Annotated in this window: 52 protein-coding genes and 1 pseudogene (1 of these 53 only partly in view); 22 read left to right on the top strand and 31 right to left on the bottom strand. The window is 46.2% G+C overall.

The window, feature by feature from the left end:
- The 3 genes from FTU69_RS01075 to FTU69_RS01065 form a co-directional block, all read right to left on the bottom strand.
- Positions 1–734, bottom strand: partial view of a YafY family protein gene (locus FTU69_RS01075; protein WP_104487334.1) — the 5' portion only. Its footprint begins 163 nt before the window's first position; the window shows 734 of its 897 coding nt (coding positions 1–734); the start codon lies at positions 732–734; the stop codon falls past the left edge of the window.
- A gap of 168 nt (positions 735–902) precedes the next feature.
- The gene (locus tag FTU69_RS01070; protein ID WP_005179332.1) at positions 903–1,073 is read right to left on the bottom strand and encodes a hypothetical protein; all 171 of its coding nucleotides are present in this window, start codon (positions 1,071–1,073) and stop codon (positions 903–905) included.
- 225 nt (positions 1,074–1,298) lie between these two features.
- Positions 1,299–2,291, bottom strand: coding sequence for an NAD(P)H-quinone oxidoreductase (locus tag FTU69_RS01065; RefSeq protein WP_104487333.1), 993 nt, complete (start codon positions 2,289–2,291; stop codon positions 1,299–1,301).
- 130 nt (positions 2,292–2,421) lie between these two features.
- On the opposite strand from FTU69_RS01065, the gene FTU69_RS01060 reads away from it, so the two are divergent.
- Positions 2,422–2,784 carry a co-chaperone YbbN gene (locus FTU69_RS01060; RefSeq protein ID WP_104487331.1) on the top strand — a complete coding sequence of 121 codons (363 nt, stop codon included), beginning with the start codon at positions 2,422–2,424 and terminating at the stop codon, positions 2,782–2,784.
- 469 nt (positions 2,785–3,253) lie between these two features.
- On the opposite strand, the gene cysN is transcribed toward FTU69_RS01060, so the two are convergent.
- Positions 3,254–4,867 (bottom strand): sulfate adenylyltransferase subunit CysN, encoded by a 1,614-nt coding sequence (gene cysN, locus FTU69_RS01055; RefSeq protein WP_180103360.1) that lies wholly within the window; start codon positions 4,865–4,867, stop codon positions 3,254–3,256.
- Between the two features lie 103 nt (positions 4,868–4,970).
- The gene (gene cysD, locus FTU69_RS01050; RefSeq protein ID WP_005179347.1) at positions 4,971–5,885 is read right to left on the bottom strand and encodes a sulfate adenylyltransferase subunit CysD; all 915 of its coding nucleotides are present in this window, start codon (positions 5,883–5,885) and stop codon (positions 4,971–4,973) included.
- A 324-nt stretch (positions 5,886–6,209) separates the two neighbouring features.
- Here cysD and FTU69_RS01045 point away from each other — a divergent pair, with 324 nt between their 5' ends.
- The gene (locus tag FTU69_RS01045) at positions 6,210–6,752 is read left to right on the top strand and encodes a hypothetical protein (RefSeq protein WP_016659284.1); all 543 of its coding nucleotides are present in this window, start codon (positions 6,210–6,212) and stop codon (positions 6,750–6,752) included.
- Positions 6,753–6,846: 94 nt separating this feature from the next.
- Here FTU69_RS01045 and lysS read toward each other — a convergent pair whose 3' ends face one another.
- Positions 6,847–8,373 (bottom strand): lysine--tRNA ligase, encoded by a 1,527-nt coding sequence (lysS, locus tag FTU69_RS01040; protein ID WP_005179355.1) that lies wholly within the window; start codon positions 8,371–8,373, stop codon positions 6,847–6,849.
- A 256-nt stretch (positions 8,374–8,629) separates the two neighbouring features.
- Between lysS and FTU69_RS01035 the strand changes: the two genes are divergently transcribed.
- The gene (locus tag FTU69_RS01035; protein WP_034598188.1) at positions 8,630–9,136 is read left to right on the top strand and encodes a YqiA/YcfP family alpha/beta fold hydrolase; all 507 of its coding nucleotides are present in this window, start codon (positions 8,630–8,632) and stop codon (positions 9,134–9,136) included.
- Between the two features lie 53 nt (positions 9,137–9,189).
- On the opposite strand, the gene FTU69_RS01030 is transcribed toward FTU69_RS01035, so the two are convergent.
- The gene (locus FTU69_RS01030) at positions 9,190–9,732 is read right to left on the bottom strand and encodes an adenine phosphoribosyltransferase (protein ID WP_005179368.1); all 543 of its coding nucleotides are present in this window, start codon (positions 9,730–9,732) and stop codon (positions 9,190–9,192) included.
- Between the two features lie 504 nt (positions 9,733–10,236).
- On the opposite strand from FTU69_RS01030, the gene rubA reads away from it, so the two are divergent.
- From rubA to oxyR, 4 genes are all read left to right on the top strand, one after another.
- Positions 10,237–10,401: a rubredoxin RubA gene (rubA, locus tag FTU69_RS01025; RefSeq protein WP_005179369.1), complete on the top strand. Its 165-nt coding sequence runs from the start codon at positions 10,237–10,239 to the stop codon at positions 10,399–10,401.
- Between the two features lie 77 nt (positions 10,402–10,478).
- The gene (locus FTU69_RS01020) at positions 10,479–11,657 is read left to right on the top strand and encodes an NAD(P)/FAD-dependent oxidoreductase (protein WP_180103359.1); all 1,179 of its coding nucleotides are present in this window, start codon (positions 10,479–10,481) and stop codon (positions 11,655–11,657) included.
- A 52-nt stretch (positions 11,658–11,709) separates the two neighbouring features.
- Positions 11,710–12,645, top strand: coding sequence for an alpha/beta fold hydrolase (locus FTU69_RS01015; RefSeq protein WP_168382706.1), 936 nt, complete (start codon positions 11,710–11,712; stop codon positions 12,643–12,645).
- A 13-nt stretch (positions 12,646–12,658) separates the two neighbouring features.
- On the top strand, positions 12,659–13,558 hold the full coding sequence (oxyR, locus tag FTU69_RS01010) for a LysR family transcriptional regulator OxyR (protein ID WP_005179377.1): 900 nt from the start codon (positions 12,659–12,661) through the stop codon (positions 13,556–13,558).
- A 94-nt stretch (positions 13,559–13,652) separates the two neighbouring features.
- On the opposite strand, the gene ppk1 is transcribed toward oxyR, so the two are convergent.
- Positions 13,653–15,734, bottom strand: coding sequence for a polyphosphate kinase 1 (gene ppk1 / locus FTU69_RS01005; protein ID WP_005179379.1), 2,082 nt, complete (start codon positions 15,732–15,734; stop codon positions 13,653–13,655).
- A gap of 111 nt (positions 15,735–15,845) precedes the next feature.
- The gene (gene mtgA / locus FTU69_RS01000) at positions 15,846–16,520 is read right to left on the bottom strand and encodes a monofunctional biosynthetic peptidoglycan transglycosylase (protein ID WP_045796058.1); all 675 of its coding nucleotides are present in this window, start codon (positions 16,518–16,520) and stop codon (positions 15,846–15,848) included.
- 78 nt (positions 16,521–16,598) lie between these two features.
- On the opposite strand from mtgA, the gene FTU69_RS00995 reads away from it, so the two are divergent.
- Positions 16,599–17,417 carry a rhomboid family intramembrane serine protease gene (locus tag FTU69_RS00995; RefSeq protein WP_180103358.1) on the top strand — a complete coding sequence of 273 codons (819 nt, stop codon included), beginning with the start codon at positions 16,599–16,601 and terminating at the stop codon, positions 17,415–17,417.
- 34 nt (positions 17,418–17,451) lie between these two features.
- Here FTU69_RS00995 and FTU69_RS00990 read toward each other — a convergent pair whose 3' ends face one another.
- Positions 17,452–19,935: an ABC transporter permease gene (locus tag FTU69_RS00990; RefSeq protein ID WP_180103357.1), complete on the bottom strand. Its 2,484-nt coding sequence runs from the start codon at positions 19,933–19,935 to the stop codon at positions 17,452–17,454.
- A 1-nt stretch (position 19,936) separates the two neighbouring features.
- Entirely contained in the window at positions 19,937–20,662 is a 726-nt protein-coding gene (locus FTU69_RS00985) for an ABC transporter ATP-binding protein (protein ID WP_180103356.1), read from the bottom strand.
- A gap of 32 nt (positions 20,663–20,694) precedes the next feature.
- Between FTU69_RS00985 and FTU69_RS00980 the strand changes: the two genes are divergently transcribed.
- Complete coding sequence (locus FTU69_RS00980; protein WP_180103355.1) at positions 20,695–21,306, top strand: arylesterase; 612 nt, start codon at positions 20,695–20,697, stop codon at positions 21,304–21,306.
- Between the two features lie 96 nt (positions 21,307–21,402).
- Here the strand turns inward: FTU69_RS00980 and FTU69_RS00975 are convergent, their stop codons facing one another.
- The gene (locus FTU69_RS00975) at positions 21,403–22,017 is read right to left on the bottom strand and encodes a carbonic anhydrase (RefSeq protein ID WP_034598190.1); all 615 of its coding nucleotides are present in this window, start codon (positions 22,015–22,017) and stop codon (positions 21,403–21,405) included.
- A gap of 309 nt (positions 22,018–22,326) precedes the next feature.
- On the opposite strand from FTU69_RS00975, the gene FTU69_RS00970 reads away from it, so the two are divergent.
- Positions 22,327–23,349 (top strand): alpha/beta fold hydrolase, encoded by a 1,023-nt coding sequence (locus FTU69_RS00970; protein WP_180103354.1) that lies wholly within the window; start codon positions 22,327–22,329, stop codon positions 23,347–23,349.
- Positions 23,350–23,363: 14 nt separating this feature from the next.
- Positions 23,364–24,371: a hypothetical protein gene (locus FTU69_RS00965; protein ID WP_180054986.1), complete on the top strand. Its 1,008-nt coding sequence runs from the start codon at positions 23,364–23,366 to the stop codon at positions 24,369–24,371.
- Positions 24,372–24,408: 37 nt separating this feature from the next.
- Here FTU69_RS00965 and FTU69_RS00960 read toward each other — a convergent pair whose 3' ends face one another.
- Positions 24,409–26,595 carry a TonB-dependent receptor domain-containing protein gene (locus tag FTU69_RS00960; protein WP_163170301.1) on the bottom strand — a complete coding sequence of 729 codons (2,187 nt, stop codon included), beginning with the start codon at positions 26,593–26,595 and terminating at the stop codon, positions 24,409–24,411.
- Positions 26,596–26,773: 178 nt separating this feature from the next.
- Positions 26,774–27,412, bottom strand: a complete 639-nt coding sequence (gene nfuA, locus FTU69_RS00955; RefSeq protein WP_005179419.1) for a Fe-S biogenesis protein NfuA — start codon at positions 27,410–27,412, stop codon at positions 26,774–26,776.
- Between the two features lie 159 nt (positions 27,413–27,571).
- Here nfuA and FTU69_RS00950 point away from each other — a divergent pair, with 159 nt between their 5' ends.
- The 3 genes from FTU69_RS00950 (at position 27,572) to FTU69_RS00940 (ending at position 30,183) form a co-directional block, all read left to right on the top strand.
- Positions 27,572–28,189 (top strand): rhomboid family intramembrane serine protease, encoded by a 618-nt coding sequence (locus FTU69_RS00950; protein ID WP_005179422.1) that lies wholly within the window; start codon positions 27,572–27,574, stop codon positions 28,187–28,189.
- 122 nt (positions 28,190–28,311) lie between these two features.
- Positions 28,312–28,470: a hypothetical protein gene (locus tag FTU69_RS00945; protein WP_005179424.1), complete on the top strand. Its 159-nt coding sequence runs from the start codon at positions 28,312–28,314 to the stop codon at positions 28,468–28,470.
- A gap of 174 nt (positions 28,471–28,644) precedes the next feature.
- Positions 28,645–30,183 carry a hypothetical protein gene (locus FTU69_RS00940; protein WP_180103353.1) on the top strand — a complete coding sequence of 513 codons (1,539 nt, stop codon included), beginning with the start codon at positions 28,645–28,647 and terminating at the stop codon, positions 30,181–30,183.
- Positions 30,184–30,505: 322 nt separating this feature from the next.
- On the opposite strand, the gene FTU69_RS00935 is transcribed toward FTU69_RS00940, so the two are convergent.
- Positions 30,506–32,125, bottom strand: coding sequence for an inorganic phosphate transporter (locus tag FTU69_RS00935; RefSeq protein ID WP_005179429.1), 1,620 nt, complete (start codon positions 32,123–32,125; stop codon positions 30,506–30,508).
- A 481-nt stretch (positions 32,126–32,606) separates the two neighbouring features.
- Here FTU69_RS00935 and metH point away from each other — a divergent pair, with 481 nt between their 5' ends.
- Positions 32,607–36,293, top strand: coding sequence for a methionine synthase (gene metH / locus FTU69_RS00930; RefSeq protein WP_180103352.1), 3,687 nt, complete (start codon positions 32,607–32,609; stop codon positions 36,291–36,293).
- 70 nt (positions 36,294–36,363) lie between these two features.
- Here metH and FTU69_RS00925 read toward each other — a convergent pair.
- A pseudogene (locus tag FTU69_RS00925) lies at positions 36,364–36,651 on the bottom strand (endonuclease domain-containing protein); the annotation flags it as partial.
- 11 nt (positions 36,652–36,662) lie between these two features.
- Positions 36,663–37,037, bottom strand: a complete 375-nt coding sequence (locus FTU69_RS00920; protein ID WP_104513539.1) for a hypothetical protein — start codon at positions 37,035–37,037, stop codon at positions 36,663–36,665.
- Positions 37,038–37,200: 163 nt separating this feature from the next.
- Here FTU69_RS00920 and dhaK point away from each other — a divergent pair, with 163 nt between their 5' ends.
- Positions 37,201–38,931 carry a dihydroxyacetone kinase subunit DhaK gene (gene dhaK, locus FTU69_RS00915; protein ID WP_180103350.1) on the top strand — a complete coding sequence of 577 codons (1,731 nt, stop codon included), beginning with the start codon at positions 37,201–37,203 and terminating at the stop codon, positions 38,929–38,931.
- 94 nt (positions 38,932–39,025) lie between these two features.
- On the opposite strand, the gene FTU69_RS00910 is transcribed toward dhaK, so the two are convergent.
- Complete coding sequence (locus FTU69_RS00910) at positions 39,026–40,300, bottom strand: glutaminase (protein WP_168383166.1); 1,275 nt, start codon at positions 40,298–40,300, stop codon at positions 39,026–39,028.
- A gap of 223 nt (positions 40,301–40,523) precedes the next feature.
- Here FTU69_RS00910 and FTU69_RS00905 point away from each other — a divergent pair, with 223 nt between their 5' ends.
- Entirely contained in the window at positions 40,524–41,657 is a 1,134-nt protein-coding gene (locus FTU69_RS00905) for a GGDEF domain-containing protein (protein ID WP_180103349.1), read from the top strand.
- 139 nt (positions 41,658–41,796) lie between these two features.
- Positions 41,797–43,083 carry an MFS transporter gene (locus FTU69_RS00900; protein ID WP_104471176.1) on the top strand — a complete coding sequence of 429 codons (1,287 nt, stop codon included), beginning with the start codon at positions 41,797–41,799 and terminating at the stop codon, positions 43,081–43,083.
- Between the two features lie 60 nt (positions 43,084–43,143).
- Here FTU69_RS00900 and FTU69_RS00895 read toward each other — a convergent pair whose 3' ends face one another.
- Positions 43,144–43,641, bottom strand: coding sequence for a DUF2505 family protein (locus FTU69_RS00895; RefSeq protein WP_016659309.1), 498 nt, complete (start codon positions 43,639–43,641; stop codon positions 43,144–43,146).
- 106 nt (positions 43,642–43,747) lie between these two features.
- Positions 43,748–44,044 carry a hypothetical protein gene (locus tag FTU69_RS00890; protein ID WP_180103348.1) on the bottom strand — a complete coding sequence of 99 codons (297 nt, stop codon included), beginning with the start codon at positions 44,042–44,044 and terminating at the stop codon, positions 43,748–43,750.
- Between the two features lie 141 nt (positions 44,045–44,185).
- Between FTU69_RS00890 and FTU69_RS00885 the strand changes: the two genes are divergently transcribed.
- Positions 44,186–45,106 (top strand): alpha/beta fold hydrolase, encoded by a 921-nt coding sequence (locus FTU69_RS00885; protein ID WP_180103347.1) that lies wholly within the window; start codon positions 44,186–44,188, stop codon positions 45,104–45,106.
- On the opposite strand, the gene FTU69_RS00880 is transcribed toward FTU69_RS00885, so the two are convergent.
- Entirely contained in the window at positions 45,107–45,574 is a 468-nt protein-coding gene (locus tag FTU69_RS00880) for a hypothetical protein (protein WP_168381868.1), read from the bottom strand.
- A gap of 309 nt (positions 45,575–45,883) precedes the next feature.
- Between FTU69_RS00880 and FTU69_RS00875 the strand changes: the two genes are divergently transcribed.
- The gene (locus tag FTU69_RS00875; RefSeq protein WP_045796254.1) at positions 45,884–46,330 is read left to right on the top strand and encodes a GNAT family N-acetyltransferase; all 447 of its coding nucleotides are present in this window, start codon (positions 45,884–45,886) and stop codon (positions 46,328–46,330) included.
- Positions 46,331–46,345: 15 nt separating this feature from the next.
- Here FTU69_RS00875 and FTU69_RS00870 read toward each other — a convergent pair whose 3' ends face one another.
- From FTU69_RS00870 to FTU69_RS00855, 4 genes are all read right to left on the bottom strand, one after another.
- Entirely contained in the window at positions 46,346–48,226 is a 1,881-nt protein-coding gene (locus FTU69_RS00870; RefSeq protein ID WP_180103346.1) for a diguanylate cyclase, read from the bottom strand.
- A gap of 117 nt (positions 48,227–48,343) precedes the next feature.
- Entirely contained in the window at positions 48,344–48,685 is a 342-nt protein-coding gene (locus FTU69_RS00865) for an FKBP-type peptidyl-prolyl cis-trans isomerase (protein WP_005179461.1), read from the bottom strand.
- Between the two features lie 125 nt (positions 48,686–48,810).
- Positions 48,811–49,341: a YaeQ family protein gene (locus tag FTU69_RS00860; protein ID WP_104484245.1), complete on the bottom strand. Its 531-nt coding sequence runs from the start codon at positions 49,339–49,341 to the stop codon at positions 48,811–48,813.
- A 63-nt stretch (positions 49,342–49,404) separates the two neighbouring features.
- On the bottom strand, positions 49,405–50,412 hold the full coding sequence (locus FTU69_RS00855) for a GTP-binding protein (RefSeq protein ID WP_104471181.1): 1,008 nt from the start codon (positions 50,410–50,412) through the stop codon (positions 49,405–49,407).
- A gap of 456 nt (positions 50,413–50,868) precedes the next feature.
- On the opposite strand from FTU69_RS00855, the gene FTU69_RS00850 reads away from it, so the two are divergent.
- Positions 50,869–51,081: a hypothetical protein gene (locus tag FTU69_RS00850; RefSeq protein WP_104488708.1), complete on the top strand. Its 213-nt coding sequence runs from the start codon at positions 50,869–50,871 to the stop codon at positions 51,079–51,081.
- A 313-nt stretch (positions 51,082–51,394) separates the two neighbouring features.
- Positions 51,395–52,999, top strand: coding sequence for a bifunctional 3-(3-hydroxy-phenyl)propionate/3-hydroxycinnamic acid hydroxylase (locus FTU69_RS00845; protein ID WP_180103345.1), 1,605 nt, complete (start codon positions 51,395–51,397; stop codon positions 52,997–52,999).
- Positions 53,000–53,069: 70 nt separating this feature from the next.
- Here the strand turns inward: FTU69_RS00845 and FTU69_RS00840 are convergent, their stop codons facing one another.
- From FTU69_RS00840 to FTU69_RS00815, 6 genes are all read right to left on the bottom strand, one after another.
- Entirely contained in the window at positions 53,070–53,687 is a 618-nt protein-coding gene (locus FTU69_RS00840) for a glutathione S-transferase family protein (protein ID WP_005179481.1), read from the bottom strand.
- 147 nt (positions 53,688–53,834) lie between these two features.
- A complete protein-coding gene (locus FTU69_RS00835; protein ID WP_075174579.1) occupies positions 53,835–54,728 on the bottom strand; it encodes a LysR substrate-binding domain-containing protein in 894 nt (297 codons plus the stop codon).
- 11 nt (positions 54,729–54,739) lie between these two features.
- Positions 54,740–55,939: an MFS transporter gene (locus FTU69_RS00830; protein ID WP_168370091.1), complete on the bottom strand. Its 1,200-nt coding sequence runs from the start codon at positions 55,937–55,939 to the stop codon at positions 54,740–54,742.
- Between the two features lie 4 nt (positions 55,940–55,943).
- Positions 55,944–56,525, bottom strand: coding sequence for a TetR/AcrR family transcriptional regulator (locus tag FTU69_RS00825; protein ID WP_104488704.1), 582 nt, complete (start codon positions 56,523–56,525; stop codon positions 55,944–55,946).
- A 153-nt stretch (positions 56,526–56,678) separates the two neighbouring features.
- Positions 56,679–57,194 (bottom strand): acyl-CoA thioesterase, encoded by a 516-nt coding sequence (locus tag FTU69_RS00820; RefSeq protein ID WP_005179490.1) that lies wholly within the window; start codon positions 57,192–57,194, stop codon positions 56,679–56,681.
- 285 nt (positions 57,195–57,479) lie between these two features.
- Positions 57,480–57,659, bottom strand: coding sequence for a hypothetical protein (locus tag FTU69_RS00815; protein WP_227543056.1), 180 nt, complete (start codon positions 57,657–57,659; stop codon positions 57,480–57,482).
- Positions 57,660–57,671 lie beyond the last annotated feature (12 nt).

Raw genomic sequence — 57,671 nt, 5'->3', positions numbered from 1 at the left:
ATCTGCTGCTTTGGAAACAGCCGGCGCTGTTTAAAATACAGCGCGGCATCTGCCGCAACCGATAAATGTACTTCCTGCTGTTCATGACCAAACCAGATACCTTCTTCATCTTCCAGCTGTTGCAGAATAGCCGGATCATGCTCAAACGGGTCCAGTTCATAGCTGAGTTCAATCTGCTCAATCAGGCTCAGGCGATACACTTTTAAGGTATCCGAATGCACCGCAGCCAGATACCAGTTACCATGATGATGAATCAGGCGATAAGGCTGCACCCGACGGGACTTGTTTTTATAGACAAAGCCAATGTACTGACGCTGCTGAATGGCTTGGGTCAGGGGTTTAAAATGTTCGGCATATTGGCTACTGTCTTCATAATCATAACCTTTGGCGGAAAACACCAGATTGGCACGATGATCCATCAGCTCACGTAGGAACGAAATATCCAGCGAGGGATAAAGATCGCTAATGCCCGACAACTGGGCAAAGTTCTGGATATCCTGAAGTTTAAACCGTCCCAAATAGGAAGCATCAAGATAGTATTTTTTGCTGCTTTTGTCCTGCAATAAAGGTAGATAGGCATTCAGCCGATCAAAGTCACGTTCAATGGTGCGGGTGCTGACTTTAAATTCCTGGGCCAGTTCCGGAATACTCAGCTGATGCCCTACATTGAGTTTGGTTAAAATACTGACCAGCCGTTCAGCCAGTCGTTCATGTGTTGAAGTAACACACTTCATGATACCCTCATGGTGCTGTTTTAAGGCACTGTTTTTTCTATCAATTAAACAACCGTAAATTAAAATTTATTAAATAAAAATCATATAAATAATTAGACCAAAACTTTAAATACATTTACGTTAAAAGTAAATCAAAATACGTATCACAAGGCTGCATTCAGCTTAGACTTAAGGCTTATTCTGATCTAGGCGATCAACATAACGCTCTAAATGCAGCATGGCACTATACACCCGGTGGATATCTGCCAGACCTATTTTTTGACGGATAATGGCCCGATGAATGCGCCTTAAAGCACGTATATTCTGGGTGGTGGTATATGCTGTAGATGAAATTCTCATGATTCTGCCCTCTGTCTCTTCATTGAAATATCCAGTTTATTTTTATGATGTATGTTTTGGATGTGGGCTAATGTACAACACAGTTTCGACAGGTTGTGTCAAATACATCACATATATTTTAATTTTTAGTAAAACTTGTATAGTTTAAGTAATAAACATCAATGTACTAACTTGAGATGAGCATAAAAAAGACCGGCTATAGCCGGTCTTTTTTTAGATGCCGAATTAAATAATTTCTACCACAACCTTGCCAATATGATCACCGGTATCCATGGCCGCATGCGCTTCCTGGATCTGATCAAATTTAAAGATTTTAAAAATCATCGGCAGACATTCACCTTTGCTCAATAATGGCCACACTGTGTCTTGCAAGCCTTGGGCAATTTCAGCTTTTTCTGCAGTATTACGCGCACGCATGGTCGAACCGGTAATGGTCAGGCGCTTCATCATAATCGGGCCAAGTTTCACATCTTTGGCTTTGGCACCGCCCAAGAACGCGATATAAACCAGACGACCATCACGGCGTAACAGGTTCAGGTTACGTTCCAGATAAGGTGCACCAACGATATCTAAAATAACATCGACGCCGCCGTTGTCGGTCTGTTCATTAATCACCTGCTCAAAATCTTGCGTCTTGTAGTTAATGGCGGTGGTCAGGTGTGAAATAGCTGCAACTTTTTCATCTGAACCCACAGTGGCAAAGGTTTTCATGCCCAGCGCATTACATAACATCAGCGCTGTGGTACCAATACCGCTGCTGCCTCCATGTACCAGTACTGTTTCGCCAGCCTTGGCTTGTCCCATCTGGAACACATTGGCCCATACGGTAAAGAAGGTTTCTGGAATAGCCGCAGCTTGTACAAAACTCAAGCCTTCAGGAATGGTCAGGGTCTGGCTTTCCGGAACCACGCAGTATTCTGCATAGCCACCGCCATTGGTCAGGCCACAAACTTTATCGCCGACTTTAAATTTGCTGACCTCTTCGCCTACCGCTACCACTTCACCTGCCACTTCCAGCCCCGGCACAGGCGTCACCCCTTTCGGCATTGGATAAAGGCCTTGGCGCTGCAAGATATCCGGGCGGTTTAAACCAAAGGCATGAACCTTAACCAGCACATCATTGGCTGCCGGTGTCGGAATAGCCACACTTTCATAGGCCAGTTTTTCCGGGCCGCCTGGTTCTGTAATAATGACCTGCTGCATCGTCGCTTGTGACATGGATTTTCCTTAATTATTCAGTGCAAGTTTTCTGTGCTCTATTTGAACATAGATAAATGACGGAATGAAGCCAAGCCGGACTTATGTATAATGAGATGTATATTTCGCAGATTGATAACTCAGGTGAGCCATGACCCAAGTCATCGACTATAACGAAAATAATTACAGTGAATTTGAATGGTTTGATGGCTTTGCCGTGATCCGCTTTTATGCAGACTGGTGTGCACCCTGCGTACAGAATTTTCCGGTGTTTGCCGAACTGGCCGGCTATTATGCCCACCATCAGCCAGAGATTAAATTTGGCAAGATCAATGTCGATCAATCTCCTATTCTCACCCTGCGTTATCATGTCTATGGATTACCTTCGACCCTGATTTTCAAGCAGGGACAGATCATCCACAGAATTGCAGGGGTCAAAAGTCTGACAGAGATGAAATCTATTCTAGCGCAGCTTTTGGATGATTCTTCTCAGCCTGTAGATTTAAGAGAATAAATGCTATTTTCTATTTCACTGAAGTTTAGATTGCCCACCTTAAAATTTAGTGGGTTAAAACCACGTCTGATCGCCCTTGAGCATACGCTCACCCCTCTCCTCCGGATAGTAAAGTGGTGAATAGTCATCCGCCCGATGATCAGCACTATGCTTAGCGCAGCGACTGCTATTTTTTGCACTATGATAAGCAGATTGAAAATTCTCCTGATCACTCTCGATGGATTTTTCAATTATTCGTCATTTAATCGTAACCACACTTTGATTGCTCTGCCTGAACTCTACTGGCACAGCCAAACATAAGCGCAATATAAATAAAATCTTGTGTATCTTCCCGCTCTACACCAGATTGTATAGAGTAAGAATATTCGCGTAGATCATTAAGTTTGAAATAGACACAGCAGTCCCACCAAGAATCTAAAAGCCATAAAAAAACCCACCTTGCGGTAGGTTTTCTTTAACCAGCCCAGTCTTATAGACGAACCAGCTCCACAATTTTCTCAGCCAGTTCTTCAACGGCTTCGGTGCCATAGCTTACGTCAGTGCCTTCAGCAACATCGGTGACCACCACAACACCAGTTTCACGAAGTAATGCCACTTGAGCAGCATTCAGACCCGCTTTTACAATTGCAACTACACCTTGCTGAATCAACAGACTTTCCAGCGCTTGTGCATTTTCCAGTGCTTGTGCTGTTACAGTCACCGCAGCAGGTTTTTGACCTAAACGGGCAGCACGGTCTTCCGCAGTCACAGGTTCATCATGCGCAGTCCATTCTACCGCTGCTTCCACCATGCCCGCACCAACGGTCACGTTGCTTAAACGGTCAATGAAAATAAACGAGCCGGTATAACGGCTGTCCTGATAACGGTCAAATACCACTGGCGCATCAAACTCGATCTGAACATCAGCAATCGCGTTCAGTTCCAGCTGCTCTACCTGAGTTTTTTCCAGCGTATTCACGTTTACACGATAGTTAATTTCAGCAATTTTGGCTGGAACAGTTTGCGTACCGAGCTTAATGTTGTACAGCTTGCCTTTGACCAGTGGCTGATCATTCATCCACACCACAGTTGCGCGTGCAGAACGTGAAATTTCCAGTTGATCGCCCGCTTTGACCAGCAGGTTACCGCGTGAAATATCAATTTCATCATTCAGGGTAAGGGTAACCGCCTGACCGGCAAAAGCACGTTCCAAATTGCCATCAAAAGTTACAATGTCTTTGACGGTAGAACGTTTGCCTGATGGCAACGCGACAATTTCATCACCCACACGGATGTCGCCCGAAGCAATGGTGCCAGCAAAACCACGGAAGTCGAGGTTTGGACGGTTGACATATTGCACCGGGAAGCGGAATTCGTTTTTACCTGAAGTCCGGCTAATTTCCACGTTTTCCAGCGTTTCCATCAAAGTTTCGCCGCTGTACCACGGAGTATTGGCCGACTTGTTCACCACGTTATCGCCATTCAGGGCAGAAATTGGCGTGAAAATGATATTGGCCGGTTTACGGTCAGCAAGCTGGTTCACGAACTCGTTATATTGCGCCTGAATTTCATTAAAGCGCGCTTCAGAGAATTCCACCAGGTCCATTTTGTTGATGGCAACAATAATGTTCTTAATACCCAGCAGGCTGGCAATAAAGGTATGACGACGGGTTTGGGTCTGCACGCCATAACGTGCATCAATTAAAATAATCGCCAGATCCGCAGTTGATGCACCAGTGGCCATGTTACGGGTATATTGCTCATGTCCCGGGGTATCGGCAATGATGAACTTACGCTTTTCAGTCGAGAAATAGCGATACGCCACATCAATGGTAATACCCTGCTCACGTTCTGCCTGCAGGCCATCGACCAGTAAAGCCAGGTCAGGTGCATCCCCTGTCGTCCCGACTTTTTTCGAGTCACGGGTTACCGCTTGCAACTGATCTTCATAAATCAGTTTTGAATCATAAAGCAGACGACCAATTAAGGTCGATTTACCATCATCGACGTTACCGCAAGTCAGGAAACGCAATAAGTCTTTATTTTCGTGCTGTTTTAAATAGGCCAAAATATCTTGGCTAATGAGTTCTGATTGATGAGACATTTCTCAAACTCCACAAATTCTTTAGAAACCGGTTTAATCTCCCTGTATCTCCCTTTTACCAAGAGGGAATTTCCTCTCTTGTCTAAAGAGAGGCTGGGAGAAATTAGAAGTAGCCCTCTTGCTTCTTCTTCTCCATCGAGCCGGCTTCATCATGGTCAATCATACGACCCTGACGTTCCGAGCTGGTGGCCAGCAACATTTCCTGAATAATTTCAGGCAAGGTATCTGCGCCTGACTCAACTGCACCGGTCAGCGGGTAACAGCCAAGCGTACGGAAACGTACCGATTTCATTTGTGGTACTTCGCCTTCATGTAAACGCATACGCTCATCATCAACCATAATGAGTGTACCACTACGTTCTACCACTGGACGTTCAGCAGCAAAGTACAATGGAACAATTGGAATCTGCTCGAGATAAATGTATTGCCAGATGTCCAGCTCGGTCCAGTTCGACAATGGGAACACACGAATGCTTTCGCCCTTGTTGACCTTACCGTTATAAAGGTTCCACAGTTCTGGACGCTGGTTTTTCGGGTCCCAACGGTGTTTGGAATCACGGAAAGAATAGACACGTTCTTTGGCACGTGATTTTTCTTCGTCACGGCGCGCACCACCAAATGCAGCATCAAAACCGTATTTGTCCAGCGCCTGTTTCAGCCCCTGGGTTTTCATGATGTCGGTGTATTTTGAGCTACCATGATCAAATGGATTGATTCCGGCGTCACGGCCTTCCTGGTTCTGATGCACAATCAGATCAAAACCATGTTTCTTGGCCATGTTGTCGCGGAATTCAATCATATCTTTGAATTTCCAGCCTGTATCGACATGTAACAGAGGGAATGGAAGTTTTGCAGGATAGAAGGCTTTCAAGGCAAGATGCAGCATTACCGCAGAATCTTTACCAATCGAGTACAGCATAACCGGGTTTTCAAACTCGGCAGCAACTTCACGGATGATATGAATACTCTCAGCTTCAAGCTGTTTCAGATGAGTAAGTCTTTCCTCATTTAATGACATGGACAACACCAGCTTAAATCAACGTGTACTTATTACACTTTATAAAATTTATATTCATTATAGAGATTTAGTTATCTGTACTATTGCTTGTTTTATTATATTAATATGCAAAAACGTCATATACAGGATTACTGATATTGCTATCAAAGTTTACTCATACCCTGCACAGCATCGCTTATTTTTAGCCTGATCACTATTTTCCAGTCGCCGTTTTTATGCTCACTTCTATCTATTGAGTTATTGTTAAAAGCTCTAATAGATCGCTTCATTTTCCAAGTAAAACACCTAAAATAAAACAAATTTTAATTTTTTCTGATTGCTCCCATGCCTTATAGTCATTACGATTTAGCCACCTTAAAAGCCCAGCTGGAACAGGCGCAGCTTGCCGGCTTTCTGTATCAGCATCAGCAGCACATGCTGGTGTTGCAAGAAGCGTTTGATGAAGATGGTTCTGCACTAAATACCTTTGTCCAGCACGAGTTCAGTGCCGATCAGATCGGGCTGCAATTTGGTCTACGACTTTCGGACCATAATATCGAGTTTTTGATTGGTCTGACCCACAGTAATCAGGATCGCGGTTATGAAATTGGTGCCGGCAATTTAAAAGGTGACCAGAAAGCCTTTAACCTGATGTATGCCTTTTATAATTATCCAAAGGCCTTTTATCTGGTCAGCATGCCACTGGCCTCCACCTCAAGCCAGCTGGAACAGGCCATTGAACAGCAACTGTTCCAGCGCCCGGAACTGGCCTTCCTCGACACCGCAGTCAAAACCAATCCAATGGGTGAACAGGTGCAGTGGATGAAATCCTTTATTGTGCAGCAAAGCCTGAACATGAAAGTGCGTATTCAGACCAGTTTAATCTAAGCGATTCGTCCGATCTATGCTTTACGTATAGCTTGATGATACTCAAACAAAAAAATAACCCGCGAGATTCGCGGGTTATTTGATGTAGCAGATTTTAGTTCTTGTGACGCATATGCGGGAACAAAATCACATCACGGATACTTGGTGCATTGGCAAATAACATCACCAGACGGTCAATCCCGATCCCTTCACCTGCTGTAGGTGGCAAGCCATATTCCAGTGCTTCAACGAAGTCTGCATCATAGTGCATCGCTTCATCATCACCAGCATCTTTCTCAGCTACCTGTGCCTGGAAACGCTCTGCCTGATCAATTGGATCATTTAACTCTGAGAAGCCGTTTGCCAGCTCACGACCACCAATGAAGAATTCAAAACGGTCAGTGATGTGCGGGTTCTCATCATTACGGCGAGCCAGCGGTGAGGTTTCTGCTGGGTATTCAGTAATGAAGGTTGGCTGACGCAGTTGAGTTTCAACCGTTTCTTCAAACACGATGGTTTGCAGCTTGCCTAAACCAAATCCTGGTTTTACCTGCTCTTTCAATTCGTTTTGTACGAAGTTGGCCAGAAATTCACGGTCATTAACGTTTTCAGGGGTGAATTGCGGGTTGTGCTCAAGAATCGCATCAAACATCGAGATTTTCTTGAACGGACCTTTGAAGCTATACACTTCATCGCCATACGGCACATCGGTCGAACCCAAGATGTCGATGGCCAGTTTCTCCAGCATCTGCTCGGTCAGTTCCATCAAATCTTTGTAGTCTGCATAGGCCTGATAGAATTCAATCATGGTGAATTCCGGGTTATGACGGGTCGATACACCTTCGTTACGGAAGTTACGGTTAATTTCGAACACGCGTTCAAATCCGCCCACCACCAGACGTTTTAAATAAAGTTCTGGCGCAATACGCAGGAACAATGGCATATCCAGTGCATTATGATGGGTTTCAAATGGACGCGCCGATGCACCACCTGGAATCACGTGCATCATTGGGGTTTCAACTTCCATGAAACGTTTTTCAGTTAAAAACGCACGGATGCCCGATACCACTTTGGCACGAATTTCAAAAGTCTTACGGGTTTCTTCGTTTACAATCAGGTCCAGATAACGCTTACGATACTTCACTTCAGTATCGGTCAGGCCATGGAACTTGTCTGGTAATGGACGTAGCGATTTAGTCAGCAATTCAAAGTGCTCGATATGCACATATAAATCGCCTTTGCCTGAACGGCCGATATAACCTTTAACAGCAATAATATCGCCCAGGTCCAAACCTTTAATGGTTTCCAAGGTTTCAGGGCTAAGTTCTTTACGGGCCACATACAGCTGGATACGACCGGTCATGTCCTGAATTACGATAAATGAACCACGGTTGAGCATGACACGACCAGCCACCGACACATACACCTTGTCGCCGCCTTCAATTTCTTCTTTAGATTTGTCGGCAAACTGTTCTTGTAAATCTTGCGCGTAATGTTCACGCTTGAAGGTGTTTGGCCATGGACTGCTGTTGCTTTCCTGAGCCTTTTCTTGGATTTGCTTTAACTTGGCATGACGCTGTGCAATTAAATCGTTTTCGGAAATAGTGGGTTCAGAAGTCGACTGAGCGTTTGGTTGCGTCATCTCTGCCTCGAAAATTACTAAAAAATGAAGTGCAATAGCATAGCAGATTTATTTGGCTTTTCGTATGCTCTGCTGAATCCTAAGCCATTTTTTTCATTTTCTAAACCTCTGCTAAACAGCACCTCGCCTTTTGCTGAACTGTTAGACCAATAGCTAACTTCTTTCTTGCGTCACCACTCTTACAATAAGCAGGAGAAATTAATTGAAAAGGAAACTTTTCAACTATTCAATAGACGCTTGAGTGTGAATGAAAACAATGAATAGATGCACCTCGAAAATCCTATTTCTGCATGGGCTGGATTCCTCACGTGAATCGAGTAAGTTTCATGCCATCTGCGCAGATAAAAAATACTGTATTACCGTGGATTATCGCAATCTGAACTACCAGACGGTGGCCAGTTTCTATAACGATATTATTGTTAAAATCCAGCCTGAAATTATTGTCGGACATAGCCTGGGTGGTTATTGGGCCTTAAAGATGTCGGCGCTGCATGGTATTCCCTGCGTCATTGCCAATCCGAGTTTACAGCCCGACTTCCGACCGGACTATCCGCAGATTTCCGAACAGGAACTGGACCATGATATTCCACAGCTGGCCTATCTGGAACTCGGTGATGAACAGCTGGACATGCACTGGGTACAAACCCAGCTGGAAAATTACATGCCAATTCATGCTTTTAAAGGCGGTCATCATCGACTGGTGTGTCCGGAAAATATCAATCCTTTAATCTGGCAACTGGAACAGCAATCACTGCACAAATAAAAAAGCCTTGCACTCGGCAAGGCTTTCTAGGTTTCACAGAGTAGTGCTCAAACTTAAGCCACTGCTTCCACCGGCTTAGAGCGTTCATCCAGTACCGACCAGATGTTCAGACCCAAATCCGCGTGTAAATCTGGTAAATCCAAGAAAATGCTGGCACCGAGAATTTCGTGCTGACATTTTTCCGCCAGTTGTTTCACTGCCTTTAAGGTACCGCCAGTCGCTAAAACATCATCCACAATAATAACTTTCTGACCGGTGACATCTGCCGCCATTTCCAGACGGTCCAGACCGTATTCCAGGCTATAACCCACACCCACTACCGGTGGTGGTAATTTACCGGCTTTACGCACCAGCAATAAGCCCTTGCCAGTACGCTGTGCCAACAGGCTGGCCAGCACAAAACCACGTGCTTCTACCGCAATAAAGCTATCTACTTCAGCCAGTTTTTCTGCAGGAATACTTTCAATTAAAGCATCTGTCAACGGACCAATATTTTTCATGAATAAAGGGGTCAAGTCATAAAAACAAATACCGGCTTTAGGAAAGTTTTGGACAGTACGAATGTGAGACCACAACGTTGTAGACAGCTTGCTCATAAGGAGATCGGAGAGAGATTAAAAAGAATAGGTGAATTTTACAGCGTCTTGACCGCGAAGACCAGCCAAAGTCCGCCCTTCAGGTTTAAATAAAACCTGATTAAAATTAGTAAATCATTGTTTTTATTATTGGTATTTTTATACTAAATAACCAATATAGATTATCCTAATTATAGAATAGCCTATTTAAGCAAAAATAGCTGTCCGACTTTAGTCGAAATTTAGGTGATCTCTCATATATTTTGAAAAGATTTGCGCTGGTTTTTAGTGTGCATATTGTCCGACACTATGCAATATTTGAGATTTTAAAGATAAATTTTGTCCTTCTTAGCCATTCAGCTTTAGAAATGAAGCATTAGACTCCGATATTTACTTTACTTTAACCTCATAACTGCGTAAAAATTTAAGCGAATATGAAGTGTTAAAATCATATCAACTGAGTCATGCTGGTTAGGGAATTTTTTGCCGGTCAGGTTTATTGAAGATCGGCTTTTGGAGAGTCAAATGAAAAAGTATCAATGCATCGTTTGTGGATGGATTTATGACGAGGCAGAAGGCTGGCCGCAAGATGGCATCGTCGCGGGCACCAAATGGGAAGATATTCCAGATGACTGGACCTGCCCGGACTGTGGCGTATCTAAAGTCGATTTTGAAATGGTCGAAATCTAAGTACGCCTCGAAGACCATAACTGCATGGTCTTTTTTTATGTCTTGAAACTTATGCTCAACCTTTTATGGAGAAAATAATGCATCCGATTGTCATCATTGGTTCTGGTATGGCTGGCTATACAGTCGCCCGTGAATTTCGCAAACTGAACCCTGAACAGGAACTGGTCATGATTTGCGCAGATGATGCAATCAACTATGCAAAACCCACCCTCTCCAATGCTCTGGCCGGCAAAAAAGCACCCGAACAGATTGCGCTGGGTGATGCCGCGAAAATGGGCTCGCAGCTGAATATGCGTATTGAAGCGCATACCTGGGTCAAAGCCATTGATGCCGAGCAGCATCTGCTGACTTTAGAGAAAGATAGCGTCGAAAGCCAGCAAGCCTATGCCAAACTGGTCCTGGCAGTCGGTGCCAACCCGATTCGTCTGGCCATTTCTGGCGATGGCAGTGATGATATTCACATGGTCAATAATTTAAATGACTATAAAGCCTTCCGCGAACAGCTGGCAGCGCGTCAGGATAAACGTGTGGTGATTTTAGGCGCGGGCCTGATTGGCTGTGAATTTGCCAATGACCTGCAAAACACCGAGCATCAAGTCACGGTGATTGATCTGGCACCTCAACCGCTGGGCCGTTTATTGCCTGAATTTATTGCCACTGCATTTAAACAGAACCTGGAAGAAACCGGGATTCATTTTGTCTTGGGCACCACGGTCGATAAAGTATCGAAACTGGATCATGGCGATTATCTGGTGACACTGGCCGATGGCCGCAGCCTGAGTGCCGATGTGGTGCTATCCGCCGTCGGTTTACAGCCGAATATTACTTTAGCCAAAGAAGCTGGCATTCATACCAGTCGCGGCGTGCTCACCAATGGCTTGCTGGAAACCAACCTGGCTGATATTTATGCAATGGGCGACTGCGCTGAAGTCAACGGGACTTTATTGCCGTATGTCATGCCAATCATGCAGCAGGCACGTGCCCTGGCCAAAACCTTAAATGGTGAAACCACACAAGTGCACTACCCGGCTATGCCGGTTGCAGTGAAAACCCCGGCGGCACCATTAACCGTGTTACCTGCTCCGGTAGATGTAGAAGTGACCTGGCAAAATGAAGAACTGGACGATGGCATGATTGCCAAAGCCTTTGACAGCAATGCCACCTTACGCGGCTTTGTACTGCTCGGGCCAACAGCCGGCAAACAGCGCCTGGCTTTAAGTAAACTTGTTCCTGACTTGATTCCAGCGGCAGTTTAGCGCTTTAATCCATCAGGGGGTGCGCGCTCACCTTGAAGAAAGGAATAGAAGAATGAATAGCTTGCGGTTAAATGTTTCACCTTACAGCAGTTTTATGCACGAAACCAAAGTCGACTTGGGCAATGGCATTGAATTGCATGTCGAAATGGGCGGCGAAATTGGCAATCCGACCATTTTACTGGTCATGGGATTGGGCGCACAGCTGCTGTATTGGCCAGACTTTTTCTGCAAGTCACTCATTGACCAAGGCTTTCGGGTCATCCGTTTTGATAACCGCGATATTGGCCTGTCCTCTAAAGTACGCCATCAGGGCGAGCGCCTGAATACCCTAAAACTGATGGGCCGTTTTGCCTTGGGTTTAGAAAATCAGGGGGCGCCTTATAACCTGTATGATATGGCCGATGATGTGGCCCTGCTGATTGATAAACTGGAGCTGGAACAGGTTGATGTGATTGGCGCTTCAATGGGCGGTATGATTGCACAGATTCTGGCGGCCCGCTATCCGGACAAGGTCAGAAAACTGGCACTATTGTTTACCAGCAACAACCAGCCTTTCCTACCGCCTCCTTTCCCGAAACAGCTGTTCAGCCTAGTGGGCAAGCCGACATCCAATGATGAAGAAGGCATTATTAACCACAGCCTGAAACTGTTTAAAGTGATTGGTTCGCCAGGTTATCTGAATGAAATGGAAGCGGTACAGACCGCCCGTAAATTATATCAGCGAAGTTACCATCCAGCGGGTGTACTTCAGCAGTTTTTAGCAATATTATGTACAGGCTCATTGCGCAGTCTGGACAAGCAGATCCAACAGCCCACGCTGGTTGTTCATGGTTCTCGTGACCGCTTACTTCCACCTGCACATGGTAAGGCTGTTGCGAAAGCAATACCTGACGCTAAATTTGAATTAATTGAAGGAATGGGGCATGATATCCCTCCGCATTTCATTCCATATCTTAGCGAATTATTTGCTCATCACTTTAAATTATAAGCATTAGGACACTATGGCTGCATTACCATCCTTAAGACAGCTGTCATACCTCGTTACACTGTCTGAAACGTTGCATTTTACAGAAGCGGCGCGCCGTTCATTCGTGACTCAATCGACATTGTCGGGCGGGATCATGGAGTTAGAGCGCTTATTGGGTGGCGTATTGGTTGAACGCGATCGCCAGAATGTACGTTTGACTCCTCTCGGTGAACAAGTTGTAGCCCGAGCGCGTGTTCTATTGGCTGATGCGCAGGACTTGATGCGCCTAAGCCGTGAAATGAGCGAGCCCTTAACCGGCGACCTGCATTTAGGTGTGATTCCAACCATTGCACCGTTCATTTTGTCGCAGCTGTTAGATGAAGTGCATAAGCAACTGCCAAAAATCCAGTTACACCTGCATGAAGCACAAAGTGAAAAAATTGTAGAAAAACTGGAACACGGTAACCTGGATATGGTGTTACTGGCGCTGCCGTTTGATACCCGCAGTCTGAAAGTTGCCGAAATTGCCAAAGAAAATCTGGTGCTGGTCCACCATAAATCCGATGCACATTCAGCTCAGGCCAAGTCTTTAGAAGATCTGGACCTGTCTCGCCTGATGCTGCTGGAAGAAGGCCACTGTTTGCGTGATCATGCTTTAAGTGCCTGCCCGATTGGCGAGCGTAAAAATGATCATCGTTTAAAAGCCAGCTCGCTACCAACCCTGGTGGAAATGGTATCAGCCAACCTCGGCTTTACCCTGCTACCTGAAATTGCCATTCATACCAATATGATTCAGGCCAATTCAGAGCTGGTGGTAAAACAGATTGACGCGGCGCCTACCCGTACCTTGGCCTTAGTAACGCGTAAGAGTACTCCGCTGCAAAGCGAATTTGATGTGTTATTGCAGATTCTGCAAAAAATCTCGCACAGCTAATATTTAAAATCCCCATAAAAATAAGGAGCATCAGCTCCTTATTTTTTTAGCGGATAAAACGCCTGATATCCTTTAAATATCAGGCTGGTTTCGCTTACTGAATCATCTCGATCAGGGTGCGCTGTGCATTAGAAGCCGGCTCGCCTTCTGCTGCCTGTGCACGAATCCAGGTGCCATCCCCCTGGAGTAGCCACGCCTGCTGGTTATCTTGCAGATAAATTTGCAGACCTTGCTGATAAATGCGTTTTTTCAGTGCCGGATCTTCAATCGGGAAGCAGGCTTCAACCCGGTTAAACAGGTTACGGTCCATCCAGTCAGCACTTGAACAGTAAATACGTGCATCACCATTATTGCTGAAGTAATACACGCGGGTATGTTCCAGGAATCGGCCGACAATGGAACGTACCCGGATATTTTCCGATAGCCCCGGCAAGCCCGGACGCAGGCAGCAAATCGAACGGATAATCAGGTCAATCTGCACGCCAGCCTGGGAAGCTTCATACAGTTTATTGATCAGCTGCATTTCGGTTAAGGCATTCACCTTCACAATAATTTGCGCTGGTTTGCCAGCTTTGGCATTGGCAATTTCATCATCAATAAAGTTGATCAGCTGGGTATGCAGGGTAAACGGCGCATGCAGCAGCTTTTTCAGCTTGGCCATTTTGCCCATGCCGGTCAGTTCCTGGAAAATGCGGTGTACATCTTCACAGAGTTCCTTGTCTGTGGTCAGCAAGCCGTAGTCGGTATAAATCCGCGCATTACCGGCATGATAGTTACCGGTACCCAAATGCACATAACGCACCAGCTTGTTATTTTCACGGCGTACCACCAGAATCATTTTGGCATGGGTTTTATAACCGACAATGCCATAAACCACCACCGCGCCGGCTTCTTGCAGCACGTTGGCCACGGCAATATTGGATTCTTCATCAAAACGCGCACGCAGCTCAATGACCGCGGTCACTTCTTTACCATTACGCGCCGCTTCCGCTAAGACTTGTACGATTTCAGAATCGGCACCACTACGGTACAAAGTCTGTTTAATTGCCAATACCTGCGGGTCACGCGCCGCTTCACGCAGCAGGTTAATCACCGGGGCAAAGGATTCAAACGGATGATGCAGCAAGATATCCTGCTTTTGCATGGCCGAAAAAATATTCTCGGATTTTTTCAACACTTTCGGAATCACTGGCGTATGTGAGTCATAACGTAAATGTGGACGTTTAAAGTTAGACAATAAACGCGCCAGATTCACCGGGCCATCCACTTTATAGAGCTGATCTTCATGCAGATCGAACTCATTCAGCAGATATTCATAAATCGGTTGCGGACAGTTCTGGGTCACTTCCAGACGCACCGCGCGGCCAAAACGACGGGAGTTCAGCTCACCTTTCAGCGCTTTGGCCAGATCTTCCACATCTTCGTTTAAGGCCAAATCGGCATTACGGGTGACACGGAACTGATAACAGCCAGTCGCAGTCATGCCCGGGAACAGGTCCGACACATGCTCATGAATAATCGCAGACAGCATCACGTGATGTTCTTTACCACCGGTCAGTTCGTCTGGTAAACGCACCACACGTGGTAAAGAACGCGGTGCTGGCACCACGGCCAGGTCAATCTGACGGCCGAAGGCATCTTTCCCTTCCAGCGTTACAATAAAGTTCAGGCTTTTATTGACCAGACGCGGGAATGGATGAGCCGGGTCCAGGCTAATTGGGGTTAAGACCGGTGCAACCTGTTCCTGGAAATATTTTTTCACCCAGGCCGATTGGGCTGGCGTCAGCTCACCACGGCGCAAGAAACAGATATCTTCTTCACGCAGCTTAGGCAGAATTTCCTGGTTTAAAATACGGTATTGGCGCTCAATGGCAGCATGCGCAGTTTGGGAAATCTGCTCCAGCACCTGTTTTGGGGTCAAGCCATCCGGGCTACGGCTTTCATTACCCAGATCCAGCTGCTCCATGACACCTGCAACACGAATTTCAAAAAACTCATCTAAGTTACGTGAAAAGATGAGTAAAAAGTTCATACGTTCCAGCAACGGATGCAAAGGATCGACTGCCTGCTCCAGCACGCGCAAATGGAAATCGAGGATAGAAAGCTCACGATTGATGTATCGATCATTATAGGTATAGTCTATTTGCGCAGGGGTCGCGCTCGCTGCCGTATTCATATGCACCCTATGACTTTTTCTCAAGTATTCACTATTCATAAGTATGCTTCAATTTTGTGACAATTTCATAAAAAAAGCCCACTGCTGTGGGCTTTTTTTCAATTTTACAACTCAAGGAATCTCGCTGTAACGCATGTATTTACGGATCATGCGTTTACGTGGTTCCAGACCACGGCCGGAACGGTTGTCCTGATAATATTTTGGATTCGGTAAAATCGCAGCCAGAAAAATCGCTTCTTCACGGCTGAGGCTGCGTGAAGACTTGCCAAAATAATGCTGGGTCGCCGCCTCAATACCGTAAATATTGTCGCCAAACTCTACCGAGTTTAAATACACTTCCAGAATCCGCTGCTTGCTCCACATGCGTTCCATCATCCAGGTCGCAATGGCTTCTTGACCTTTACGCAAAAACGAACGCTGGTTAAATAAAAACAGGTTTTTCGCCAGCTGCTGGGAAATGGTCGAACCGCCAGCCACCACCTGACCCTGATCTTTATTACGTTCTAGTGCATGCTGAATACCTTCCCAGTCAAAGCCATGATGCTGCATAAACTTGCCATCTTCGGCAGCGACCACGGCTTTTTTCAGATATTCACTGATCTGGTCATAGTCACGCCATTCATGCCGGATAGGCTGGGAAGTATCTGACCAGTAGTCCAGGCGCATCATCATGGTACTTTGTACCGGCTGGGTTCGCCACCAGGCCAGACTCGAGAAAATCCACAACTGGATCAATAAAAACAGACTGACAAGAATTAATAAGGTACGGACAATAAAAGCTTTCATGTCAGCTTGGGGCTCCTGAGGCGTGAATTTTTCGTGTTAAGCTTATAACGAAATAAATCATCATTGTATAAAAATAGCATGTCTGAATATTCACCGCCGCTGATTCACCGTAAACCCGAAACGCATTTATGGTGGCTGACGGCCCTGTTGATTGCCCTCAATATTGGTGTATTTGCCTGGCAAATCCTGACTGGTGTCGATGCCAGCCAGCCCAGCACCCGGGATGCAATTCTCTGGGGCGCCGACTATGCTCCCCTGACCTTTCTCGAACAGCCGCAGCGTCTGTTCAGCAGCATGTTTTTCCATTTTGGCATGATTCACCTGATGCTGAATATGTGGGCCCTGTATATTTTTGGCAGCGTGGCCGAACAGCTTTTTGGCCGGCTGTATTTTTTAGGTTTATACATATTGGCCGGACTGATGGGCAGCCTGCTCAGTGGCTATTTACAGATTCAGGATTCCTTACAGATTCTCGCGCATGGCCTGACCAGCCCGGATTTACTGCCGAGTGTGAGCGCTGGTGCATCCGGTGCGGTGATGGGTTTGGGTGCTTCCCTGACGGTTTTATCATTATTGCCACGCCTGCCGAAACAGCGTTTTCTGCTGGATAAGAAAACCCTGTTACTGGTGATGGGCCTGAACCTGTTTATGGGCTTTATGATTAGCGGAATTAACAATGCCGCACATATTGGCGGCATGGTGATGGGTGCAGCCTTGGCAGCACTTTGGTACATCGGCCAGAAGCTGCACAAGTCAGCGCTGTTTTCACTGCTGGCGCTGACCGGCGGCGCCATCATCAGCTGGCTGTTTTATCAGTACTGTCTGCAACAGGTACAGATGCTTGCCCCGCTGTGGCAGGAAATTCTCGCGATGATGCGCCAGCAATTGCAGCTGTAACGCATACCCCACCATTTTAATGCAGAGATGACGCTTATTGATTCATCTCTCGCAGGCTTTGCAAAGGCGGAATGTCAGATAAATAACTAAGCCGATAACGACCAATCAAAGCACACAATAAAGTCATTACAACCGGCAAGATCAGCCAGATTTCCCAATGTGGCTGAATTGCCAGTTCCATCCGGTAACTGGCAATCGCACTAATCACCTCGGCAAACAGACAGGCCACCACCCCGGCAATTCCGCCAATCAGGCCAATTTCCAGACTCATCATCCGTTTTAGTTTCTGCTTGGAACTACCAAAAGAACGCAACAAGGCCACTTCACGTTTCCGCTCATCCATCAGCAGGTTTAAACAGGCAATCAGTACCAGAATCCCGGACACGGCCACCAACACTGCCAGAATGGTAATAATCTGTACCAACACATTCACAATCCGTTTAATCTCTTCCAGAATCAGGCTGACATCAATAAATACGGTATTGGAAAACTGCTGGATCAGCTGCACCAGTGCCGGCCGGTCCTGCTCTGGCACATAGAAACTGCCCAGATAGCTGCCGGCATTTTCATCCATGGTCTGCGGTGAAAAAATAAAGAAGAAATTCGGACTAAAGCTTTCCCATTCCACGCTGCGCAGATTGATGACTTTGGCCTGCAACAAGCCTTCCGGCAGACTAAAAGTTAATGTATCGCCAATCTCAATGCCCAGCTCTTGCGCGGTATTGACCTCAACCGAAACCTGCCCGACCTGGCTAAACTGTTCCTGCCCGGCCACAATCAGGTTATCGGCCGGAAAACGCTCGGCCTGGGTCAGGTTCAGTTCACGTCGGAGCGAATTATTGTGCTGGATTAACGCTTCTGCAAAGGGCTGATCATTTTTCGCCACCAGCCGCCCGCGCACATTCGGATACAGCGGCGTACTGTGCCAGCCCTGCTGTTCAAGCTGCGCCTGAAACTCCGGCATATCAAATGGCGGCAAACCATAAACAAATTGGTTCGGTGTGCCTTCCGGCAATTGCTGCTGCCAGCGATCCAGCAGATCGGTACGTAATACTGCCAGCACGGTAATCAGGCTAAGGCCCAGCGCCAGTGCGGTAATCTGAAATGCAGTCTGATACGGCGTGCGTACATAGGCCGAGATGCCGCTTTTTAAATTACGGATCAATTTCAGGAAGCTCCACACCACGGCATAGAGTACGCTACACAGCAGGATGATGGCACCCATGACCCATAGCGTCAGCACAATATTTTCGGTCAGCACCACACTAAACAGCATCAGGCTGAGTGTGCCGGTCAGCAGCATCCATAGCATCGACTGGACTGATTTTTCCTGCTGGCGAATCACCCGGATTGGTGGGGTATTTAGCAGCTGCCACAGACTTGGCAAAATAAAGCCCAGCAGTACCACGGCACTGGTCAGCATGGCAATCGGGAGTGGCCCCAGCAGCATCTCGACAGCGGAAAACTGCAATTGCAAATGCGGAATCAGCTGTAACATCAATTGCAACAGCCCATAGCCTAGCGTAATGCCGACCGCACTACCGAGCAGCATCGCCAGTAACAGCACCACCGCCAACAAGGTCAGATAAGCGCCCAGAATCTGCTTCTTGGTCGCGCCAATGCAACGCATTAAAGCAATATGATCCTGACTCTGCTGTACATAGCGCTGGCTGGTTAGGGCAATGGCAATGCCGCACAGTAAAATGGTGAGAATATTGGCCAGCTGTAAAAAGGTATCCAGATTGGCAATTGGACGCATCAAGCGGGTATTGCCTTCACTGGCATTGCGTAGGCGCAGCCCATCTGGTTCGCTAATATTCTGCCCATCGACTTCCTGAGTCTTAGGCAAGCTCTCCTGATACTGTTTAAAATCCTGCTCGAACTGGCGGGTATGCTGGGGTGTGCCGGCCATCAGCAAACGATAGTTAATCCGGCTGCCGACCTGAATGGCATTGGTACGCGCCACATCTTGCTGGGCAATGATCACCGTCGGTGAAAAACCGCTAAAACCCAGTTCCTGATTGGAATCATGCTCGATGCTGGCTGTGACCTGAAAGGCGCCATCGGCAATATTTAAGGTATCGCCCACCTGAATTTTCAGCAGCTCCATCGCGCGCTGGCTGACCCAGACCTCGCCCGGTTGAATGGCAGCAGCAGGCTGCGGTGCAACCCGTAGTTCGCCGCGTAACGGAAAGGCCTGATCAATGGCTTTGACATTCACCATCACAAATTCATCGCCGGTGTGCGCCATCGAGCTAAACACCGTAACATGCGACTGCTTTAGCGCTAACTCATCGGCCGCCGCTTCCCAGCGCGGTGCAATCGGTTTATTGTCAGACAGCACCAGATCACCGGCCAGCATTTCTGCCGCCTGCAAAGCCACCGCATTTTGAATCTGCTCATTGCTGAATTTCAGCGCGGTTGTGGCACTAATTGCCAGAATTAGCGCAATCAGTAACAGATAAACACCGGTACTTTTAAAACTCTGGGTCAGTAAAGGACGAAATAACGGGTTCATCTCATCCTCCTGCCGGGTGTTCCAGCAATTGTCCCTGACTGAGTTCAAAATGGCGCTGACATTGCTGCGCCAGTTTCGGATCATGCGTCACCAGCACCAAGGTGGTCCCCAGTTCACGGTTCAGTTGAAATAACAGCTGTTCAATTTCTTTGGCGGTTTCGCCGTCTAAATTCCCGGTCGGTTCATCGGCAAAAATGATTTTAGGCTCACTGATTAAAGCCCGGGCAATCGCCACCCGTTGCTGCTCACCACCCGACAGGACTTTCGGGGTCTGCTCTGCCTGCCGTTCCAGTCCGACTTTTTTCAGTAGATTACGCGCCTTGTGTTCGGCCTCGGCAAATTTAAAATTCGGTTGCAAGCGTAGCGGCAGCATGACATTTTCCAGTGCGGTTAAATGCGGCAATAACTGGAACGACTGGAATACGAAACCAATATATTTCAGCCGCACCAGCGCACGCTGTTCTTCATTCAGCTCCTGAATTGATTCACCACAGACCGTTAACTGCCCGGCACTGGCCTGATCCAAGGTCGCCAGAATCCCCAATAAGGTCGATTTGCCTGAACCGGAACGACCAGTAATCGCCACCTGTTCCCCCGTCCGGATCTCCAGATTTAAATTTTCAAAAATCGTCAGTGTTTTTTGTGCAAGTTGTATCTTTTGTGTCAATTGTTGGGCAGAAATAATGCTTTGTGGCATGATGGCGGTATCTGTAGTGAATTGAGTCATAGTATCCTTAAATGCACATTCGCAATTTCAAAATGAGTTGTTTTGCTTATTTCGCTGTGGCGGGGCTTGCCTTCATGCCCATGCTGGTGTCTGCCAAAACCATCATGATTCTGGGTGACAGCTTAAGTGCCGGTTACGGTTTGCAACCACAACAAGGCTGGGTCCATCTGTTACAAAAACGTTTAGAGCAACAGTATCCGAAACAGCATAAAGTGGTCAATGCAAGTGTGAGTGGCGAAACCACCAGCGGCGCGCTGGCACGTTTGCCCAAATTACTGCAAACGCATAAGCCGCATGTGGTGGTAATTGAACTGGGCGGTAATGATGGCTTGCGTGGTCAACCACCGCAGCTGATTCAAAATAATCTGGCGCGGCTGATTCAGCACAGTCAACAGGCCAAAGCCAAGGTGATTGTATTTGGCATGAAAATGCCACCCAATTATGGCAGCGCCTACAGCAAGGCGTTTGAAAATAACTACAAAGTGGTGAGCAAGCGTTATCAGGTCAAATTACTGCCCTTCTTCCTAGACGGTGTCGCCGGTAAAAATACCCTGATGCAAAAAGATCTGATCCATCCGACGGCTGCAGCCCAGCCCATTTTGCTGAAAAATGCCTATCCCTTGATTCAGGCAGCATTAAAATAAAGCCGATTCAACGCTGAGATGGTTTTCAAGATCCGGATTTCAGCCATAAAAAAAGCGGGACATCAATGCCCGCTTTTTGATTATTTTTAGAATCAATTAAAAATCAAAGAAAGTTACTTCACCGGTTTCTAATGAATATTCTGCACCTACGACTTTCAGCTGCCCCTGTTCAATCAGGTTTTCTAACACTGCTGAACCATGACGTAGCTGATTGACTGAGGCAAACACATTGGAACGAACCGCATGTTTCGACAGCTTGGCCAAATCATTTTTCAGTTCAGTCTGCATCAGCGTTTCTACGGACGGGCGAACACGGTTCACAATTGACATCAGATTGGCAGATGGTGGACAGTCCGGGCACATCAAGGTATCAATGGTGGCCTGAATCGCGCCACAGTGACTATGGCCCAAGACCACAACCACGGCGCAGTCATAACGCTCTGCCGCAAATTCAACACTGCCGACCTGAGATGGCGCAACAATATTCCCTGCCACACGAATCACAAACAGATCGCCGAGTCCCTGATCAAAAACCATTTCTGCAGGTACACGTGAATCAGAACAACCGAGCACAATCGCAAAAGGATTCTGGTCTTCGGCCATCTCTGCACGTTGATGGTGGGTTAGTTGTTTCGGATGATTGGTATTGCCCGAAACAAAACGTTGGTTTCCTTGTTTAAGACGTTCTAAAGCCTCTTGAGCTGTGAGCATTCTTGTTACCACCAGTTTTTGAATTTTCAGCATTTTAATCCTATGCCGGGACAAAGTCACTTGCAAAAAAAATAGCTGATCAATTTTTATAAGATAAATTTTTTCAAATTTTCCTAAAGTAATTGCGATTTACATCACACTTCAAAAGCAGCACACCAACCCGATCAAAAAACAGCTAGGTGACATTTTCTGCAAAGCCCTTACAATAACCAGAAACAGCATTTTCAATTCGACTTAAGGCGAAAATTTACACAATTCAAACAAGCCAAGCCGACGCCTATTTAAAAAATATTCTTGGGGATATCGTCAATGAAGCAGGATTCTTCGCGATTTTTGTCTTGGCCACGACTGGCAGTCCTGACACTGGCACTGTCTGCACCTCTGCTCAGCTCTGCCGCCAAACTCTCGCCTGAACAGCAAGTGGTGCAGCATTATTATCAGACTGAACGCCAGGCGGCGGGTCTGGTCTCGAAAAGCTTGAAAATTGGCAATATTACCTGGCGCTATAATGAAGGCGGCGATGTTAATCGGCCAACCATTTTGCTGTTACATGGCTTTGCCGGACACCGCGACAACTGGAACCGGGTGGCCAAATTTCTCACCCCGTCCTATCATGTGATTATCCCCGATTTACCCAATACCGGTGAAACCCAGAGTTCGGGCAATTTTGACCTGTCTGTACCGAGCATGAGCGCGCAATTGCGTCAGCTGGTAGAAACCTTGAATATTGCCGACAAGCTGAATATTGCCGGGCATTCTCTGGGTGGCTCTGTGGCAACGGTCTATGCGGCCCAATATCCGTTTGATACCCAAAGCCTGTTCCTGCTGAACAGTGCCGGTATTTACAAACACTCCAATACGCCTTATACCAAAGACCCGCTGTTACTGAAAAATCTGGTGGTCACCGCGCCGGGCGATTTAGACCATATTGCGCATCAGCTGATGCAAAACCCGCCGAAAGTGCCAGAGCAGTTTAAATCTGCCCAGGAAAAACTGTTAATTTCACGGGCCAGTCAATCCTTAAAATTTATTGATCAGATGGTAACCCTGAACCGGATTTATACCCCGGACAGCTTTGCCCGTCTCACCCGCAATATTGAAGCACCGACCCTGATTCTCTGGGGCAAGCACGATAAAATTATTAATGTTGAAGTGGCCAAAGAATTACAGGGTCTGTTTAAACGCGCAGAAACCCCGGTCATTTTAAATAATGTCGGTCATGTGCCAATGCTGGAAGCCGAACAGCAGGTGGTACAACATTATTTACCCTTCCTGGCCAAAACACAGAACCTAAAAAACCCGCTAGCTGATAAACTGATTCCTTTAAACTAAGTTCCAGAGATTGTATGCAGCAAAACCCGATGCTTGAGCAGTTGATTGAAGCTCATCTTGACTTTTTAGCACATGAGTTTTCTCAGCCTGAAACCGTACAGCAGGAATTTCTGCATTTTTATCACTGGTTCCGCAAGCAGCATCTGAAAGATCTCTGGAGCTGCGAACAGCTGAATGCCCTGCTGCAAAAACAGATTCTGGACACGCCGGCCAGCGCCTTTCTGATTGAACAGATTGCAGAACACATCCGCTTTGCCCTGGTGCATCCGGTGAATGACAGCGCCAAAATTGCCGATGTCATTCCGGTACTGACCATTGATAAAATTGCCCAGTATGTGGCCAGCAAAAGTGGCCATCGTCAGCGTCTGATTAAAACCGTGGTCAGTAATCCGGCCTTTTCTGCAATGATCAGCCAGTTAATCCAGCACTCGATTCAGGATTATCTGGACAATTCACTGATTGCCAAAAGCGTGCCTGGCGTGTCGCGTTTTATGAAAATGGGCAAATCGGTACTGGAAACAGTGACCGATTCCAGTTTAGACAGTGCAGTCAGCGCCTATTTGCAAAAGAATATCTTAAAGCTTAGCCAGATGAGTGAATCGGTCCTGAACCAGCATTTTGATGATGACAAGCTCTATCATCTGCAGGCCAATATCTGGCACAAGATTAAAGACCTGCCTTTGTCGGTCTTAAAAAACTATATTGAAGTACAGGATCTGCCACAGACTGTGGCGCTGGGTCATGAAATCTGGGACTTTATGCGCCAGAGTGATTATTTAAAACAGCAGCTACATGATGGGGTACACGCCTGGTATGTCCGTAATCAGGAACGCACTTTTGACCTGTTATTGCGTGATCTGAATATTGATGAAGCCCTGATTCAGCAAGAATTACAGCAGCTGTTGAACCCGGTGATTCAGCAGATGCTGTCGCAGCAGTATTTACGGGAACGTGCCCGTGCCTATCTGGCAAAATTCTATTATGCTGAAAATACCTTAAAAATTTTAAAGATTGAAGACTAAAAAAAGCCGCTTTCAAGCGGCTTTTTTACTTATAAAATTAGAAACGTGTCGTTAAACCAACGAAATAAGTACGACCTTGAATTGAATAATAATCTTCAGAACTATCGGTAGTTTCCATGGATTCATCAAATAAATTTGATATACCAGCACGCACAGTGACATTATCATTCAAAGTGTAGTTCGCATTCACACCATATAAGGTATAGGCTTTTGCCCACGCATTTACATCTGTTGTTTCTGTTGTATATTGCTTACCAATATACTGCAGGTTCATTTGCAAAGCGAGTGCATCAGAAGCTTGTAAATCTAGTGCTGAATGAACTGACAGCTCAGGTGTACTGATTAATGCCGCACCAGTATCTAAATTTTTAGATTCAAAGAAATAAGTTGCATTTGTTGACCAACGTGCATAATCAGTCAGATTAACTGCAAAGGTGCCTTCTAGGCCACGAATACGAGCTTTTTCAGCATTATCAGGTGCGACATACCATACGCCTTTCGGATAACGCGGGTCATTAATTTGTTCAGCAGGAATATGCTTAACAGGCATGTTCACCAGTTTGTTATCAAAATCGGTATGGAAATAAGTTAAACCACCTGAATATTTTTCGTCATCATATTGGAAGCCTAATTCATAGTTTGTTGATTCTTCTGCTTCCAGATTAGGATTACCAGTATTATAGCAGTTTACAAACGGATTAGTATTTGCATCATAGCTACTTTGGAAACCGGTAGGATTAGTTACAGGATCATATTTTCCAAATTGAGAAGTACAACCTTTACCACGTGAACCTGTACTGAAACCTGGCGCAGTTTGAACAAGATCAGGAGCACGGAAAGCCGTAGAAACGCCGCCTTTGAATGTTAATGCGTCATTAAAATGATATACACCGTATACACGTGGACTGAAGTTCGCATCATAGCGTTCATCTTTATCCAGACGACCACCAATTGTCACATCGAAATTAGGTGTAATACTTAAAATATCTTCAAAGAATAGCGCCCAAACATCAGCCGCTACTGTTGAATCACCTGTGTAATCATTACCATCAATCGAAGGTGCACCATTTGAATCAATACCTAAAGTACGATCATTGGTTAATTCTTCAGAACGGAATTGACCACCTACAGTTAATTTATGCGGCACAACAAAATCAAACGGTAAATTCACTTTAGCATCAACAACGGTTAATTCTGTTTTTTGAACAGTTGGGCTAAATACCCCATCAACTTCTGTTGTAGTACTGCGATCATATTTATTCTGATAAACACTTAGATTTGAACTTCCCCAAGAATATGTTCCATCCCAAGCCAGACCAAGACGTTGAGATTCTGTTTCATTTTTATCACCAGCTGAACCTAACCAGAATTCCCCATCAGAAACATTTGGTGCATAGGTCGGATTCGTATTGGTTTGACTACCATAACTACCAAAAAGCTCAAACTGATGATTATCTGTTGGGCGGTAAACAAGACTTCCTTCAACCGTATCATTACGCATACCAGTTGTTGAACTTTCAAGATCTTTAACATTCTGGTCAGCTTCACGTTCAGTACGGCCTGCTGTAATACGAGCACTCACTGTATCTGTGATTGCACCACTCGCAGTTGCTGATATTTGAAGAGTATCGCCTTCTGTACTATCTGCAGGTTTTTCTAAATTGATAGTCGCTGAGCCACCCCATTCTTGAGCTGTCTTTTTGGTAATAATATTAATTACACCGCCCATCGCATCTGAACCATATAAAGACGACATTGGGCCTTTTACAACTTCAATTCGCTCAATATTCTCTGGATTAATCCAGTTTAAATCCTGACGTTGTAAGTCTGTACGATAAGCTGTACGTGATGAATTACCAATACGGCGTCCATCAACCAGAATCAAAGAGTATTCAGAAGGTAAACCACGAAGTTTAATTTTCGCACCTTCACCATTTAGACCCATACCACCTGATACACCAGGTACTTTTGCCAGAAGCTCAGAAATACTTTTTACTGGTTGCTTGGCAATTTCTTCTGCGGTGAGGACTGTAATAGAAGCAGGAGCATCTTTTACATTTACTTCAGAACCACTTGCCGTTACAACAATAGTCTGCAGTTTTGTAGCTTCAGACTGCGCGACTGGTTGTTGCTCTTCAACTGATTTATTTTGTGCTTGTACTGAAGCAGCCAATGTTGAAAGTACAGCAAAAGCTAAAGTCGATTTCATAAACGGCTTGTTCATATCCGAAGGTGCCCCACAGGTAATTTATGAATAAAAAGTGATGAATTTGTGAAGCATTGTAACGGAAAAACATCTAAATGCAATTGTTATTAATAATTATTATCATTAACCTTAGTGTTGTTAAAAAACCTCGAATATTCGAGGTTTTTTTAAAGTTAAACTTAAATAGCTTAAAGACTTATTTGAAATAAGCACCTTCGGCCTGGCTGTGGTCAGTCTGGTCTACCACACGCATTAATTCAGGCACATGCTGTTTTAATGTGGTTTCCACACCCTGTTTCAGCGTGACATCAATCGCTGAACAGCCCTGACAACCGCCACCGAATTTCAGGATCGCGGTTAAACCGTGTTCCGGATCTTCAACCACTTCCACCAAGGCACAGTTACCGCCGTGACCGGCAAGGCCCGGGTTAATTTCAGACTGTAACACGTAAGTAATACGCTCTTCGATTGAGGCATCCGGACCCACGCGTGGCACTTTCGAGTTAGGCGCACGGAAGGTCAGCTGACCACCAAAACGGTCTTTGTTGTAATCAATAACCGCATCCAGTAAATATGGAATAGACGGGGTGTCGATATAGGCCGGGAAATCCGGATAATCCTGCTTATAATCTGTTGGTACGACTTCTTCTGGCGCACTATAAGCCATACAACACTCAGCACGCGGCGTTCCAGGATTCTCAACAAAAACACGCACACCAATCCCCGGTGTATTTTGCTTTGCCAATAAATCTTTTAAATACTCTTGAGCATTTGGGGTGATCAATAAGTTTGGAATCTCTTCTGCAACTGCAGTGCTGTGGTTCTCAGTCGACATAACAATATTTCCTCATGCTGAAGTTGCCATTTTAACTGAAGATGCGGGGGAATTAAAAAAATTCAACTAAAATTGTCGGAATTATCCTATGAAAGTTCTGTTTCATTTGTTTTTTAATGGCATTATGATCAGGAAACCCGAAAAGAAGAACATCTGTTTATGTTAGATTTACCGTTTAATCATACTGTTACGCTGATTGTGATTACAGCGATTATCTCCTTTATTGCTTTTTCCAAAGAAAAAGTCATGAACCGGCTGATTTTCTGGCCACCGGCCTTGGAACGGGGTCAATATGACCGCTTCATTACCCACGGTTTTGTCCATGCCGATGGTACCCACTTGCTGTTTAATATGATTACCCTGTTTTTCTTCGGCAGCATTATTGAAAGTTTTTACCGTCAGTATCTGTATGATCTGGGCTTTGTACTGTTTTATTTAGGCGGTCTGATTGCCGCAATTTTACCGAGTTATCTAAAACACAAAAATGATCATCGTTGGGCCAGTCTAGGCGCTTCCGGTGCGGTGTCTGCGGTGCTGTTTGCCTATATCCTGTTTGAACCGTGGAAACTGATTTTTGTGTTCTTTATTCCGGTTCCGGCTATTATTTTTGCAGTGCTGTATGTGGCCTATAGCATCTGGTCGGGTAAACGTGGCAATTCCAATATTAACCATAGTGCGCATTTGTGGGGAGCAGCCTATGGGGTGATTATCACCATCATGATTGAGCCACGTTTAATTCCGCATTTCCTGAATAAACTTAGCCAACTTCCGTTCTAAATTCGAGCAATTTGAAGCGCCTGCGGTATATTTTGACAATTCATGACTACAAATTAATATAGTATGCCGCAGCGGTTGGTGTCTAAAATAACTCGAATAATAATGAAGATGGAAGATGAGAGATGAAAAAGTTATTTCTGATTGCCGGCTGTTTACTCAGCTTAAGTGCCTGTGCCGTCCATACCCCAGAAGGCCGTTTGGTGATTGATCCTGACTCACGTATTTATGGCCATCCGGGAGATTTCTGCCCACCAGGTCAGGCCAAAAAAGGCCGCTGCTAAGCCCATTTTTCCATTTAGTCTCCAGAATGGAGGCTTTTTACTGCGTCCTCATAAACTGCAATTTCATTGGATAATTCATACAATTTTGGTAGTTAATGCCACCCCATCTCACAATTTGGCATAGATAATGTATACATCTGTATATTAATTTGCTTTCAAGCTGCGAGTTTTTGCATGTCCACATTAGACGGCCTACAATTTCCACATTTCGAAAACCAGAAACCCAGTACTTCACGCACAGGACGTGCGATTATTGCCGAGGCACTAGCCGGTGTTGCACCGCAACTGTCCCAGCAAACCCTGTCTGAAAAAAACTGGCGCAAACAGTATCCCAAATATTTTAAGGCGCTGGTCGAATACGGCATTCAGACCTGCCAGAACCCGATTCAAATTGCTGAACAGGGCCTGAATAAAGCACATGGCAGTTTCGAGTTTTATCGACATGGTCAAAAACATCTGCTGAAAGATGTGATGAGCCTCGATGCCCAGCCTTTGCACACAGTTAAAATCCAGGGCCAAAGCACGGCGGCGCCGGAATGGTATGTACCGTATCAGGGACAGAAACTGCAAGGTCAGACACTGCTTGAGCAAATCCAGCGCTGGGAAGATGGCGGGATTATTGAACACAGTCATGCTCAAGCTTTACGTGCAGCAGTCGCTCATCCGGAATGGTTCGATTTATCAGACCGTACCATGGTGCTGTTTGGTGCTGCTTCTGAAGCTGGCCCCCTGACCTGGCTATCGAAATGGAAAGCCAATATTGTCGCGGTCGATTTACCCAATGCCCGGGTCTGGAACAAAATTCTAGAAACCGTGCAACAGGGTAATGCCACCCTGTATGCACCAGCGACTGAAGCGGTAGATGAAAACAGCACGACTGAGCTATTAAAAGAGCAGCTTGGCGCCAATTTACTGACTCAAACTCCTGAAATTGCCCAGTGGCTAACCCAGTTTGAACAGCAGCTGGATTTGGCTGCAATTGCCTATTTAGATGGTGAAAAACACGTGCGTGTGGCCATGGCGATGGATGCGATTATGCAGGCCGTCAGCGCGCAAAAAGCCGAGACCAGCCTGATGTTTATGTGCACCCCAACTGATGTCTATGCAGTGCCTGCCGATGTGATTCAGGCCTCAAAAGACAAGTATCAGCAACGCTCGAAAGCCCAGCAACTGCTGACCCGTGGGGTTTCAACGGTCACGGCGCAACATTTCTTCCAGAAAAACCTGCATGATCTGGTGCATTCAGACAATGGACAGGATTACGGGATTGCCGACTGTCTGGTGGTGGAACAAGGACCGAACTATGCGCTGGCCAAACGTATTCAGCAATGGCGCGCCACCCTCGCCCGTCATCAGGGACAATGCGTCAGCATTAATATTGCACCATCAACCACGACCTATTCGGTGACTAAAAATCCGTTATTAAAAGCGGCATTTAATGGTGCCAGCCTGTTTAATGTAGAAGCTTTTGCGCCAGAAACCACCAATGCGATTATGGCCGCGCTCTGGATTCATGACCTGCGTAATCCACAGTCGGGGGCCAATCCGGAAGTAACCCTGAACCATCCTTTAGAGTTGATGATGGAAGGGGCCAACCATGGCGGTTTATGGCGTGTCGCATATTTGGCCCGTACTGCCCTGCCTTTTGCAGCCTTATATGGTTTTGCTACCGAGAAGCTGCCTAAAGGCTTACTGGCCAAGTTAAAGAAATAAGAGATTTTAATCTCTCTTCGATCGTTCCCTCTCTCTTGTGTAGCGGTGCTACGTATCCAAAACGGAGAGGGAGATTTTTTTAGAGACCTGCTGTCTACCTGAAAGATAAAAGAGTGGATAGGTTCATTAAAGAAAGAGAAGCTTTGATATTGCTTAGGCTATTTTCTTACCCCAGCCCTCACCCCTTGAGAGAATGCATTGTAGATTTGCTGTCTATCTAAAAAATAAAGGACGTCACGACTTAGCATTTGGATCATCTGTTTCATCTACAGATATAAAAAAACGCTGCCCAGGCAGCGTTTTTTATTGCGGATGAACCGGCTTAGAATACTTTCAGGAATAACCAGAACAGGCCACCCGATAAACAGATGGTTGCAGGCAAGGTGAAAATCCACGCCGATAGAATGGTTTTAACCATCTGGAAATTCAGGCCAGATTTATTCGCCACCATGGTCCCGGCCACCGCACTGTTCAAGACATGCGTGGTCGATACCGGCATACCAAAGCCATCTGCTGCAGCAATGGTCGACATCGCCACCAGCTCGGCTGACATACCCTGACCATAAGTCATGTGCTGTTTACCAATCCGTTCACCCACGGTGACCACAATACGCTTCCAGCCGACCATGGTTCCTAAGCCCAGTGCCAGTGCCACCGCAACTTTAACCCAGGTTGGAATATATTGCAGGAAGGAATCGAGATGGTCACGGTAATCATCGACCACTTTTTCCTGTTCCTTGCTCATGGCAGGTAAAGCTTCCGCTTTATCCAGACGCTTGAATGACGTGGTGCTGAGGTACATATCATTACGCAATGCTGCCACTTCTGCTTCCGGAATATTTTTCAAATCGCCGTATTGACCCACACGCTCACCTAAATGATCAGTCAAACTGGCCAAAGCCGGTACCACTTCTGGGGTGATTTCCTTGGTCTGGATGTACTTGGTGATTACTTCTCGGGCCTGCGCATCCGGAATATCGGTATGGTTGGCATAAATTGCAGACGCGGTTTGCGTCGACAATTGCTGGAAAGACTGAATATGCTGGTTGTCCAGTTCCTTATTCAAGGAATAAGCCAATGGCACAATCCCAATCAGGATCAGCATGATTAAGCCCATGCCTTTCTGACCGTCATTAGAACCGTGGGCAAAGCTCACCCCAGTACAGGTAAAGATCAGGATGGCACGGATTAATGGTGGTGGCGGTTTGTTGCCTTCAGGCGGCTGGAACAGTTCCAGCTGACGTTTGAAAATCTTTTTCACCAGCAGGAACAGTACGGCAGCAAAGGCAAAACCAATTAATGGCGAGAACAGTAAAGCCTTACCGACTTTCATCACCTGTTCCATATCCACGCCGGATGCACCAGCGCCCGCATTGAGGATGTAGTTCATAATTCCCACACCCAGAATGGAACCAATTAAGGTATGCGAACTTGAAGCCGGAATACCGAGGAACCAGGTGCCTAAATTCCAGAGAATGGCCGCAATCAGCATGGCAAAAACCATGGCAAAACCTGCGCCTGAGCCAACATTCATGATCAGCTCGACCGGTAGCAAGGCAATAATACCGTAGGCCACGGCACCACTGGCGACCATCACCCCAAGGAAGTTACAGAAACCGGCCCACATCACCGCAACCGGTGCAGACAAGGCATTGGTATAAATGACCGTAGCCACCGCGTTGGCGGTGTCATGGAAACCGTTAACAAATTCAAAGCCCAGCGCAATAAATAAAGCGGTGGCCAGCAGAATCACCGAATACAGGCTAAGCGCCGGAACATGCGATAAATCTGCCGATAATTGAAAGCCAATATAAATAAGCGTTGAAATAATAAGCGTTAGAAACACCGGCATAAAGAATTTCGGTGTTGGCACATGAACATTGGTCGACTTTTTCGGAGCCGACTGGTGTGCTGAATCTACGGGAGTTTGATTAGAATTCATGCAAGCAGGAAAAGAGGATACAAAATCCCCTTATTGTTCAGTTAAATTGTGACAATTATATGACAAAAGCAGGTCAAATAAAGTAATTTTTCTACTTTATTTGCCACAATTTCCTGATAATTTTATAGACAAAAAATCAAACTATTTAAAATAAATCAAAAACTTATAAACCACCATCTCATCTTCATTCGGTTTTCTGTCATTGCTGTCATCTTTGATGACACTGAAATATTACAAGCACAGCAAAACCCGACCCATTTTTAGACCTTCTCATGCTGCCATAGCTATATGACAATTTTATGAATCCTTACAATGATTTATTTATAACGATGTGTATATTTTCAAAATAAGCCCATGAAAACGTATACTTTTTCAGCAAAGATGCCACAAAGTTCCGTTCCATCCCATCAATTGCGGAAAAAAGCAGTCGAACTCTGCTAAAATATTGCGCATTTCTGATTCATCAAAACAAGGGTTTTTTATGTCCACGCTTGCTACCCTGAAAGAACTTCTTGCCAAAAGAATTTTAATTATTGATGGTGCTATGGGTACCATGATCCAACGCCATAAATTGGAAGAAGCCGATTATCGTGGTGAGCGTTTTGCTGACTGGGCCTATGACCTGAAAGGCAACAATGACCTTCTGGTTTTAACACAACCACACATTATTCAAGGTATCCACGAAGCGTATCTTGAAGCGGGCGCTGACATTATTGAAACCAATACCTTTAACGGTACCCGTGTTTCGATGTCGGATTATCACATGGAAGATCTGGTTCCGGAAATTAACCGTGAAGCAGCGCGTATTGCCAAAGAGGCCTGCGCGAAATACTCAACCCCTGGAAAACCACGTTTTGTGGCAGGTGTAATTGGTCCGACTTCACGTACCACCTCTATTTCACCAAACGTAAATGATCCTGCATTCCGTAACATTACTTTTGATGCTTTAAAAGTCGACTATATCGAGTCGACCAAAGCACTGATCGAAGGTGGTGCGGACATCATCCTGATCGAAACGGTATTTGATACCTTGAATGCCAAAGCTGCGATCTTTGCGGTGAAAGAAGTCTTTAAAGAAATTGGTTATGAATTGCCAATCATGATCTCAGGTACGATTACCGATGCTTCAGGCCGTACATTGACCGGTCAAACCGCTGAAGCGTTCTGGAACTCAATGCGTCATGCAGAACCGATTTCAATCGGCTTTAACTGTGCGCTGGGTGCAGATGCCATGCGTCCACACGTAAAAACCATATCTGACGTTGCCGACACTTTCGTTTCTGCGCATCCTAACGCAGGCTTGCCAAATGCGTTTGGTGGTTATGATGAAACGCCTGAAGAAACTGCAGCATTTATTAAAGAATTTGCAGAAAGTGGCTTGATCAATATTACGGGTGGTTGCTGTGGTACGACGCCGGATCATATCCGTGCGATTGCACAGGCGGTTGAAGGTATTGCTCCTCGCCAGATTCCTGAAATTGAGCCTGCGTGCCGTTTAAGTGGTTTAGAACCATTTAACATCACCAAAGATTCGTTGTTCGTGAACGTCGGTGAACGTACCAACGTCACCGGTTCTAAAAAGTTCCTGCGTCTAATTAAAGAAGAAAACTTCACTGAAGCTTTAGACGTCGCTCGTCAACAGGTGGAAGCCGGTGCGCAGATCATCGATATCAACATGGATGAAGGCATGCTCGATTCACAAGCTGCAATGGTGCACTTCCTGAATCTGGTGGCATCTGAACCTGATATTTCACGTGTGCCCATCATGCTCGATTCTTCTAAATGGGAGATCATTGAAGCAGGTTTGAAATGCGTACAAGGTAAAGCCGTGGTGAACTCGATCTCCTTAAAAGAAGGTTATGACGAGTTTGTAGAACGTGCCCGCCTGTGCCGTCAGTACGGTGCGGCGGTGATCGTCATGGCATTCGATGAAAATGGTCAGGCGGATACTGCAGAGCGTAAAAAAGAAATCTGTAAACGTTCTTACGACGTGCTGGTAAATGAAGTCGGCTTCCCATCTGAAGACATCATCTTTGACCCGAACGTGTTTGCAGTGGCAACCGGTATTGAAGAACACAACAACTATGGCGTCGATTTCATTGAAGCGACTGGTTGGATCAAACAAAACCTGCCAAATGCGATGATTTCAGGCGGTATCTCCAACGTATCATTCTCATTCCGTGGTAACGAGCCTGTACGTGAAGCGATCCATGCAGTGTTTCTGTATCACGCGATCCAGAAAGGCTTGACCATGGGGATCGTGAACGCCGGCCAGCTGGCGATTTATGATGACATCGACAAAGAACTGAAAGAGGCCGTTGAAGATGTGGTATTGAACCGTAATCAAGGTGAAAGCGGTCAAGAAGCGACTGAAAAATTACTGACCATTGCTGAAAAATACCGTGGTCACGCAGGCGCACAAAAAGCCGAAGAAAACCTTGAATGGCGTAATGAAAGTGTTGAAAAACGTCTTGAATATGCATTGGTGAAAGGCATCACCACGTACATTGACCAAGATACTGAAGAAGCACGTTTAAAATCAGCTCGTCCACTTGATGTGATCGAAGGTCCACTCATGGCAGGTATGAACGTGGTGGGTGACCTGTTCGGTGCCGGCAAAATGTTCTTACCACAAGTGGTGAAATCTGCACGTGTGATGAAACAAGCCGTGGCCTGGTTAAACCCATTCATTGAAGCAGAAAAAACCCAAGGCGAAGCCAAAGGTAAAATCTTGCTTGCAACAGTAAAAGGCGATGTCCATGACATCGGTAAAAATATCGTAGGTGTGGTACTTGGCTGTAACGGTTATGACATTGTTGACCTTGGCGTAATGGTGCCATGTGAGAAGATTTTACAAACAGCGATTGACGAGAAAGTCGACATCATCGGTCTATCTGGTTTGATCACACCTAGCTTAGATGAAATGGTCTTTGTTGCCAAAGAAATGCAACGTAAAGGCTTTAACATTCCACTGATGATTGGTGGTGCGACCACATCGAAAGCACATACTGCGGTGAAGATTGCTCCGCAATATCAAAATGATGGTGTGTTCTATACTGCCGATGCATCTCGTGCTGTAGGTGTGACCACACAATTACTTTCTGTTGAAATGAAACCACAATTGATGGCGGACTATGCAGCAGATTATGAAAAAATCCGTACCCGTCTTGCCAACAAGCAGCCAAAAGCAGCAAAACTGTCTTATGCTGAATCAGTTGAAAATGGTTTCAAAATCGACTTCGACAAGAATGCACCAGTAAAACCAAACTTCATTGGTTCTAGAACATTCACTAACTATCCTTTAGAAACCTTGGTGGAATACTTTGACTGGACACCGTTCTTTATTTCATGGAGCCTAGCGGGTAAATTCCCGAGAATCCTGGAAGATGAAGTGGTGGGTGAAGCCGCGCGTGACTTGTATGAACAAGCACAAGCAATGCTCAAAGATATTATTGAGAATAAACGTTTCGATGCTCGTGCGACGTTTAGCATTTATCCTGCAAACCGTGTCGCAGCGGATACCGTTGCGGTGACTGATGAAAATGGCAATGTAACACACAGCTTCGAGCACCTTCGTCAGCAGTCTGACAAAGTAACCGGTAAAGCGAACTACTCTTTGGCTGACTTTATTGCACCAAAAGATGTGGCTCAGGATTACTTGGGTGGCTTTACGGTTTCAATCTTTGGTGCGGAAGAACTTTCGCAAGAATACAAAGCCAAAGGCGATGACTATAACGCAATTATGGTTCAAGCCTTGGGTGACCGTTTTGCTGAAGCTTTTGCCGAGCATTTACATGAACGTATCCGTAAAGAGTTCTGGGGCTATCAGGCCAATGAACAACTGTCGAATGAAGAGCTGATTAAAGAGAAATATGTCGGGATTCGTCCGGCGCCGGGCTACCCTGCTTGTCCTGAACATTCTGAAAAAGCACCACTATTTGACTGGTTAGGTTCAACTGACAAGATTGGTACGCAACTGACCAGCAGTTTTGCGATGTGGCCGCCATCATCAGTCAGTGGTTTCTACTATACCAACCCTGAAAGCCAGTACTTTAACGTGGGTAAAATCGCAGGCGACCAGCTGGAAGATTATGCGCAGCGTAAAGGTTGGACGTTAGATGAGGCGAAACGTTGGTTAGCGCCGAATTTGGATGATTCGATTTCTTAAATCCCCCTAGCCCCCTTTATTAAAGGGGGAACTAAAAATCCCCCTAAATCCCCCTTTAACAAAGGGGGATTTAGGGAGATTCATCCGCCAAATGACTAAAGCAATACTGATAAATCACTTCCACCACATCACTAATCTTCCCCATCACCTGCCCATTATCAAACCTCGGCACTTTTAGCCCAAGCTGAGCCAACGCTTCATCCCGAATCCGATCTGCTTCTAAGCCCTCAATTGTGAAGTGCTGACTGCCATCACACTCAATCACCAAATTGGCAGCAGGACAGTAAAAATCCACAATGTAATTTAATAAAGGTTTCTGCCGATAAAATTGCAAACCCAATATTTGCTTATTACTAAGCAATTAAAACTTCAAAAAATTTTTTCATATAAATTGCCAAATCGGTCTAAATGCTCATAAATAGTTTGTCGGCTTGAGGCATACCTCCATTGTCTTAAATATTGTTTATGAAAATGATACTCATGAACCTCCGTACCAAAATCAAAAGATCCATAAACATATTTCACCCTCAAAAGAAACTTTTCACCACTGAATACCAGAATAATGATCTCATTGTTTTGACCTATTTCGATCACTAAGTTGAAATCAACATGAAATCTTTTCCCATTAAATTCCCTAATAATAATTTCTTTGTTTCGAGCTATCTCAATCGTTAAATTCAAATCGATATATTGCTGAGCTAAAACATCAAATAGTTCTTTATTAAAATGATCCTCAGAATGCATAAATTTTTCTCTAAATCATTATTTGTATCTATAAAATTTGAGTGTAGGCTGTAATGAAAAAAAATTCATAGTTCAAATATCTTCCATTTGCGTACTTCAAATACCATTACATCTTATAATACGAAATTAATATTCTCCCAAATCAATATATACTGGTGTTTCAATGAAAAAACTCATGAACAGTGCTGAAAACATCGTGGTTGAAATGTGTAAAGGCTTTGCCCTGGCACACCCAGAACTCGCATTTTCCGAGTCACACAAAATTATTTCAAGAAAAGAAAAACATAACAATGTTGCTTTAATTAGTGGCGGCGGTAGTGGTCACGAACCTGCACATGCAGGCTTTGTCGGTAAAGGCATGCTAGACGCTGCCGTATGTGGAGACGTGTTTGCATCTCCATCGCAAATTCAGGTCTATAAAGCCTTACAATACGTCGCAACCGACAAAGGCGTGCTGATGATCATCAAAAACTATTCTGGCGATATGATGAATTTCCAGAATGGTGCAGCCCTAGCCACTGAAGATGGCATCAAAGTCGACTATGTTAAAGTCGCCGATGATATTGCCGTCAAAGACAGCCTATATACAGTCGGTCGTCGTGGCGTAGCGGGTACGATCTTTGTGCATAAAATTGCAGGTGCTGCCGCATCAAAAGGTTTAGAACTTAGTGAAGTCAAAGCTGTCGCACAAAAGGCAGCGGACAATGTGATTAGCCTTGGTTTTGCCTATAGCTCATGTACCGTTCCTGCTAAAGGAACGCCGACCTTCACCCTTGCCGATGATGAAATGGAATACGGCGTCGGCATCCACGGCGAACCGGGTATCCGCCGTGAAAAAATCCTGCCATCCAAAGAACTGGCACAACGTATTATCGATGATCTGTTTTTAGATCGCCCAGAGATGAGAGAAGTCGCAGTATTAATCAACGGCTTTGGCTCAACCCCGATGCAAGAACTATATGTGTTTAACCATGATGTTTGCGAACACCTTGCGCGTAAAGGCATCAAAATTTACCGTACATTTGTTGGCAACTACATGACCAGTATCGACATGAACGGTGCTTCTGTTTCACTACTTGCGGTAGATGATGAACTGAAAGACTACTTAGATGCTGAAGCCAACACCCCTGCCTTAAAACTGGATGGTTCACCAGCCTTGCCATTTGAGTTTGCAACCAAAGATGCAACAGCAGAATATAGTGCCAACACCGCAGTCGAAACAGCTGCAGAACATGCTGAAATTCAAAATGAACAGTTCACCATTGAAAATATGCGTTATGTGGTCGATGTGATGGCAGCATGTATCATTAAAAATGAAGTGCCGTTTTGTGAATTAGATGCACATGCAGGTGATGGCGATTTTGGTATGAGCGTGGCAAAAGGTTTTAAACAACTTAAAAAAGAATGGCAAAGCCTGATCCAGGCACAGTACATGGATGAATTCTTACTGAACAGTTCGATGATCATCATGGAGCATTGTGGTGGGGCATCAGGTCCAATCTGGGGTTCTGCATTCCGTGCTGCGAGTAAAGCCATTCAAGGCAAAAACACATTAAGCGTGACAGATTTTGCCGATATGCTTCAAGCAGCAGTAAAAGGCATTCAGGTAACAGGTGAACGCTCATTTGGTCGTGGTGCTGTGGTAGGTGATAAAACACTGATTGATGCACTTGTGCCATGTGCAGACTCATGGTCTGCCAACACCGATAAAAGCTTTAAAGAAAACTTTATTTTAGGTGCTCAGGCTGCTGTTCAAGGTGCTGAATCAACCAAAGATATCGTAGCACGTATGGGACGCGCGGGCACTGTCGGTGACCGTAGCTTAGGCTATCCTGATGCAGGTGCTTATGGTTTAGGCGTAATCTTTAGCGATATTGCTGAGCATATTAAATAAGATTTTCAAGATTTGAAAAAAAAAGCCTCGCATCATCGGGGCTTTTTTATTTACCGGTATGTCCTGTTCTGAAATAAGCTGGCAGAAAGAACGTCTATTGAAATTTTTCCAGATACTTGGTTAACTTTTCTTTGACCACAACCCTTTTATTGCCCTTCATCTGGGCTTCACTCAGAATTCCTTCCGAATCAACCACCACCACACGATGTCCATCTTGCTGCAAACGCTCTACCCCTTCAAACAGCATCCGTGCACCCACATCATGAATTAAGGTGAGGTTGGTCAGATCGAGTACAATCGTCGTATCGCCCGGCGGCTCTTCCTGTAAGTTACGCAGCAACATTTCTGATTCGGTAAACTGCAACACCCCACGCAGTTCATAGACGCGAACATCTTTATTTTTTCCAGCCCAATAACAGCTTTGAATAATGGTTTGTGCGGAAGGCGTCCCTTCCATCAGATGCAGGCCCATATCGGCAGATAAGCGCTCGAAAATATCAATCCCGCGGACACTGTTGCCATGTTCATCTACACGCGGTGAAAATACCGCAATACCGACCTGCCCCGGCAGTACGCCAATAATCCCGCCAGACACGCCACTTTTGGCCGGAATCCCCACCGTGGTGAGCCAGTCTCCGGCAGCATCATACATACCACAACTGAGCATCACGCTTAACACCTGCCGCACCACTGCCCGATCCAGCAAACACTCACCCGTTTTCGGATGCAGGCCACCATTGGCCAAGACACGGGCGATGTGCGCCAAATCCTTAACCGTGACCTTAATTGCGCACTGCTGGATATATCCATTTACAATTTCGACCGGGTCAGTGTCCAGTGCACCGACAGTACGCAGCATATAGCCAATCGACAGATTCCGGAATGCAGTCTTCATTTCGGAGGTATAGACCTGCTCATCAAAACTTAATTCCCGTCCGGCCAGTTCACTTAAAAAACGGCGCAGCTGCTCGGCCCGTGAAATGCCAGCCGTAGTTTGAATTAATGAATGGGTGGTAATCGCCCCCGAGTTGATCATCGGGTTTTTCGGAATATTCAGTTCTTTATCTAGGGAAATCTGGTTAAAGGCTTCTCCGGAGGGTTCAACGCCTACTTTTTGCAAAACTTCTTCAATGCCCAACTGCTCCAGCACCAGTGCATAGGCAAAGGGTTTGGACATGGACTGGATGGTAAATTCATGACCATCATCACCGCTGGAATAGATCATGCCATCTGCGGTGGACAGGGCCAGCGCCAGCTTGTTAGGATCAGCCTGTGCCAGTTCCGGAATATAATCGGCCAGCTGCCCGCCCACATTGCGCTGACATTGTGACAAAACATGCTTTAAATAATCTGGAACAGGCGTTTGCATAGGGTGGGTCCTTCTTTGGGCATTATCATTGTTGTAGATGGCAACTTTATTTTATACCGCAAGCCGGCACGTTTTGGCCCGGCAGTTACAGCATCACTACACGCATCGCTTTTCTAAATCTTCTTGATTCAATTATGCGTTCAAGATTGTGCACTTTTTTAGATCACTGTCTGGGAGAAGCTGCTATGATGGCGCGATTTTTTGACTTACCTGCAATTTGTTCATGTTAGCCGAAAATTTCTCCCTCTACAGTGCGCTAATCCCGCTGTTTATGATGGCCTTTGGCAGCGTCATTCTGCTGCTGCGGCTGTTCCAACCGATTCCCACCTATTTTCTGTGGTATGCCGCATCGACCCTATGTACGGGTCTGGCCGTACTGATCATTACTGTGGTCTCTGCCCAAGTGTTACCGACCTTTAGCTTTATTCCGTCCACGCTGCTGTTTATCAGCTGTGCGATGTTCACCCATGCCATTCATTTACGGCTGAATGTCACCACGCGCTGGGCATTTCTGCTGGTGCTAATTGCCATTGCCGAGTCAATTTATGTGTATTTTTCGGTGTTTGATGAGCAATATGCACAGCGGATGCTGGTGCTGACCATCACCATTACCCTGATTTTTTCGCATAATTTAAAGGCTTTATATCAGGTCAAGCTCAAGCAGAAACTGGATCGCCTGTTACGCCTGTCACTGTTGCTGTTAAGTGCGGTGATTGCGCTGCGCACCCTGTATCTGTTTGTGGTATTACAGCCGACCAACCAGATTTTAAGTAACAACTTGGTCGCTGCCGGCACCCAGCTGATTATTCTCTGCCTGAGCCTGCTGATGGCCGGGCTGCTGTTTCATAGTGCCTATCAGGATATTTTCCAGCAGCTGCAAAAAGAACGGAATCTTGATCCATTAACCGGCTTGCTGAATCGCCGGGCGCTGGTGGAACGTCTGAAACGCTTAAAACAGCACAGCCGTTCCAGGCAGAATGCGATTATTCTGTGTGATCTGGACTTTTTTAAGCAGATTAATGATCAATATGGCCATAAGGTTGGCGATGTCGCGCTACAGCATGTCACCGAAATTATCAGCAAAGCGGTACGCAAATACGATGAAATCTGCCGGATGGGTGGTGAAGAATTTCTGATTTTACTGCAAGATACCCCGCCGGATATCGCAATTCAGGAGGCAGAACGGATTCGCAGCAGCATCGAAACCACACCACTGATTCAGAGTGGTCAGGTCATTTCAATGACCGGCAGTTTCGGCATCAGCTTTTTACAGCACTTTGATGAGTTTTCTCAGGCTGCGCAGCAGGCCGATTTACTGCTGTATCAGGCCAAAAATCTGGGCCGCAACCAGCTGTAGTGGCAACAATAACAATCATCGACACACGCAGACGTTTATAACTATTAGTTTATTTTTCCCAAATAAAGTTTGATTATTCATAGCTATAGCTCTTCTTTAAAATTACGGTTCCTGTTTTTAATCCTGTCAGAAGATACGCATGGATGCTACTCCCCGTTTAAGCCGCGAAGACAAACGCACACTTGGCCTGTCCTCACTCGGCGGTGCACTCGAATTTTATGACTTTGTCATTTATGTCTTTTACGCCAAAATTATTTCCGATCTGTTTTTCCCAAGTACCTTAAGTCCATTTTGGGCCATGCTGAATACCTACGGCATTTTTGCAGCCGGTTATTTCTTCCGTCCGCTCGGCGGTGTGGTGATGGCGCATTTTGGCGACCTGATTGGCCGTAAACGCCTGTTTAGCCTGTCGATTTTATTGATGGCCTTACCAACGCTGTTTATTGGCATCATGCCGACCTTTGAAAGCATTGGTTATGCCGCGCCATTATTGTTACTGCTAATGCGCGTGGTACAAGGTATTGCCATTGGTGGTGAAATTCCTGCGGCTTGGACCTTTGTTTCCGAGCATGTGCCGGAAAAAAGAATTGGTTTTGCCAATGGCCTGCTGACCGCCGGCTTATCCTTGGGGATTTTACTCGGTGCATTAATGTCACTATTTATTTCGCTGCAATTTACTGCGGCCGAAATTCAGGACTGGGCATGGCGTATTCCGTTTATTGTTGGTGGGATTTTTGGTCTGGTGGCGCTGTATTTACGCAGTTATTTACATGAAACACCGGTATTTAAAGCCATGCAGGCGCGTAAGGAACTGGCCAAGGAATTACCGGTGAAACAGGTGCTGGCACAGCATCGTAGCGGTGTGGTAATGGGCATGTTCTTTACCTGGTTCCTGACCGCCTGTGTGGTGGTGCTGATTTTGGCCATGCCAAACCTGCTGGTCGGTGCATTTGGTTTTGACCGCGCCGATGCCTTTAAAATGCAGAGTGCCGCCATTGTTATGCAGATGATTGGCTGTATTGTGGCCGGGCTGCTGGCCGACCGTTTTGGCGCTGGCCGCGTTATTTTATTCGGTTCCCTGCTGGTCGCTGCAATTGCCTCGCTGTTCTATAACAGCCTGGGTCATGTTGAAGCATCAACAATCTTTATGCTGTATATGCTCTTGGGTCTGGCATCAGGGACAGTTGGCATGGTGTCATATAGCATGGTGAAAATGTTCCCGGCACAAATCCGTTTTTCCGGTATTTCATTTTCTTATAACGTGGCCTATGCCATTGCCGGTGGCATTACCTTACCGCTGGTGCAGTGGCTAAGCCTGTATAGCAATATTGGCGCGCTATATTATATCTGGGTGGTGTGTCTGGTGGCGTTTATGACCGCCTGGTTTTATCAGCAACGCTTTGAGCGTGCCCGCCCTTCGGTTTAATCCACCTCAAAACAAAAAAGCCCGGCTTCATCCGGGCTTTTATCCAAAGATGTTCAGATTTTAGCTTTTTAAATTCTTCTTGAGTTCATCTTCAACAATATTAATCTCTACTTCGCTAAAGCGGCGAATTTCACCTTCTGCATGTTTTTCCAGCATCCCGCCAATTAATGGCACTTTTACTTTTACTGTCCAGTTCAGCTGGATCTGAACCTGCTGATCATTACCCGTCACCGAACGTGCGCAGCGGGCCTCTAAGGGTAAGTTCGCACCTAAATCAATGGTCGAGGTCAATGCACTCAGATTGGTGACATCGGTGCGCTTTAAACGAAAAGCATCTTTTAGCAGTTTTTTGGCGATGTCTGGAATATTCACATCCAGGTTATAGGCACGGCGCAAGGTGTAAATATCACCTTGGATCTGCGATTCCAGAATCTCCAGATTTTCCCCCGGAATGCGTTTGCATACATTTTCATGTAATGCAGTATTTGCAGCCAGCTGTTTGAATTCGCTCAATGAAACACCCTGAATGGTGGCATTGACAGTAAATTGATGCGCCATAGTTGATCCCTGATTTTGTCTTTTTCTTCGGTCTTGTTCTTGGTGGGGAACCTGCTGTTGCAGCCGGTTCATCGCCTGTTTATTTAAAAGAATTCTGCACGCGCTGTCATTGGCTGAATGTGGTCGGATTGTTCTGGTGTCTGCCATATTCAATCCGCAGCATCTCACCGGCATCAATCCGGACAAAACAGTCCAGATAATCAATCCGGGCATAAAACTGTTCAGCGCCATCATCCAGTCCGGCCACCGACCAGCGAATGCCGGCCGGAAACTGCTCAAGCCAGCCCGACTGATAAAAATCGGCGACTGAATCAAAATGCAGGCCCTCGGCAGCGGCCTGTTGCAGACGCCGTGCCACCTGTTCAAACCTGACCTGTTGCTGCTGGCGAAAATCAATCAGCATGGCTTATCTCATCCTGCTTTTATTGCTGTTTATTTCTATCGTCTTTTATTTTAAACCGTCTGGCCGATGAACGCGCCAGTTTTGACTCTGCCCCTCCGCAACATTCAAACTAGAACCAGTCTAAAAATATACGAGTTCAGGATGAACACCACCACCTCTGCTATCCACACATCGCCGCTTGAAATCAGCAGCGTTACTTTCCCGGCCAGCGATGGTTATTTACTGACCGGTACCTGTTATACCCCGCCACAAGTTAAGGCGCAGCTGCTGGTGGCCTGTGCAACCGGCGTGCCGCAAGCCTTTTATCGCCGCTTTGCCGAGTACATGATTCAATATCAGTATCAGGTGCTGTGTTTTGATTATCGGGGTGTGGCCAAATCGGCACCGAAACGGCTGAAAGGCTTTCAGATGTCCTATCTGGATTGGGGCAAACTGGATCTGGCCGGTGCGATTGCTTATTTTAAACGTGAGCAGATGCCGCTATTTATGGTCGGTCATTCCTATGGCGGACAAGCACTCGGATTAGCACCAAATCATGCACAGGTCACGGCACTGTACTGTTTTGGTACCGGCGCCGGCTGGCATGGCTATATGCCACTGAAAGAAAAAATTAAAGTGCAATTTGTCTGGAACCTGATTTTCCCGCCAATGGTGGCCCTGGCCGGTTATTTGCCATGGAGTAAGCTGAACATGGGCGCGGACCTGCCGCTGGGCGTATATCAGGAATGGCGTAAATGGTGTAAAAATCCGACTTACTTTTTTGGTGACCCGGCACAACAGGCGCTGTTTGAATGTTATGCACAGGTCAAAACCCCAATTTATGCCGCTTCTTCACTGGATGATGACTGGGCCTTACCCAATTCCCGGTATGCCTTTATGCAGCATTATTGCAATGCCTCAGTGAAAATGATCAACCTGAGTCCGCAGCAGTTTGGCTTAAGCCAGATTGGACATATGGGCTATTTCCGCCAAGGCGCAGAACAAATCTGGGATCAGGTGGCGGCCACGTTTGACCTATATCTGCCATCCGATGCAAACACCGAAGTGAGCATTTCAAAGTAATCAGGACGGTAAAGACAGGCGCTGCTGGGTTTCACGGCCCTCCCGATCCACATGGGTGATAAAAATACCGTACTGGCTCACGTAGTATTCTAGCGACTGCTCATAGAAGGTCCAGTAAATGGTCCATTCGCCCAGATCGGTATCTGTAATCCGGGTCTGGGTTTTGGCCGGCATTTTACGCAATACCTGTTCCTGCAGCATTGAGCCATCCTCTTTATGCTGTACAACTAATGCGTCCTGCATAAAGATGTCCGCCACATCATCAAACAGTTGCTGTTCATAGGCAGCGACTTCTTCAATCACCTCTTCAACCGGTCGCGGGCATTTCTGGCTAATCGGGCCTTGTACCATATTGCAATAGGCGGCCTGATGTTTCTGAAAGGCACGGTTAATTCTGATTTTGATCATGACTTTCCACAGCGCATAAAAGGCCAGAAAAATCAGGAGGATTGCCAGTATTTTTGCCATAAGCCCGCTTACCTCAATGGTTCGGTTCTCATTTCCCAACGTTTGGTCTCGTGTCTCTTATCTCAGCGCTCTTACAGATGGATCATGCCTGACGATGAGGATGATTCCATGCGCTCATCAAGATGACCCCATCGCATCTGCGCTGCCAAACTGCTGTCTTTTTATTCATTTTGACACAAAACAGTATCAATCCCCCAATAAAAAATTCTCACAACGCCTAAAAAACTGCGTAAATCACAACAAGATTGTCATTTTATTGAAGGTTTATTTACATTCAAATAGGTGCTTGTTTATGCCTTTACCAACACAATGATTAGATCCGCTCGAATTCAAGATGTCCCGAGCCTTATTCGCGTTTTGCACGACAGTATCCGATCCTGTAGCCTCGATCATCAACATCGTGAAATCAAGATTCAACGCCTGCTCGAAAATAAAAATCAGGAAAATCTGCTGTTACTGATGCACTATAACAACTGCTGGGTGTATGAGCTGCAGCATCAGGTGGTCGGTTTTATTCTGGCCAGCGATCAGGGTGAAGTTTTAATGAATTATGTCGCGCCCGATGTCCAGCAGCGTGGTATTGGCAAACTGCTGCTCAATGAAGTGTTGCATTATTATCAGCAACGCCAAATGAAACGGATTGTGCTAGCCAGCACCCGTACTGCGCTACCCTTTTATCAAAAATATGGCTTTCAGATTCAGCCGCAGGCAATTGAGCCTGTTTTACATATTCCTTTGGTCAAATATCTGGACTAAAGATTTTTCACTGGCTTAATGCCCGGCAATCCTGCACTGATCCCGGCCGGCTTCTTTGGCCAGATACAGCTGCTGATCGGCCGCTTTCATAAATTCCAGTACACTGGCATAGGGCTGCTTGCCAGTCATCCAGGCCACGCCCATACTGACCGTAATATAGTCTTTCGCATCCTGACGGGCAATGTGCTGTATCTGCTCGGCACGAACCGCCTGTAATACCTGCACCATCATCGGCTCTAATAAGGCAATCGGGACATTGTGCAGTATCAAGGCAAATTCTTCACCACCATAACGCGCTACATAGGCATTTTTAGGCAAGGCACGATTCAAGATCAGCACCAGCTGCTGCAAAACCTGATCTCCTTTTAAGTGGCCATAATGATCGTTATATTTTTTAAAATAATCGATATCCAGCATCACAAACGCCAGGGTATATTCAGGCTGCTGACAGGTCTGCTCAAAACGTAGCAAAATTTCATCATTCAAGGCACGGCGATTATAGGCACCGGTCAGCGCATCAATTTTTACCTGCAATTCCAGCTTGGCATTTAACTGACTTAACTGGGCGGTACGTTCCTTGACTTTAACATCCAGCGAATTATTCAGGCTCAGCAAACGGTTATTCAGTTTTTCAATATAGACCGTATCACGCGCATAGTTACGTGCCTGCTGCAGCATAATCAGCAAGGCATACAGACTGGTAGAAATAAACGATAAAGGAATTGATTCAATCAGGTTTAAGGCCAGCAGCAGATCATGAATAAAGCTGCCAAATAGCAGCAATACCGCACATACGGTTAATTTGGAATAGCTCAGTTTCTGCCGCAAAGTTTTGGCAAAACCGTAGATAAAATTGACTAGCACCAGCAGGCTGAATAAAGAACTCCATAACGCCAGCTGTTCCAGCACCATCGGTGGTGCCCACAATGCAGCGACCAGATTAATGGCAATAAGCAGCAGCGCAGCACAATATACCCACCGATGCAAATAACGCTGGTTAAACAGGAACATATAGCTCAAGAAAAATAAAATGGCCAGAAAACTGAACAGATATTGCAGCCGCAATCCCCAAATCCAGTTGATATCGGTAAAAGCAGTATAGGCATACGGGGCTGCGAACAGGTTGTGCAGCGCCAGAAACACAATAAAAATGCCAAATACAAACATACTTTGTGCATTCGGCGACATCACCCCACGGAAAAAGGAAAAGACCAGGGTAAACAGCCCAATCCCGAGCACCCCGCCGCTGATCATGGCCACGCTCATCATCAAGCGCTGGTATTGATAGTTTATGGTACGGCTGAGTCCGATTTTTATTGAATGTTCCAGCCCGCCCCTGGAGTTCTGGAAACTGGAGGCCTGAATCGCCAGGGTAAAATATTCACTGTCGGCAATAAAATGGGCAAGCCGATGACCATTACCGTTTTCATGGCGGGCAGCATCAGGACCGGCTTCCCCCACACGTGCCAGCGGCTCACCATTTAAATACACCCGGTAGGCACCTTGCTGGCTGGGCATCCAGATTGCAATTCGGCGACCGACAAATTCTTTTGGCAGCTGAAAATGCCCAATAAATGTGCCATAGCCTTCCATTTGGCCGGTCAGTTGCTGAAAAGAAGCCGGTAGATGTACCCGTTCTGCAGTCAGTACTGCACTGGGCTGTTGAATAAACTGCTGATTGTAAAACAGCCATGAGCCATCCAAATTGGTACTGGAACGTTCACTAAACTGCAGGGTCGTAATCAGCTGCTGCTGATAATAGGAGTCTGGTGAGGAATCATAATGTGCTCGTGCCGAAGCAAGGCTGAGTGCACACAGACACAGCCAGGCCATCAACAGGACAGAAATCAGAAAGTACGCGCGCTGTTCCAATAAAATGATAATCCCTGCAGACATTGGAAAGGAATGATTTTAATGTACTGTGTATTGAAGGGCTTTCAAATTACTTTTTGCACTATTTTTGCACAAGCCGACCAGAGACATCCTGTTCTCCGGTCAGGGAATGTGGAAGGCTTATTCGTCGCGGGTTTTCACGTCAAATAATTCAATTTCAAAAATCAGGTTGGAATTGGCCGGAATAATATTGCCAATTTTACGCTCGCCATATGCCAAATGGGATGGCACGATCAGCTTGCGCTTACCGCCAACTTTCATCCCGAGAATGCCCTGATCCCAACCTTTAATCACACGGCCGGTACCGATCACGGTTTCAAAATAGTTACCGCGGTCAATGGAAGAATCGAACTTGGTACCATCTTCCAGCCAGCCGGTATAGTGAGTGGTAATTAAAGCGCCTTTGACTGCTTCTTTACCCTCACCCACTTTTAAATCAATAATTTCTAATTCTTTTGACATGCGTCTGCTCTCTTCAACCAAATCAATTGTGCATGAGTATAAAAGGAATTGATGACAGCTGCATAATTTAGGCCGCTAAATTGCAGCCGTTTATCGACCTGACACCACAGCAGCAACCGGATGGGTTACTGCAACTGTTCCCATTCAATCACGGCCTGGGCCTGATCGCCAATTAAGGTCCATTCGCCATCCATCACATTTAGCTGTAGCTGCATGGTACGTTCACACAGTTGCTGAATGGCTTCGGTGGTGGCGGTAGACAGTTTCCAGACCTGAACATTTTTCAGGGTTTTCAGCTTGCTGGAGCGTTTATACCAGTCATCGACATTGCTGCCATAGGCCACCACCGCCACCTGTTGGCAACGGGCGCTGGCTTTTTTGACCTTGTCTTCATCCGGGCAGCCGACTTCAATCCAGTTTATTAGCTGACCTGTAAGATCTTTTTGCCACAGCGCCGGCTCATCGGTTTCAAACAGGTCTTTGGTGAATTCCAGTGCGTCATCGGCATAGCGGGCAAATGCCAGAATACGCACCATCAGGCGCTCGATGGTTTCAGACGGATGCAAGGCCATGGTGAGCTGATAGTCACCATATTGATGCACATCCATATTGGCAATATTTAAATCTGCTTTATAAATTGTTGCTTTAAGCGCCATACACGTGATCCTCAAATTTGGCGCCTAGCATATCGGATTTTGCTGCCCCGTGCTGAACAGATTCTAGGCAGTATTGTCAATGCGACAGGCCAGCAGCTGTTCCTCAAACGCGCTCCAGTCTCGGGCATTACGATAAATCAGCTCAATCCGGTTATCGGTATTTTCGGGCGATGACTGATAGTTAAATTGCTGCGGATTGAAATTAAAGGTTTTCCAGCCCTGATTGGTGTGAAAAATTGCTTTAATCCGCAACCAGTCCTGCTGTTCACAGAGCAGATCCAACAATGCATAAAAGTCAAATTGCCAGCGCCGGGAAAATTTCCAGCCGGCCACCGAATACCCCTGCGCCGTTTCCACATAATGATAGGGCAACTGTTTAATTTCCGGCAGCTCTGCCTGTGCCGGCAGTGTGCGTTGCAGCTGCAATAAAGGCTGGATTTTACGCTGGATGCCGACATGGGCCAGATCAATTTCAGCCAATGGCAGCTGACCGTTTTCAGCAGCTAGCCAGCGCGGTGCATAGGCCTGATATTCCTGTTTTAATTTTTCCAGGCCCTGTTCATCTGCCGGCTGCATCTGATCCGGATGTGAAATCACAATAATCTGGGCGGCTTTTAACTGGTCGGTATACAGGTTTTGCTGGGTCCAGTCGGCATCGTGCAAACGTGAACCATCCACCACCGTGACCAAGGCGCGCATATCCAGATGGCTGTGCCAGTGCGGTTCGGTCAGCTGTTCCAGTAATTGCAGCGGATGGCCCAATCCGGTAGGTTCAATAAACAGCCGGTCGGGCTTGGCTTCATCTAGCAAGCGTGACAAGGCAATCTGCATTGGTAACTGGCTGCTGCAACATAAACAGCCACCGAGCAGTTCCTTAATTTCAAAACCGTCACTTTGCGGCAAAATCTGCTGGTCGATGCCGATCTGGCCAAATTCGTTCATCAGCACCGCCCAGACTTCCTGCTCCGGCTTTTGACGCAGCAATTGCTGTAACAGGGTGGTTTTCCCGGCTCCCAGAAAACCGGAAATAATATGGGTTGGAACGGCGCGTGTCGGTGCAATCAGTTTCACAGGTCTACTCTTTGGCTGGGCAACGTTTGCATGCTATGCAAGATTGCCATGTGGTTCAAGCCAGCACTGCGGCTTTCTGGCTGAGATTTTTTCAGCTTGAGCCAGAAAATGCGCCTACCTTTGCTATCTTTTAGAAAAATTTAATTACATTTATCTGCCCGCAGTTTTTTCCTGTAACGCTGCAATATCGGTAGCAATGTAATTTTATTTATCTCGGCATGGGGATAGTTCGAGCTATCTCCTCTGTAAGTTCGCCGATTTTAGATGCAAAAAACGGTAAATTCTTACCCAATTGCTACATTTTCTTCATTCATGTAGAGCCAATGTTAAGCAGATTTTTTGCTTTGTTGCTTCGATTGCTCAATCTCCTACTGCGGCATAGCATGAAGCCTGTCCTCGATGCAGGTGATGTGCATACGAGGTCAACTCTAAAATGAATATTAAAGGATGCCTAACATGAAATTAACTCAAATTTTACTTGCGACCACGTTTGCGGCTGCTACCGCAACCACTTTTGCTGCACCGGCAGCACCAGCCAATACCCAAACTGAAGACAAAGTGATTGTCAGCACCCAGGAACAACCAGCAGCAGCGGCCAATGCCGGGGCAGCAGATCAGCCTGCGTCTGAAGCCGTATCAAGCGATGAAAAAGAGAAAACTGCACGTTAAGAGTTGCCATACTGTGCGTTGCTATCTTTGATGGCAGCACCGTATTAAATACCATTGTGTGAAGGTGGAACCGCTTTGATGCGGTTTCACTTTTTTATGGAAATGGTCTTTTTACTATAGAAATAAATGATCGTAACATCATCCTGAATGATCGTATTTTTATTATAAATATTCATCTAATCAACAAATTATAAAAATCATCTTATTTACTACCCTCTACAGTCGACCTCTGTTTCCACTATGGCATAACTTGTTGAATCCCAGCCTTTCACCGTTAATGGACGTTAATCTGACGTGATGGATGGACCTCGCGATGAACACAACAAACTATACAACTGAAGTGGCAATTTTGGGTGCCGGTCCGGTCGGCTTAACCATCGCCAATTATTTAAGCAAACAAGGTATTCAGGTGATGGTAGTGGAACAGCTGGATCGCCTGATTGATTACCCACGCGCCATCGGGATTGATGATGAATCGTTGCGGACCATTCAATCTTTAGGTCTGGTCGATCAGGTCTTGCCGCATACCACGCCCAATCATGCCATGCGCTTTCTTACCCCAAAAGGCCGCTGCTTCGCCGATATTCAACCGCTGACCCGCGAATTTGGTTTCTCGCGCCGCAATGCCTTTATCCAGCCGCAGGTCGATCAGGTGCTGTTAAACGGCTTGACCCAATATGAACAGACCCAAGTGCTTTTTTCCCGGGAACTGACCGAGTTTCGTCAAGATGCAAGTGGCGTGACGCTCAAACTGCATACCCGTGAGGGTCAGCAGGAAGTGATTCAGGCGCAGTATCTGATTGCCTGCGATGGCGGCAATTCTCTGGTACGCCGTCGTCTGAATATTGCCTTTGATGGTAAAACAGCTCCGAACCAGTGGATTGTGATTGATATTGATAATGACCCACTGGCCACGCCGCATATTTATCTGTGCTGTGACCCGGTGCGTCCTTATGTGTCCGCCGCCCTGCCACATGGCATCCGCCGTTTCGAGTTTATGGTGATGCCGGGCGAAACCCAGGAAGAACTGAGCAAACCGGAAAATATCGCCAAGTTACTGTCTAAAGTACTGCCAACCACCGATGGCATCGAGGTCATTCGCCAGCGCGTCTATACCCACAATGCGCGTATTGCCGAAAAATTCCGTGTTGACCGGATTTTACTGGCCGGCGATGCAGCACATATTATGCCGGTGTGGCAGGGTCAGGGCTATAACAGCGGCATGCGTGATGCCTTTAACCTGGCCTGGAAAATGGCGCTGGTGATTCAGGGCAAAGCCGCTGCCGAGCTGCTTGATTCATACCAGATTGAACGTAAAGACCATGCCAAAGCCATGATTGATTTATCGGTGATGGCCGGGCATGTGCTGGCGCCGCCAAAACAATGGCACGGTATTGTCCGTGATGGCATTTCTTATGTGCTGAACTACATCAAGCCAATCAAACAGTATTTACTGGAAATGCGCTTTAAGCCGATGCCGAAATATCAGGATGGCGCCCTGTTGCCACAAACCGATAAATACTCGCCGGTCGGTAAAATGTTTATTCAGCCGCAGGTACAACTGGCCTCAGGTGAAACGGTGCTGCTGGATGACGTACTGAGCAATGACTTTGCGATTATCGCTTGGGGCGTTGATCCAAAATGGGGACTGTCTGACAGCAGCATGCAGCAATGGCAGAAACTGGGGGTGAAATTTATTCAGGTGATTCCTGCGGTGCAGCTCAAACATCCACAGCCGAAACACTCTGCAGATGTCATCACCATTGGTGATCTGGGCACAGAAATTCGCAGCTGGTTTGGCAAAACCACAGGCTCGGTGGTAATTTTACGCCCTGACCGTTTCGTTGCGGCGCTGGCAATTCCGCAAACCCTGGAAAGTACCAGTCAGCAACTGTTCCAGAAACTGCATGCCCAATAAGATGAACCCTTCAAAAAACCACGCTCAGGCGTGGTTTTTTGCTATTCGCGCTCATGTTCATGCCACTGTTTCAATGCTGATCCAGCTGCTGAAACCAGATCACCTGACTTAAGGATGGCCGCTGCGCCATCCATTGCAGATACGGCCGAAATTCTTCCAGATAAGGAATGGCCTTCAGAGCAATGGCATAGGCCAGCCAGTACGCCAGATACAAATCTGCGGCACTCATACGCTCACCGAGCAAATAGGGGTTGGCCTGCTGCAGTCCCTGTTTTAAAAACGCCATCAGATCTTCCGGCAATCCCATCCCTAAACCGCGTTTATGCTGTTCGAGCTGGGCCTGACTGATCTGGAAATTGCTCAAGTCAATCCATTCGGTTAATGGGCCATGACAGAAAAATAGCCATTTGAAATAGGCGCCGCGCTGCGGATCGTCCAGGGCCGGGGCCAAACCTTGTTCAAAGAAATGATCAGCCAGATAGGCAAAAATTGCCGGGGTTTCACTAATAAAAACCGGGCCATCGACCAGTAGCGGCACTTTGCCCAAAGGATTCATGGCCCGATACTCTGGCTGTTGCAGATCTTCCCAACTGACCTGAATAATCTCGATCTGATCCTGAATCTGCAGCTCCTGTAATAGCGGCATTAGGGTCTGACCACGTGATTGAGGATGCGTATACAGTTGCATGTGGAGTTCCTCGACAGTGCATCAATGCTTATATTTTAAGCCTGCTGTCCGGCGAGAAACGCTGTTGATTTGTGTCCATCTTTAACGGCTTCACCAATTTTAAAAAACCGGCTGCGCCGATATGTAGTTGGGCGTAACACACACGCTTTAGCCAAAATCCATATAAAACTGCGCTTTTAACACTTTTAAAATCAGCTCAATCGCTTCGCTGCGATGTTGTTTGCGATAGCTGGCATAGAGGCCAATCATCGGCAGTGGCTCTAATGTATTTTTCACCACAATTTTATCGCCAAGTAACGGAATCACATAAGCCGGCACCAGACTCCAGCCGACACCCATCCCGACCAGATTAACGTTCATCAGGATATTGGTGGAATGCTGCACCACATGAATCTCCAGCCTGGACTGCTTTAAAAAGTCCTGAATAATCTTGTACAGCTGCGGTGAAGCGTGCTCATCACTAATCACAAAATCCTGCTGCTGAAAACTTTTAATACTGATATGTTTTAAGCTGGCCGCCGGAGAATCCTTCGGCACAATCAGGGTCAGCGGTTCATCAAAAATCCGGATTGACTCAAACGCTCCCGATTCATCTGGATAGCGGGTAAAAGCAATATCAATTTCCGCCCGACTTAAGGCCTTAAACTGCTCGGCATCCGGCAGGCTATGAAAATGGATTTTTAAATCGGGAAACTGGGCGCGAATATTCGGCATGATATAAGGAAACACTTTCATTTCAGCCACCGGCACAAAGCCGATATTCAACTGTGCTTTCTGTGCCTGTGCCACCTGACGCGCCTCCTGAATAGCTTTGTCGGCATAGTCCAGACACAAACGCGCCTGCTTTAAAAAGGCCTCGCCTTCTGGAGTCAGTTCCACTTTACGGTTGGAACGCAGCAATAACTGTACCCCGACCTCCTGTTCCAGATCTTTAATTTGCTGGCTTAAAGATGGCTGCACGGTATACATTCTGGCTGCGGCCCGGGTAAAGTTCAGCTCTTCTGCCACCGCAACAAAATAACGTAAATGTCTTAATTCCATGTTGAAGCCTCTTAGGGAGCCTGACGCAAGGTTGGTGTGACCATGGCTTTGTAAAGCAGCAAGGTCAACAGCACCAGCACGGCGCAGAGTAAATAGGTCAGCTGGAAGCCCATCCAGGCAATCAGGATGCCCATCAGCACGGAACCGAGTGCCAGCCCCAGATCAAACAGGGTAAAGAACGTTGAAATCGCATGACCCATGCGCTGTTTATTGACCGTTTGAATGGCCACGGTTTGCAGACACGGAAACAAGGTGCCGTAGCCAATACCAATAAACACCGCCGACAGCCATAAAATCCACGGATTAGATAAAAAGCTGACAATCACCAGTCCCATGGCAAAACACACAAAGGACGGATACATCACCGCACTTGGACCTTTACGATCATAACGCTTGCCGACCCACGGCCGCACCACAATCATGGACACAGCAAAGACCACAAAGAACAGACTGGTATAGGCCAGTAACTGCTTGGCTTCACTATAGGCAGTAATAAAACTGATCACGCTGGAATAGGCCAAGGCAGTCAGCATGGCCACCAGCCCCACCGGAATGACCCGGGTTTCGACAATATCATGCAGGCTCAGCCGGGGTTTCGTGGCAGATGGATCAGACAGATTAGCTGGTTTGACCCGATCATCCTGCAGTTTCAGGCTAAGGCAGAACAGAAAACCCATCGCCATAATCACTGCCAGCACGGCAAACAACACCCGAAAACTGGTGAACTGGATGGTGGTTAAGGCAATTAAAGGCCCAAAAACCACGCCCAAATTGGTCGACATCACAAAATAACCAATGCCCTCGCCTTTACGCGCTTCTGGAATAAAGTCACTGGCCACCGGCACCGCCACCGTGGTTAAAATACTGAACCAGATGCCATGTAAAAAACGCACCAGCAGCAGGCTCCACATGCTGTCAATCCAGATATAGCAAAAGGCAAACAGCACAAAGCACAGCTCAGAACCACGAAAAGACAGTTTCTTGCCCAGCTTTTCCACGATTAAACCGGAAAACGGCCGGATGGCAATCGAGGACACCAGAAACAGGGTCAGAGCCAAACCGGCTTCTTTGACCGTGCCGCCCAGATCATTCATGATATAAATTGGTAATACGGCTAGCAGGGCAAAATAATAAACAAACAGAAACAGGTTATTGAAAAGACACAGAATAAATGCACGATTCCATAATGCAGCAGAACTTTGAGCAGACATAGGCTTAGCGCTCCTGCGCATCAATAAGCGGCTGAACCCGGACTGGTGCCAGCACCATCTCAATCAGCTGCTGAATATAGTCGGCATCGGGCATCCGGTTAAAGAAAATAATCTGGTAATGAATCGGTGCATATAGCGTGTCGAGCATCAGTTCAAACGGATACTGCGCCACAATTTCGCCACGCTGAATCGCCAGCTGAATCAGCTTGCGCATCTGTTCACGCCGTGGCAGCAAATATTCACGAAAAAATGCTGCGGCAGTTTCACGCTGCTCGGCCATCACCACCAGTACCGCCCGCCCAACCTGATGGTTCAGCGCCTGACTCAGCTTAAACAATTGCTGGGTCAGGTTAAACTGCAAAGACTGGCTAAAGTCGAGTTCAAAAATCGAGGCGGTTTGCAGCTTAAAGGCATCGAACACCAGTTCGGATTTATGTTTCCACCAGCGGTAGATGGTCGATTTCCCCACACCGGCCCGCGTGGCAATATCCTCAATGGTCAGATGGCTATAGTCATACTCTGCCAGTGCCTCGACCACAGCATTTAAAATACATTGCTGCCGCCGTGATGATTTTTCAGTTTCCATACCTAGCCCAAAACGAAACGATACGTATCGTTTTATAATAAGCCAGTTGGTGCCGGCTGGCGAGTGATTCTTTTGTCGTCTGGTATGAAAAAATTTGGCAATAAAAAAAGACCTGAAATTTCAGGTCTTTCTTCAACACAGTGAAAGTCAGACTTAAATCGACTTCTTGTAAATACTGCAAGATGGATGAGTACCTTCCTGTAAACGCGCCACTTTACGCTGTTCTGCCGCTTCAAAACGGCAGCGTTTCCAGTCATTGTCCAGATTTAAGGCCGGCACCTGTTTGGGTTTGCCCTGCTCATCAACTGCGACCATGGTAAAATAGCAACTGTTGGTATGACGCACGGTGCGTTTTTGAATGTTCTGCGCTTCGACGCGAATGCCAATTTCCATGGAAGTACGGCCTACATGGTTCACACTGGCCAGGAAAGTCACCAACTCGCCGACATGAATTGGTTCCTTAAAGTTCACTTTATCTACCGAAAGTGTCACCACATAGCTGCCTGAATAACGGCTGGCACAGGCATAAGCCACCTGATCCAGTAATTTTAGAATTGTTCCCCCATGAACATTACCGGAAAAGTTTGCCATATCTGGCGTCATTAACACCGACATGGTTAATTCAGATTGATCTTCTAAGATGGGTTTAAGCTGATCTAATGGGGACATCTTGTTTTCGGCTCTTATAAAAGACAGGATATGTGAATATTATTATATCGTTTTTAACACAAATTAAATGTTCAATTCGGCAATAAAGTCATCATTATTATTTATGGTGATTGGGGTATTATTTAGAAAAATATATAGTGTTTTGCGCTATTACTTGAATTTTCAATTATTTATCCACATCCCGACACCACTTGAACAGGATTTCAGCAGGTGCGTCAGGAGGTGGATTTTTTCCATTCGGGCAGATGAGCTCAGCCCAAAATTGGACTTTTACTGCCTGAGTTTTTAAGCCGGGTTGATATGACGCAACATTTCCGGCGACACGTGACCATAATTTAAAACATTTTGCGCATCGAGCTGGGCTTCAATTTCATAGGAACCATCGGCATTAATTTTTTTAATGGTAAAAATAATTTGTTCCATGCTGGCCAGTTGTACAGATTGTCCAATGTGTAATTGCTTCATGCTCATGCCCTG

Source organism: Acinetobacter sp. YH12134 (genome assembly GCF_013418555.1).
GTDB classification, from domain to species: domain Bacteria; phylum Pseudomonadota; class Gammaproteobacteria; order Pseudomonadales; family Moraxellaceae; genus Acinetobacter; species Acinetobacter indicus.
The sequence above is the reverse complement of the archived record's forward strand: the minus strand, read 5'-3'. Positions and strand labels throughout refer to the sequence as shown.

Excerpts from the sequence above, each read along its gene's own strand:
- FTU69_RS01030 (WP_005179368.1), bottom strand. The coding sequence starts at position 9,732 with ATGAGCAAGCTGTCTACAACGTTGTGGTCTCACATTCGTACTGTCCAA.
- FTU69_RS00910 (WP_168383166.1), bottom strand. The coding sequence starts at position 40,300 with ATGCAAACGCCTGTTCCAGATTATTTAAAGCATGTTTTGTCACAATGT.
- FTU69_RS01015 (WP_168382706.1), top strand. The coding sequence starts at position 11,710 with ATGAATAGCTTGCGGTTAAATGTTTCACCTTACAGCAGTTTTATGCAC.
- FTU69_RS00920 (WP_104513539.1), bottom strand. The coding sequence starts at position 37,037 with ATGCATTCTGAGGATCATTTTAATAAAGAACTATTTGATGTTTTAGCT.
- FTU69_RS00840 (WP_005179481.1), bottom strand. The coding sequence starts at position 53,687 with ATGCAACTGTATACGCATCCTCAATCACGTGGTCAGACCCTAATGCCG.
- FTU69_RS00970 (WP_180103354.1), top strand. The coding sequence starts at position 22,327 with ATGAAGCAGGATTCTTCGCGATTTTTGTCTTGGCCACGACTGGCAGTC.
- FTU69_RS00945 (WP_005179424.1), top strand. The coding sequence starts at position 28,312 with ATGAAAAAGTTATTTCTGATTGCCGGCTGTTTACTCAGCTTAAGTGCC.
- FTU69_RS00870 (WP_180103346.1), bottom strand. The coding sequence starts at position 48,226 with ATGTCTGCAGGGATTATCATTTTATTGGAACAGCGCGCGTACTTTCTG.
- mtgA (WP_045796058.1), bottom strand. The coding sequence starts at position 16,520 with ATGAAAGCTTTTATTGTCCGTACCTTATTAATTCTTGTCAGTCTGTTT.
- FTU69_RS00980 (WP_180103355.1), top strand. The coding sequence starts at position 20,695 with ATGAGTTGTTTTGCTTATTTCGCTGTGGCGGGGCTTGCCTTCATGCCC.
- FTU69_RS00830 (WP_168370091.1), bottom strand. The coding sequence starts at position 55,939 with ATGTCTGCTCAAAGTTCTGCTGCATTATGGAATCGTGCATTTATTCTG.
- FTU69_RS00820 (WP_005179490.1), bottom strand. The coding sequence starts at position 57,194 with ATGTCCCCATTAGATCAGCTTAAACCCATCTTAGAAGATCAATCTGAA.
- FTU69_RS00815 (WP_227543056.1), bottom strand. The coding sequence starts at position 57,659 with ATGAAGCAATTACACATTGGACAATCTGTACAACTGGCCAGCATGGAA.
- FTU69_RS00935 (WP_005179429.1), bottom strand. The coding sequence starts at position 32,125 with ATGAATTCTAATCAAACTCCCGTAGATTCAGCACACCAGTCGGCTCCG.
- FTU69_RS00965 (WP_180054986.1), top strand. The coding sequence starts at position 23,364 with ATGCAGCAAAACCCGATGCTTGAGCAGTTGATTGAAGCTCATCTTGAC.
- metH (WP_180103352.1), top strand. The coding sequence starts at position 32,607 with ATGTCCACGCTTGCTACCCTGAAAGAACTTCTTGCCAAAAGAATTTTA.
- FTU69_RS00905 (WP_180103349.1), top strand. The coding sequence starts at position 40,524 with ATGTTAGCCGAAAATTTCTCCCTCTACAGTGCGCTAATCCCGCTGTTT.
- FTU69_RS00960 (WP_163170301.1), bottom strand. The coding sequence starts at position 26,595 with ATGAACAAGCCGTTTATGAAATCGACTTTAGCTTTTGCTGTACTTTCA.
- FTU69_RS00825 (WP_104488704.1), bottom strand. The coding sequence starts at position 56,525 with ATGGAAACTGAAAAATCATCACGGCGGCAGCAATGTATTTTAAATGCT.
- FTU69_RS00985 (WP_180103356.1), bottom strand. The coding sequence starts at position 20,662 with ATGACTCAATTCACTACAGATACCGCCATCATGCCACAAAGCATTATT.
- oxyR (WP_005179377.1), top strand. The coding sequence starts at position 12,659 with ATGGCTGCATTACCATCCTTAAGACAGCTGTCATACCTCGTTACACTG.
- ppk1 (WP_005179379.1), bottom strand. The coding sequence starts at position 15,734 with ATGAATACGGCAGCGAGCGCGACCCCTGCGCAAATAGACTATACCTAT.
- FTU69_RS00895 (WP_016659309.1), bottom strand. The coding sequence starts at position 43,641 with ATGGCGCATCAATTTACTGTCAATGCCACCATTCAGGGTGTTTCATTG.
- FTU69_RS00885 (WP_180103347.1), top strand. The coding sequence starts at position 44,186 with ATGAACACCACCACCTCTGCTATCCACACATCGCCGCTTGAAATCAGC.
- FTU69_RS00950 (WP_005179422.1), top strand. The coding sequence starts at position 27,572 with ATGTTAGATTTACCGTTTAATCATACTGTTACGCTGATTGTGATTACA.
- FTU69_RS00995 (WP_180103358.1), top strand. The coding sequence starts at position 16,599 with ATGTCTGAATATTCACCGCCGCTGATTCACCGTAAACCCGAAACGCAT.
- dhaK (WP_180103350.1), top strand. The coding sequence starts at position 37,201 with ATGAAAAAACTCATGAACAGTGCTGAAAACATCGTGGTTGAAATGTGT.
- FTU69_RS01020 (WP_180103359.1), top strand. The coding sequence starts at position 10,479 with ATGCATCCGATTGTCATCATTGGTTCTGGTATGGCTGGCTATACAGTC.
- FTU69_RS01045 (WP_016659284.1), top strand. The coding sequence starts at position 6,210 with ATGCCTTATAGTCATTACGATTTAGCCACCTTAAAAGCCCAGCTGGAA.
- FTU69_RS01065 (WP_104487333.1), bottom strand. The coding sequence starts at position 2,291 with ATGTCACAAGCGACGATGCAGCAGGTCATTATTACAGAACCAGGCGGC.
- FTU69_RS00880 (WP_168381868.1), bottom strand. The coding sequence starts at position 45,574 with ATGGCAAAAATACTGGCAATCCTCCTGATTTTTCTGGCCTTTTATGCG.
- FTU69_RS00850 (WP_104488708.1), top strand. The coding sequence starts at position 50,869 with ATGAAATTAACTCAAATTTTACTTGCGACCACGTTTGCGGCTGCTACC.
- FTU69_RS00975 (WP_034598190.1), bottom strand. The coding sequence starts at position 22,017 with ATGCTCACAGCTCAAGAGGCTTTAGAACGTCTTAAACAAGGAAACCAA.
- FTU69_RS00890 (WP_180103348.1), bottom strand. The coding sequence starts at position 44,044 with ATGCTGATTGATTTTCGCCAGCAGCAACAGGTCAGGTTTGAACAGGTG.
- FTU69_RS01070 (WP_005179332.1), bottom strand. The coding sequence starts at position 1,073 with ATGAGAATTTCATCTACAGCATATACCACCACCCAGAATATACGTGCT.
- FTU69_RS00860 (WP_104484245.1), bottom strand. The coding sequence starts at position 49,341 with ATGGCGCTTAAAGCAACAATTTATAAAGCAGATTTAAATATTGCCAAT.
- FTU69_RS01035 (WP_034598188.1), top strand. The coding sequence starts at position 8,630 with ATGAATAGATGCACCTCGAAAATCCTATTTCTGCATGGGCTGGATTCC.
- nfuA (WP_005179419.1), bottom strand. The coding sequence starts at position 27,412 with ATGTCGACTGAGAACCACAGCACTGCAGTTGCAGAAGAGATTCCAAAC.
- rubA (WP_005179369.1), top strand. The coding sequence starts at position 10,237 with ATGAAAAAGTATCAATGCATCGTTTGTGGATGGATTTATGACGAGGCA.
- FTU69_RS00940 (WP_180103353.1), top strand. The coding sequence starts at position 28,645 with ATGTCCACATTAGACGGCCTACAATTTCCACATTTCGAAAACCAGAAA.
- FTU69_RS00845 (WP_180103345.1), top strand. The coding sequence starts at position 51,395 with ATGAACACAACAAACTATACAACTGAAGTGGCAATTTTGGGTGCCGGT.
- cysD (WP_005179347.1), bottom strand. The coding sequence starts at position 5,885 with ATGTCATTAAATGAGGAAAGACTTACTCATCTGAAACAGCTTGAAGCT.
- cysN (WP_180103360.1), bottom strand. The coding sequence starts at position 4,867 with ATGTCTCATCAATCAGAACTCATTAGCCAAGATATTTTGGCCTATTTA.
- FTU69_RS00900 (WP_104471176.1), top strand. The coding sequence starts at position 41,797 with ATGGATGCTACTCCCCGTTTAAGCCGCGAAGACAAACGCACACTTGGC.
- FTU69_RS00875 (WP_045796254.1), top strand. The coding sequence starts at position 45,884 with ATGATTAGATCCGCTCGAATTCAAGATGTCCCGAGCCTTATTCGCGTT.
- FTU69_RS00865 (WP_005179461.1), bottom strand. The coding sequence starts at position 48,685 with ATGTCAAAAGAATTAGAAATTATTGATTTAAAAGTGGGTGAGGGTAAA.
- FTU69_RS00835 (WP_075174579.1), bottom strand. The coding sequence starts at position 54,728 with ATGGAATTAAGACATTTACGTTATTTTGTTGCGGTGGCAGAAGAGCTG.
- FTU69_RS00990 (WP_180103357.1), bottom strand. The coding sequence starts at position 19,935 with ATGAACCCGTTATTTCGTCCTTTACTGACCCAGAGTTTTAAAAGTACC.
- FTU69_RS01060 (WP_104487331.1), top strand. The coding sequence starts at position 2,422 with ATGACCCAAGTCATCGACTATAACGAAAATAATTACAGTGAATTTGAA.
- lysS (WP_005179355.1), bottom strand. The coding sequence starts at position 8,373 with ATGACGCAACCAAACGCTCAGTCGACTTCTGAACCCACTATTTCCGAA.